The sequence below is a fragment of the Pseudoalteromonas sp. Cn5-37 genome (genome assembly GCF_021532495.1).
GTDB classification, from domain to species: domain Bacteria; phylum Pseudomonadota; class Gammaproteobacteria; order Enterobacterales; family Alteromonadaceae; genus Pseudoalteromonas; species Pseudoalteromonas simplex.
Genome location: NZ_JAKGBA010000008.1, coordinates 1 through 57,671, shown reverse-complemented (window position 1 = coordinate 57,671; position 57,671 = coordinate 1). Strand labels below are relative to the sequence as shown.

General features: G+C 39.8%; 32 protein-coding genes and 1 pseudogene (1 of these 33 running past the window's edge). 20 read left to right on the top strand and 13 right to left on the bottom strand.

Annotated elements, in window-relative coordinates:
• From L1266_RS11670 to dinG, 7 genes are all read right to left on the bottom strand, one after another.
• Nucleotides 1–578, bottom strand: partial view of a DMT family transporter gene (locus tag L1266_RS11670; protein ID WP_054553682.1) — the 5' portion only. It extends 310 nt beyond the left edge of the window; 578 of the gene's 888 nt are visible here — the first part of the coding sequence; the start codon lies at nucleotides 576–578; its stop codon lies beyond the left edge, outside the window.
• Between the two features lie 72 nt (nucleotides 579–650).
• Nucleotides 651–809, bottom strand: coding sequence for a YbaM family protein (locus tag L1266_RS11665; protein ID WP_082389283.1), 159 nt, complete (start codon nucleotides 807–809; stop codon nucleotides 651–653).
• Complete coding sequence (locus L1266_RS11660; protein WP_138602087.1) at nucleotides 806–1,078, bottom strand: late competence development ComFB family protein; 273 nt, start codon at nucleotides 1,076–1,078, stop codon at nucleotides 806–808. The genes L1266_RS11665 and L1266_RS11660 overlap by 4 nt, the downstream gene beginning before the upstream one ends.
• Nucleotides 1,079–1,124: 46 nt before the next feature.
• Nucleotides 1,125–2,018 carry a histone deacetylase family protein gene (locus L1266_RS11655; RefSeq protein WP_194442832.1) on the bottom strand — a complete coding sequence of 298 codons (894 nt, stop codon included), beginning with the start codon at nucleotides 2,016–2,018 and terminating at the stop codon, nucleotides 1,125–1,127.
• Nucleotides 2,015–2,623, bottom strand: coding sequence for a primosomal replication protein (locus L1266_RS11650; protein ID WP_054553679.1), 609 nt, complete (start codon nucleotides 2,621–2,623; stop codon nucleotides 2,015–2,017). The genes L1266_RS11655 and L1266_RS11650 overlap by 4 nt, the downstream gene beginning before the upstream one ends.
• Nucleotides 2,624–3,400, bottom strand: a complete 777-nt coding sequence (locus tag L1266_RS11645; RefSeq protein ID WP_054553678.1) for a TSUP family transporter — start codon at nucleotides 3,398–3,400, stop codon at nucleotides 2,624–2,626.
• The gene (dinG, locus tag L1266_RS11640) at nucleotides 3,400–5,475 is read right to left on the bottom strand and encodes an ATP-dependent DNA helicase DinG (RefSeq protein WP_194442822.1); all 2,076 of its coding nucleotides are present in this window, start codon (nucleotides 5,473–5,475) and stop codon (nucleotides 3,400–3,402) included. The genes L1266_RS11645 and dinG overlap by 1 nt, the downstream gene beginning before the upstream one ends.
• Before the next feature lie 150 nt (nucleotides 5,476–5,625).
• On the opposite strand from dinG, the gene L1266_RS11635 reads away from it, so the two are divergent.
• The 8 genes from L1266_RS11635 to L1266_RS11600 all read left to right on the top strand — a co-directional run bounded on the left by L1266_RS11635 (nucleotide 5,626) and on the right by L1266_RS11600 (nucleotide 25,292).
• Nucleotides 5,626–7,974: a DNA polymerase II gene (locus L1266_RS11635; RefSeq protein ID WP_235377577.1), complete on the top strand. Its 2,349-nt coding sequence runs from the start codon at nucleotides 5,626–5,628 to the stop codon at nucleotides 7,972–7,974.
• 240 nt (nucleotides 7,975–8,214) lie between these two features.
• Nucleotides 8,215–10,863: a TonB-dependent receptor domain-containing protein gene (locus tag L1266_RS11630; RefSeq protein WP_161804355.1), complete on the top strand. Its 2,649-nt coding sequence runs from the start codon at nucleotides 8,215–8,217 to the stop codon at nucleotides 10,861–10,863.
• 117 nt (nucleotides 10,864–10,980) lie between these two features.
• The gene (locus tag L1266_RS11625; RefSeq protein ID WP_054553674.1) at nucleotides 10,981–11,865 is read left to right on the top strand and encodes a class I SAM-dependent methyltransferase; all 885 of its coding nucleotides are present in this window, start codon (nucleotides 10,981–10,983) and stop codon (nucleotides 11,863–11,865) included.
• A 397-nt stretch (nucleotides 11,866–12,262) separates the two neighbouring features.
• Entirely contained in the window at nucleotides 12,263–15,034 is a 2,772-nt protein-coding gene (locus L1266_RS11620; RefSeq protein WP_054553673.1) for a TonB-dependent receptor plug domain-containing protein, read from the top strand.
• A 709-nt stretch (nucleotides 15,035–15,743) separates the two neighbouring features.
• On the top strand, nucleotides 15,744–18,566 hold the full coding sequence (locus L1266_RS11615) for a TonB-dependent receptor domain-containing protein (RefSeq protein ID WP_235377576.1): 2,823 nt from the start codon (nucleotides 15,744–15,746) through the stop codon (nucleotides 18,564–18,566).
• Between the two features lie 277 nt (nucleotides 18,567–18,843).
• Nucleotides 18,844–23,043 (top strand): ATP-binding protein, encoded by a 4,200-nt coding sequence (locus tag L1266_RS11610; protein WP_235377575.1) that lies wholly within the window; start codon nucleotides 18,844–18,846, stop codon nucleotides 23,041–23,043.
• Nucleotides 23,044–23,153: 110 nt separating this feature from the next.
• Entirely contained in the window at nucleotides 23,154–23,459 is a 306-nt protein-coding gene (locus L1266_RS11605) for an H-NS histone family protein (protein ID WP_054553670.1), read from the top strand.
• 69 nt (nucleotides 23,460–23,528) lie between these two features.
• Nucleotides 23,529–25,292, top strand: a complete 1,764-nt coding sequence (locus L1266_RS11600; protein WP_235377574.1) for a DEAD/DEAH box helicase — start codon at nucleotides 23,529–23,531, stop codon at nucleotides 25,290–25,292.
• A 7-nt stretch (nucleotides 25,293–25,299) separates the two neighbouring features.
• Here L1266_RS11600 and L1266_RS11595 read toward each other — a convergent pair whose 3' ends face one another.
• Nucleotides 25,300–25,632 (bottom strand): ribonuclease E inhibitor RraB, encoded by a 333-nt coding sequence (locus tag L1266_RS11595; protein WP_054553668.1) that lies wholly within the window; start codon nucleotides 25,630–25,632, stop codon nucleotides 25,300–25,302.
• Between the two features lie 171 nt (nucleotides 25,633–25,803).
• Between L1266_RS11595 and L1266_RS11590 the strand changes: the two genes are divergently transcribed.
• The 6 genes from L1266_RS11590 to L1266_RS11565 all read left to right on the top strand — a co-directional run bounded on the left by L1266_RS11590 (nucleotide 25,804) and on the right by L1266_RS11565 (nucleotide 36,938).
• Nucleotides 25,804–27,531 (top strand): autotransporter assembly complex protein TamA, encoded by a 1,728-nt coding sequence (locus L1266_RS11590; RefSeq protein ID WP_235377573.1) that lies wholly within the window; start codon nucleotides 25,804–25,806, stop codon nucleotides 27,529–27,531.
• Nucleotides 27,531–31,217 (top strand): autotransporter assembly complex protein TamB, encoded by a 3,687-nt coding sequence (gene tamB / locus L1266_RS11585; protein WP_235377572.1) that lies wholly within the window; start codon nucleotides 27,531–27,533, stop codon nucleotides 31,215–31,217. The genes L1266_RS11590 and tamB overlap by 1 nt, the downstream gene beginning before the upstream one ends.
• A gap of 91 nt (nucleotides 31,218–31,308) precedes the next feature.
• Entirely contained in the window at nucleotides 31,309–32,187 is an 879-nt protein-coding gene (locus L1266_RS11580) for a peptidylprolyl isomerase (protein ID WP_235377571.1), read from the top strand.
• 69 nt (nucleotides 32,188–32,256) lie between these two features.
• A complete protein-coding gene (gene hrpA, locus L1266_RS11575) occupies nucleotides 32,257–36,147 on the top strand; it encodes an ATP-dependent RNA helicase HrpA (RefSeq protein WP_235377570.1) in 3,891 nt (1,296 codons plus the stop codon).
• A gap of 78 nt (nucleotides 36,148–36,225) precedes the next feature.
• Nucleotides 36,226–36,633 (top strand): response regulator, encoded by a 408-nt coding sequence (locus L1266_RS11570; protein WP_283235111.1) that lies wholly within the window; start codon nucleotides 36,226–36,228, stop codon nucleotides 36,631–36,633.
• An 8-nt stretch (nucleotides 36,634–36,641) separates the two neighbouring features.
• Complete coding sequence (locus L1266_RS11565) at nucleotides 36,642–36,938, top strand: PilZ domain-containing protein (protein WP_235377569.1); 297 nt, start codon at nucleotides 36,642–36,644, stop codon at nucleotides 36,936–36,938.
• Here L1266_RS11565 and L1266_RS11560 read toward each other — a convergent pair.
• Nucleotides 36,935–38,125 carry a class I SAM-dependent methyltransferase gene (locus L1266_RS11560; protein WP_138618615.1) on the bottom strand — a complete coding sequence of 397 codons (1,191 nt, stop codon included), beginning with the start codon at nucleotides 38,123–38,125 and terminating at the stop codon, nucleotides 36,935–36,937. The genes L1266_RS11565 and L1266_RS11560 overlap by 4 nt on opposite strands.
• Before the next feature lie 135 nt (nucleotides 38,126–38,260).
• Here L1266_RS11560 and L1266_RS11555 point away from each other — a divergent pair, with 135 nt between their 5' ends.
• The 3 genes from L1266_RS11555 (at nucleotide 38,261) to L1266_RS11545 (ending at nucleotide 41,599) form a co-directional block, all read left to right on the top strand.
• The gene (locus L1266_RS11555; RefSeq protein WP_209328629.1) at nucleotides 38,261–38,908 is read left to right on the top strand and encodes an HD domain-containing protein; all 648 of its coding nucleotides are present in this window, start codon (nucleotides 38,261–38,263) and stop codon (nucleotides 38,906–38,908) included.
• A gap of 1 nt (nucleotide 38,909) precedes the next feature.
• Nucleotides 38,910–39,302: a VOC family protein gene (locus L1266_RS11550; protein ID WP_138618611.1), complete on the top strand. Its 393-nt coding sequence runs from the start codon at nucleotides 38,910–38,912 to the stop codon at nucleotides 39,300–39,302.
• A 302-nt stretch (nucleotides 39,303–39,604) separates the two neighbouring features.
• Complete coding sequence (locus L1266_RS11545) at nucleotides 39,605–41,599, top strand: DUF3472 domain-containing protein (protein ID WP_235377568.1); 1,995 nt, start codon at nucleotides 39,605–39,607, stop codon at nucleotides 41,597–41,599.
• Between the two features lie 49 nt (nucleotides 41,600–41,648).
• Here the strand turns inward: L1266_RS11545 and L1266_RS11540 are convergent, their stop codons facing one another.
• Nucleotides 41,649–44,747, bottom strand: coding sequence for a glycoside hydrolase family 2 TIM barrel-domain containing protein (locus tag L1266_RS11540; RefSeq protein ID WP_235377567.1), 3,099 nt, complete (start codon nucleotides 44,745–44,747; stop codon nucleotides 41,649–41,651).
• Nucleotides 44,748–45,208: 461 nt separating this feature from the next.
• Between L1266_RS11540 and L1266_RS11535 the strand changes: the two genes are divergently transcribed.
• The 3 genes from L1266_RS11535 (at nucleotide 45,209) to L1266_RS11525 (ending at nucleotide 52,375) form a co-directional block, all read left to right on the top strand.
• Nucleotides 45,209–48,055: a TonB-dependent receptor gene (locus tag L1266_RS11535; protein WP_138602118.1), complete on the top strand. Its 2,847-nt coding sequence runs from the start codon at nucleotides 45,209–45,211 to the stop codon at nucleotides 48,053–48,055.
• A gap of 72 nt (nucleotides 48,056–48,127) precedes the next feature.
• Entirely contained in the window at nucleotides 48,128–51,004 is a 2,877-nt protein-coding gene (locus L1266_RS11530) for a discoidin domain-containing protein (RefSeq protein WP_235377566.1), read from the top strand.
• A 57-nt stretch (nucleotides 51,005–51,061) separates the two neighbouring features.
• Nucleotides 51,062–52,375, top strand: a complete 1,314-nt coding sequence (locus L1266_RS11525; RefSeq protein WP_235377565.1) for a DUF3472 domain-containing protein — start codon at nucleotides 51,062–51,064, stop codon at nucleotides 52,373–52,375.
• A gap of 32 nt (nucleotides 52,376–52,407) precedes the next feature.
• On the opposite strand, the gene L1266_RS11520 is transcribed toward L1266_RS11525, so the two are convergent.
• The 3 genes and pseudogenes from L1266_RS11520 to L1266_RS11510 all read right to left on the bottom strand — a co-directional run.
• Nucleotides 52,408–53,397: a response regulator gene (locus L1266_RS11520; protein WP_054553654.1), complete on the bottom strand. Its 990-nt coding sequence runs from the start codon at nucleotides 53,395–53,397 to the stop codon at nucleotides 52,408–52,410.
• The gene (locus L1266_RS11515) at nucleotides 53,394–56,720 is read right to left on the bottom strand and encodes an MHYT domain-containing protein (protein WP_235377613.1); all 3,327 of its coding nucleotides are present in this window, start codon (nucleotides 56,718–56,720) and stop codon (nucleotides 53,394–53,396) included. The genes L1266_RS11520 and L1266_RS11515 overlap by 4 nt, the downstream gene beginning before the upstream one ends.
• 161 nt (nucleotides 56,721–56,881) lie before the next feature.
• Nucleotides 56,882–57,565, bottom strand: a pseudogene (locus tag L1266_RS11510) (potassium channel family protein); the annotation flags it as partial.
• Between the last annotated feature and the right edge of the window lie 106 nt (nucleotides 57,566–57,671).

Genomic DNA, 57,671 nt, shown 5'->3' with positions numbered 1-57,671 from the left:
GGTAGAACCATAATACTTGCCGCCCACATACTGCCATGGGCATTATCGAAAGCAGATAACTTAGGTGCATGTTTTGTGTAATGAGATGCAATGGCATAGCTGAGCGAGGCACACAATGCAGCTACAATTGCTGTGATTGCTTGCGTGTCGATAATCAGGCTATTTTGCCCTACTAAAATGGCTACGCCCGTTAAACCTAATAGCAAGCCAAGTAACATACTTTTGGTGGGTTTCGTTTTACTCCATACAATACCAACGATGGCACCCCAAATAGGGGTCGTTGAATTTAATATGGATAAGGTTGAGGCATTAATTGTTTGCGCTGCATAGGCAAACAATAAAAAGGGAAGGGCGGAATTAAGTGCGCCAATAATGAAAAAATGCTTTTTGTGGGTCGTGAAAGCGAGTTGCTTTCGTAAGTACATCGCAAAAATAAACAGTGTAATTGCAGCAAAGCCAACTCTTAACTCAATTAATACTGCAGGGCCTAAGCTATTCGCTGCCATGCGCATAAATAAGAAGGAAGCGCCCCAAATAGCAGCAAGGATGAATAAGCGTAATAAACTTGGCAATGACATGGTTTTACATTCTTGAATTATAAAACCTGAGCATAACAAATTTCTGCTCTAATACTCGCCATTTTCGGACTATTAATCGGTTGATTTTGGAAGTTTCTTTTCGAAATCAGACTTAACGATTTCTAAAGCTGCTAATACATCTTCGGCGGGGACATCGTTTTGCTCTAATAGCATAATAAGGTCAACAGCAATTTTAATATAGTTAGGCGCACCTTCTAACTCACTGCTCATTTTTGCAATTCCTTTTTCTTAGCGACTTGGCTGATCGCTACATCAATAGCTGTTTGCACTTGTTGCTCCATTCTAATACGTTCTTTTTGCGGTAAATAAAATTCCATATCGACATCGTAGCGAATGTAACGAGCAGGCAGTTGATTTAATACTGTGCAGCATAAATCTGCCATAACATCATCACTATAGGTCGCTTCTAAGTTTCGTTTTGAGATGTCTTCGACAACCAATTTTTCATAGTAATTATGAATGTCGTCATGCAATTTCATACAAAGTTAGCCTTATTTAAAAGTCACTTTTAGTGTATACCAAGCTTTAAAATAAATCGACAGCTGCCCTATAAAGCTGGCTATGAACTTCAACCAAACGGCTTACATTTCGTTGGTAGCCACCGCCCATGGCTGAAAACACTGGGATTTTTGCTTCCTTGGCTTGGTTTAATACAAAATGGTCACGCTGATACACGCCTTCTAAACTCACTTGAAAGTGTCCTAATTCGTCATCTGTTGCGATGTCTGCGCCGGCGTTATACAAAATGATATCTGGCTGGTGGAGTCTAATTGTTAAGGCTAAAGCTTGTTTGACTGTTTCTAGGTATTCATCATCTGTAGTGCCATGCTCTAACGCAAAATCGTAGTTTGATTGCTGTTTAATACGCGGGAAGTTTTGCTGACAATGAATTGAGCAGCTAATGATCTGGGGATGTGCTTGTGTAACTTCGGCTGTGCCATCCCCTTGGTGGACGTCACAGTCAAAAATTAATACGGTGTCGGCTTGCTCGGTATTAATTAAGTGTGCTGCGGCTATCGCTAAGTCATTAAAAATACAAAAACCACTACCATAGCTCGTAAAAGCATGATGATAACCACCACTTAGGTTAAAAGCAGCACCCTGTTGCAAAGCAAACTCAGCGCCTTGAATACTTGCGCCAACAGAGTAAAGTGTTCGCTCAACCAACTCAGTGGACCAAGGAAAGCCCATTTTTTTAATTGCTTTGCTATCAAGGCTACCAGTTAAAAAAGCGTCGATATACTCGGGGTTATGGCACAGAGCAAGCTGCGCTCTAGTGGCTTGTTGTGGGGTAATAAAATGCTGCTCATCAATAAAGTTGCTAACAAGCTGTTTTAACATGCGGTATTTATCAATGGGAAAGCGGTGACGCTCGGGTAAAGTTAACGCTGAATAATTTGGATGATAGTAAAACATTATCTCAGCTGTTGCTTTTCGACTTGCTGAATTTTGTCTTCAGTGGCTGAAATAGCCTTTCGACAACGGCCAAGTCTTGCATGTAAAGCTAATATTTCTTTATTAATTTCGGTTGCTTGCTGTGCATTTGCAGCGTCGAGCTTAAGTTTTCGCTCTTCGATCATCAAAACTAAGCGGCGTTCAAACTCATGGGTTTGTTTTAGTTCGTCATACAGTTCATGGGATGACTGCATGATTTTTTTTACTGCTTGCTTATAAACTTGTGGCTTAGCTTTCGGCTTAAAGCTGTATTTATTTTCTTTAGCCCATACTGGGGTTGATTTGATTACATTGAATACCGCTTCGACTTGAATGGCAATACGCTCAAGCGCATATTGATAAGCATGGCGATGCTCAGCTGGCGGCAGGCTGTTAAGCTCATCTTCGATTTCGGTTACATAGTCAGCCAGCATCATACTTTTCGTACTAAACACGGCTTTATCAAACAAACTTGGCTGGGCTTGCATATAGCGATTTTTAGCAAATAAATTACCCTTATCAAATTGTGTGGCTAATTGTTTGAGTCTTTCAATTTGTGAACGTAGTTTATCAAAAGCAGTCGATTGCATTTATAAATAAGCCTCATAGATTAACTTTAATGCTAACACTATAACCACAGTGTTAAACACTGGGCGGATCATTTTACTACCAAACTTTATTGCAGAATGTGCTCCTAACCATGCTCCAAGCATCAAGAAAAAACCCATTGTGATACCAAGTAGAAAGTTTACATGGCCAAGTGCAACGAAAGTGATCAATGAAATAAAGTTTGAAACAAAATTCATTGAGCGGGCAAGACCACAGTTAAGCAATAAGCTCATTTTATATAAAAGGCTATTTGATGCGGTCCAAAATGTGCCAGTGCCGGGGCCTGCTAAACCATCAAAAAACCCAAGTCCAAGCCCTTGCAGCCACTGTTTAACTTTAGTTTTACTATCAAGCTCTGGTAACTCGTTATGCTCAGTTGTACTTAAACTGCCAAATAAGCTGTAACAAGCGACTAAAATAATCACCACCGGTAGTAATTTATTTAAAAATTCAATACTTAAGTAATCTACCACTAAAGTACCTACGAGCGCCCCAATGGCTGTTGCTAAAATGGACGCAGCCCAAAACCGTGGGTTGAACAACTTTTTACGAAAATACGTTACGCTGGCTGTCAATGAACCAAAACTTGCTGCAAGTTTATTGGTACCTAATGTGAGGTGAGGCGGCAAACCTGCGGTTAATAGTGCAGGTACCGTTAACATGCCACCGCCGCCTGCAATTGCGTCAATAAAGCCGGCTGCTAGTGCAACTGCACATAATAGTGCCCAGGTTGTTGGGTCTAAAGCTAATTCAAACATTAATAATCAATTTGTCTTTTAAAAGGTGGCAAGGTATCGAGCATGGCTTTGCCATATCGCTTGGTCACTAGTCGGCGATCAAGGATAGTAATGCGACCCTGATCATTTTCTTTGCGCAGCAGTCTACCACAGCTTTGTACTAATTTCTTTGCCGCATCAGGTACGGTTATCGAAAGAAACGGGTTGCCACCTTTACTTTGCACAAACTCGGCCTGCGCTTCTTCTATTGGTGAGGTAGGCACCGCAAATGGAATTTTTGTAATTACTAGGTTTTCTAAGTATTTACCTGGTAAATCAAGACCCTCAGATAAACTTTGAGTGCCAAATAAATAGCTAGCACGGCCTAAATCCACATTGGCTTTATGTTTTTTAAGCAGGGCTTCACGAGACATTTCTCCTTGCACTAAGACCTCAATTCCTTTGCTACGTAATGCTTTAACAACATGATCCATCTGCCAATAAGAGGCAAATAACACTAAATTTGCTTTTTTATCATCAAGGAATTTGGGCAATTGCTCAGCTAAGTGATCACTAAACGCTTTATCGGTTGGCTCAATATGACTTGCAGGAATATGCAGCGTCGCTTGTTTAGGGTAATCAAATGGAGAAGGGACTTTTATGTATTTTACGCCTTCTTCTTTGGCAAGACCGCATTCATAAGCAAAGTGATCAAATGAACCCAATGCAGTTAAGGTGGCTGAACAAAGCACGGCACCTGCACATTGATTCCATAATTTATCTTTAAGGTAATAGCCAACTTCAATAGGGCAATCACTAAGTAAATGGTCGTGATGGTTCTTATATTCTAAGCGTTTGATCCAGCGCGCATGGGGAATACCTTCGCCTTTTGTGGCGTAACTAAACCACAGCTTGTTTAATAACTCTAGACGATTAATGTACTGACCACTTTCAGCCAGGATTGGATCGGCCACATAAGGTTTTATATCGCCATCACTTACGTCTTGCACTAAGGTATCGTGCATCTTGTTGAGTGCTCTTAGGGCATCAAGGGTGGCATCGCTAATATCTTTTGCTTTGGCATGTAAAGATGCTGGGATTTCACCATGTTCAAAACGATAGGTGTCATCACTGTTATAATTAAAGTCTGCGTTATCAAGAATATCACGCACTACTTTTAAGTTTTTACCGGCATCATTGATACTGTCACTGAGCTTAAAATTTTGCCCAATCGCTTTTTGACCTACGAGCACATTGGCCATTTTGCCGGCAAATTTAACCAGCTTGTCGAGCCAGTCTATGGTGCCTTTAATGGTTGCTGCGGCAGAAGAGAAGTCGCGGGTGATGTGCGCTAAATGGTGTGCTTCATCGATAACATAAATCGTATCGTCAGGTTCTGGTAGAATCTTACCGCCACCTAAATCAAGATCAGCCAGTAATAGAGAATGGTTGATCACTAGCACATCCATTTGCATCAGACGCTGACGTGCCATATGAAAAGGGCAGAGCTGATGAGCGCGCATTTGTCGTTGGCATGAATGCTTATCACAAGCAATTAAATTCCACACTTTATCAGGAATTGTATCAGCCCAGCTATCGCGGTCGCCTTGCCATTGCTTTTTTGAATAAGCATCATAAAGTTGCTTTAAGCATTTGGTTTCCATATCTGAAAGGGGCGATGATAGGGTCGGCATAAACTCCATTTGCGTTTGACTGTCACCATTGACGGCGGCACTCAGTTTTTGTGCACAAATATAACGCTGTCGACCTTTCACTAAATCAAACTTGATGTCGAGGCCAGAGTGCTCTTTAAAAAAAGGCAGCTCCTTACTAATTAACTGTTCTTGTAGAGCAACGGTTGCCGTCGAAATCACTAATTTCTTTTTCTTGGCCATCGCTAAGGGCAATGCCCCTAAACAATACGCTAACGATTTTCCGGTCCCGGTGCCTGCTTCAATTACACAAATTCGTTGGCTCTTGTGATATTCGCCAGCCAATGTTTTTGCTATCTCGGCAACTAAATAGTTTTGACTGCTTCGAGGGCGGTAATCGGTGAGGTTATCAGCAACATGCTTATGAATTTGCCGAATTGTTTTTTTTAAAGAGTCAGAAAGCATGCCCAGAAAACCTAAAGTATGTATATAATTACAGTAATGAATTTTAGAGATTTAACTGGGCAACTACAAGCGACTTGTTACTTTAATTAGTTAATCAACTTAGCTTTGCTTAACTGATATGCCTAAATTATATTAAAAAGGTTTAATTACATGCAGTTAGCCTCCGGCTTTATTCTCTCCACGCAATGCTACGATAGTGCTAAGGGTATTTCGATTGTGGTTTGGATTTTATCTAAGCAAGGGCCAGTTAAATTAATAAGCACACCACAAAAAGCAGTGTTCTTTATTAATGAATCACAAATAGACGCTGCGAATAGAGTATTTTCAGAGCATGGTATTTTTTGTGAAATGAAACCTGTGGCACTGAAGAGCTTTATGCAGGAACAAGTTGTTTCTTGTTATTTTTCTTCTTTAAAGCACTATTACAATGCTGCGAAACGACTCAAAGCACAGCATATAAAAGTATATGAAGATGATATTCGTCCTATAGATAGATTTTTAATGGAACGTTTCATTAAAGGGGCAGTTTGGGCTCAAGGAAGACAAATAAAAAGCCACCCATATCCTGTTTTAACGGATACTAAGTTCAAAAAAAATAGCGATTTTACACCGCAGTTTTCAAGTTTGTCACTCGATATAGAATGTAATGGTGAAGGAGTGCTATTTTCAATAGGTCTAGTTGGGGCAAATATAGATACCGTATTGATGATAGGCCAGCCACAAGATACCAGTGAACTTGAATTTAATCTTCATTGGTGTGTAGATGAAATTGATTTACTCAATCAGCTTTGTATACATATTGAAACTGTGGACCCTGATGTGATTATTGGCTGGAATGTGATTGAGTTTGACTTCAGCGTGTTACATGCCCGTGCAGAAGCACTCGGTGTCGAATTGCCGCTTGGCCGCAATAAAGAAAAAATGCAGCTGCGGCAAGGTAATTTTACCCGTCTTACAATACCAGGACGCGTAGTTGTTGATGGTATTGATACCTTAAAAAACGCTACTTATCATTACGATAGTTTTAGTCTTGCCAATGTAGCGAGTATTGAGCTTGGCGAAGAGAAGCTAATAAATACAGATAATCGTCTTGAAGAAATTATTCGCCAGTTTAATGAAGACAAACTGTCTCTTGCTAACTACAACAGGCAAGATTGTATTTTAGTGATGAGGATCTTTGAGAAACTTAAGTTACTTGATTTTGCAGTTGTAAGAAGCCAGCTTACAGGGCTTGAATTAGAACGAATGGGCGGCTCAGTTGCAGCCTTCACTAACCTTTATCTGCCGTTACTGCATAGAAGTGGCTATGTAGCCCCTAATTTAGGCGATCATGGCTTAAGTTTTGATAGCCCTGGTGGTTATGTCATGTCATCGCAGCCTGGCCTATATAAGAATATTTTGGTGCTTGATTACAAAAGTCTCTATCCGTCAATAATGCGAACATTTTGCATAGACCCTCTCGGTCTTATTGAAGGTTTAAAAAGTCCAGATAATGCAATCGAAGGATTTAATCAGGCGCACTTTTCACGCACTGCGCATCATTTACCTGAGCTTATTCGTGAGCTGTCAGTGACCAGACAAATAGCAAAAGACAAAAAACAACCTATGCTCTCTCAAGCAATCAAAATCATCATGAATAGTTTATATGGTGTACTTGGCTCGAAAGGTTGTCGCTTTTATGACCCGCGATTGTCGAGTTCAATTACTTTGCGCGGCCATGAAATTATGCAAACAACCAAGCAATGGATTGAAGAGTGGGGTTATGAAGTCATTTATGGTGATACAGATTCGACTTTTGTTAAGCTTGATGATGATCTAAATTCACTAAACTGTAATGAAATTGGTACGGTACTGGCAAGAAAAATTAACAAACGCTGGCAGCGTGTATTACAGCAAGATTATAGAATAGACAGTTTCTTAGAGATCGAGTACGAAACCCATTATAGCCCATTTTTTATGCCCACAATTAGAGGAAAAACAACAGGGTCTAAAAAGCGCTATGTAGGAAAAGTCGAAAAAGATGGCACCTCAAAATTAGTCTTCAAAGGTATGGAAACCGTTAGGAGTGATTGGACAGAGCTTGCCCACAAGTTTCAAATAGAATTATTTGAGATTTTATTCTCCGAAAATTACAGTCAAGAATTAATAATACAAGCCTTTGATAGGTACGTTAAAAAACTCTATGCGGGAGAGTTTGACTCATTACTCGTGTATCGCAAACGATTAGGCCGGCACCTAGCTGATTATCAAAAAAACATCCCTCCTCATGCAAAAGCAGCTAAGCAGTATTTAGCTGAAAACCCACATTTTGCATTTCAGCGTGGTCAAATAATTGAATATGTTTATACAACTCAGGGTGTCGAGTACTACATGGGTAAACATAATTATGACTATTTAGTTTATGTCAATAAGCAGTTATTACCAATTGTGAGGGTAATTGTTAATGATTTAGTTTGTAACAATCCCTTTCAGCCCAATGGTCAGATAATTCTCATTTGATATTCTTTTTGTATCTCCTTCCTTAACCTCATGTTTATGTTGTAGTTGTTTCAGTTTAACAAATTCTTTTTTGTTAATTTTTGGGTTTTTGTTGTATTTTTTGTTGTGTTTTTATTAATAAAACTCTGGAAATTTATTTTGATTTGTTTATTATTTGTTGGCCGCAGTACAGTTGTGGTAACAAATAATAAACAAGCTTATGCTAAAAAAAGCCACACTATGTGGCCCAGGGAGAATCAAATGTTAAATAATAAAGTTTCTAAGGCTGTTCGCTTAGCGATTGCTTTTAGTGCTGCATCGACAGCTGCATTTTCTGCATCATCTGTTGCTGCTGATGAAAATGAGGTTGAAAAGGTTGAGCGAATTGAAGTTACTGGCTCACGTATCAAAAGAACAGACCTTGAGGGCGCTAGCCCAGTTGAAGTGATTACAACAGCTCAATTTGAAGAGCAGGGGCGTATCTCAGTTGCGGATGCTCTACGCAGTGTAACTTCTAACAGCTTCGGCTCATTTGTTCCAAGCTCAGGCTCTTCAGCTCAGTCGCAATCAACAGTTAGCCTATTAGGTGCTGGTAGTGATCGTACTCTTGTACTTGTTGATGGTAAACGTGTTGCCGGTTCACCTTCTCTAGGTGGTTCAGCAGCTAACTTGAGCTCGATTCCAATGGCTGCAGTTGAACGCATCGAAATTCTAAAAGATGGTGCTTCTGCTATTTATGGTTCAGACGCAATTGCGGGTGTTATCAACATCATTCTTAAAAAAGACTTTGAAGGTGCATCTTTTGATGTTCAATTCGGTCGTCCATCAAATGAAGGTGCCGATACTAAACAAATGTCAGTTTCGTTTGGTGTAAGCTCTGAAAAGGGTAACATTACATTTGTCTATGACCATCAAGAGCAAGGCGCAATATTCGATAAAGATCGTGAGTATACAGCTGCTTCTTGGGAAGATACTAATGGTGATGGCCTAGTTTCAATTTATGATGAAACAGTTGGTGTAAGTTATTATGGCGCAACTATTTTAGGCCCTGACGGCTTTGTTGCTTCAGCGAAATGTGATGAGTTAGCAAGTTCTGTACCTGGTTTTGTTGGGGTATTAGACCAAGGCTCACTTCTTGGTGGTGTTGGTGGCGGTGAGGTGTGTGGCTATGCATACGCTAATGTGTCAGCTAACATGGCCTCGACTAACAAAGACTCAATTATGGTTAGCTCAAACTATAATATAACGGACGATATTGAGTTATATGCGCGTGCTATGCTTAGCCGAAATGACTCATTTGGTCGTTACGCTCCGCCTGCAGCTAAATGGAATAATATGGCTGCTGGAAATGAGCACAATCCATATGATGAAGAAGTAACTGGCTACTTCCGCTGGTACGGTATCGGTAATCGCGATGGTCTTGTTACAGATTACCAGCAAGACTATATGATTGGTTTAAAAGGTATCGCAGGTGACTCAATAGATTGGGAATTCGCATATCATAAAGCTAAATTAGACTACCGTTCAGTAGGTCGTTACTACTTGAGCTATTCAGGTTTAGCTTACAATGAGAAATATGGCATTGATTTAGGTTCTGAAGAAGGTATTAATAATCTTCGTTCAACAACTTATACAGAAAACCAAAACGAAATGGATCATTACTTCTTTGGTGTTGGTTTTGCTTTAGGTGAATTAGCAGGCGGTGAGATCCAGCACTACTTTGGTGGTGAGTATTTCGATCAACAGTTTGATTCGCAGTATGATGCACAATCTGAAGCTGGTCTTATAGGTGGTTCAGCAGGTAACTCAGCAATGGGTGAGCGTGACACAACAGCTTTCTTCTATGAAATTTCAATGCCATTCACTGATAATTTAATCGTTAGCGCAGCTTTGCGTCGCGATGACTACAGCGATTTTGGTTCAGTAACTAATCCAAGCGTTAAGTTAGAGTATCGCCCAACAGATGACATCTTATTACGTGCTTCATATTCAGAAGGTTTCCGCGCTCCATCTCTTGATGAATTGCTAGCCGCAACTTCGTTTAGTGCAACAAGTGCTACAGATTATGTAGCTTGTGAAGCTCAAGGAATTTCTGCCTCAGAATGTAAATCTCGTCAGTTTGATAACTTAATTCAAAGTAATGACGAGTTAGGTCCTGAAGAATCAGAATATATCAATGCGGGTATTGTTTATTCAGGTATTGAGAACTTTGCAGTAAAACTAGATTACTTCTCTTTAGAGGTTGAAAACGTAATCTCATCTATTACTGTACAGTCTTTAATTAATGCTGAAGTTGGGGGTCAACTTGATGACCTGATGGCTAAATACCCAGGTGTTAAGTTAGAGCGTGACGAAAATGGTGCTGTTTTAGGTGACGTGATTACACGTTCTGAAAATGGCGCATATATGTCTAGAAAAGGTTTAGACTTAAATTTAGAGTATAAACTTGAAACAGGTTTTGGTGACTTTACCTTCGGAAATACAACAACTTACTTGCTTGAATCTGCTGGGGATGTTTACTTTTCAGGACCTTCTCAAGACTTCATAGGTATGCCAGGTACACCTGATTGGCGCTCGCAGTTTAACATTAATTATTCGATGGATAACTTATCTGTTGCATGGACAACTGACCTGATTTCATCGGTATATGAAGATCAGTATCTTGACCTAGGTGACGGTAACCCTGAAAACTTCCGTTACAAAGGTGAGAATCACGATCCAACATATGTAACACATAATATCAATATTAAGTATTACACAGAATCATTTGGCACATTTACTTTAGGCGCACGTAATTTGTTCGACAAAGGTGTTGTTAAAGATGATGACGGGTTTTGGAATGACGATACTTTATATTATGCAGGTCATATTGGTCGTGAAGTATTTGCTGGTTATAGCATAAGCTTCTAATACTAATCACTTTAAATTTTAAGCCCCGTTAGGGGCTTTTTAAGTACCCTGAGGCCTTTATTAGTAAGTTTATAAAATGACCATATATAAAAAATTACAGCTAAAGTTGGGTGAATAATGAGTAGTCATTGGTCCGAGTATTGGAGCGGAGGTCACTTAACGTCTTTCGGGAGTGGGTTTAAAAAGAATTATGAAGGTGAGTTAAAGGAGTTTTGGGAGGCTACAGCTAAAAAATTTGGAGAAAATTCAACTGTTCTTGATGTCGGTACTGGAAATGGCGCTTTGATAGAACTGATTCAAAATAATAATCAGTTTAATTGTTATGGAATAGACAAAGCTGAGATGCACAAAGGTGTCACCCAAAGCATTAATGGTACCTTTTTAGCTAAGACTTCGGTCGAGTGCTTACCATTCAATGATAATGCATTTTCCAATGTAATAGCGCAATTTTCATTAGAGTATAGTCAAGTTAGTCAAAGTATTGATGAAATCTATCGTGTACTTTCAAGTGGTGGATCTTTCACATTTGTTTGTCATCATCCAGAGTCTATAATTGTTAAACCAAACAAAAAAATTTTAAAGGCCGCAAACTTCATTAAAAGTGATATTGAAAATCACTTGATAAGGCTCGTCAAATCGGTTCGTTCTTCTAATCTTTTACTATCAAAGCAAATTGTTGAAGAGATTGAAGCTAAGGTAATCACTCATTTTAAGTATGAGCAAGAAGCGTTGAAAGGTACAAACCTTCCAGCTTTTATAGAATTCTTACTTCAAAATATACACGGGAATTTAGACTTTGAAGAAGCGTATCGTTTATTTATGGAAGAACTTGATTTGTTAATTAAAAGACTTTCTGAGTTAGTTGCAGCTGCTAAAAACACAAAAAATATTTTAGAACAATTAAAAGCTTTAAGTATCGAAGTGGAGGATGGTCAGCTTCTTGGTTATGAAAGTTGCAACATTCTCGCTACTTATATTCATGGAAGTAAATGTAATTCATGATAATCCTTAAAGACAAAATAAACAGCGTGTTTAGAAAACCAATGTTACTTTTCTAGTTCAGTGTATTCTTTTTTTGTATAATTATTTTGTTCTAAAAAACGAAATTAATTATTTGGGATGGTTGTGCTTTTTGCATCTTTTTTTCAGTTTAATTGCTTTTTGAGTGGTTATTGTCTTGTTTTTTGCAATTATTGAAAACATTAAAGTTACAAGTTTTTTGGATTGTTTTTTAAATGTGAATTTTATAAAATTTCTTTATAAACAAAGGTTAAAAAAAAGTTGACCAAAAGTTCTGCCTGCTATTAGTATTTGTTACCTCTAAAGGGTTATTTGTGGCCCATTAGAGTTAAAAATAAATTAATAAAGTCATAACATGAATATGACCAGGGAGAATCAAATGTTAAATAATCAAGTTTCGAAAGCAGTTCGCTTAGCGATTGCTTTTGGTGCAGCTTCAGCCGCTTCATTTTCAGCAAGCACGATTGCTGCTGAAGAAGGCGCTGAAAAAGTAGAACGTATTCAAGTAACTGGCTCACGTATTAAAAGAACCGATTTAGAAAGTGCGAGCCCTGTTTTAGTAATTGGCCGTGAAGATCTTGCAGCAACCGGTGAATTAAGCATTGGTGATATTCTTCAACAAATTCCTGCAGCTGGTGCTGCGTTAAACACAGCGTTCAATAACGGTGGTAATGGTGCTACCAATATGGACCTTAGAAATTTAGGTGCGCAACGTTTATTAGTATTAGTTAACGGCAAGCGCTGGGTTTCTTCTTTAGGCTCAACTGTTGACTTAAACTCAATCCCTGCTGCCTCAATAGAGCGTGTTGAGGTAGTTAAAGATGGTGCTTCAGCTATTTACGGCTCAGATGCAATTGCTGGTGTTGTAAATATCATCACGCGCCGTGATTTCGATGGTGTTGAGCTATCTCTTTATGGCGGTGAAAATATGAAGTACAACGATGGTCGTCAGTACTCTGCTGATTTGACTGTTGGTACTACTTCTGAACGTGGTGGTTTAATGCTAAATCTAAGCCACGTAACTCAACAAGAAATCTGGGCAGGTGACCGTGACATTTCTTCTATGGGTAACAGCTCTACTACAGAAAAAGGCCGCCTTCGCCTGAACTCTAACTCTATTAGCTCTGATCTTCGTAATCAATTAATTGCACAAGGCTACACTGAGAACAATGCTGGTGAATCAAATGCAGGTTTTGATCTAGTACCTAATGGTGCCGGTTCATCTGTTGGTCTTGATTCATTCCGTGATCGTGACGGTGATGTATACAACTACGCTCCAGAAAACTATTTAGTTACACCGCAAGAGCGTAATAGTTTCTACGTTCAAGCTTTCTATGACATCAGCGACGATGTTCGCTTTGTTTCAGATTTCATGATGACTAATCGTGAATCATCTCAATTACTTGCGGCAATGCCTTTGACTATAGGTGCATCTTTTGGTGCAGCTGCCAGCCGTGTTGATATTCATGAAAACAACATTTATAACCCATTCGGTGAAACACTTTATGGTGATGCTGCGCGCTCTGGTGTAGAAGGTTATGTCCCGTTTGCTGGTCAACGTCGTTTTGTTGAAGCTGGTAACCGTATTTATCGTCAAAATGATACTACATACCGTGCAATGGTCGGTCTTGAAGGTGGTATCGGCGACACTTCTTGGGTTTGGGATGCATCTTACATCTATGGTAAGAATAGCCAAGATGTATATACTACAGGTCTATTAAACCTGACTCGTATCAACCAAGCTTTAGGCGATAACTGTAATGCTGCGACTTCTTGTGTGCCTCTAAATCTATTTGGCGGAGCAGGTTCACTAACTCAAGAAATGATCGATTATGTTACTTTTGATAGTGTTTCTCGTGAAGGTCTTGAACTGAAAGATTACACATTAAACTTTGCAGGCGATGCTTTTGAGCTTCCAGCAGGTGTTGTTGGTATGGCTGTTGGTTTTGAGCGCCGTGAAGAATCTGGCTATGACACTCCAGATCCATTAACACAAAGCGGTGAAACTTCAGGTAACCAACGTGATGCAACTTCTGGTGGCTTCCGTCTTGATGAAGCATATGTGGAGCTTTCAATTCCTGTAATCGATGGCTTATCAATTTCTCCTGCAATTCGTTTCTCAGACCATAGTGCATACGGTAGCAACTCAACAGCTAAAGTTGGTGTTGAATATCGTCCTATCGATGATCTATTGTTACGCGGTACATGGGCTGAAGGTTATCGTGCTCCATCTATCTCTGATTTATACGCTGGTAACTCGGATTCATATCCTACACTTACTGACCCGTGTAACTCAGTAGATGGGTCTACTCCTGATTTACCTGGCTGTGCTGGTGTACCAAATGGTTACGCCCAAGCTAATACTCAAATCCGTATCACGAATGTTTCTTCACCGGATCTAAAACCGGAAGAATCAGAGTCTAAAACATTCGGTTTTGTTTATAACCCAAGCGCAATTGAAGGTTTAGAATTTACTGTTGATTATTATGACATCGAAGTAACTAACTCTATCGGTCGATATGGTGCTTCACGTATTCTTAATGAATGTGCTACAGGTGATAATGAAGCATCTTGTGACTACATCGACCGTGATGCTAATGGTAACGTAACTGACTTACGTAACTTCCTGCAAAACTCTGGTACTTACAATGTTGAAGGTATCGATTTCTATACTGCGTATAAATTCGAAACTGAATATGGTAGTTTCCGTACTTCATTAGACGTTTCTTACGTAATGACAAATGAGTTTGATGGTGAAGACCAAGTTGGTATCCAATATGGTGATGCTGGTTACCCAGAGTATAAAGGTACTTTCGCACTTGATTGGGCACTAGGTGACTTTGATGCTCATTGGCAAACTCGCTATGTAGATCGTATGCAAAACTACTATGACGTTTTAGGCTACACACCTTTCTACCCAGGTATGGCGGCAGAAATCGGTTCATACACAGTACACGATGTTTCAGTAGGTTACTCGATGGATGCGTATAATACTAAGTTTACTCTAGGTATTGAAAACTTATTTGCAAAAGAGCCATCTCCTGAGTACCTAAATAATGACTTAGCTATCTCAACTAACAACTTCTCTGTAACAGAGTATGACGTTAACATGGATCGCTTTGTTTATTTACGTGCAACATTCAAGTTCTAATTTAGTAACTTAAACGATTTAAAAGCCGCTCTTAGAGTGGCTTTTTTTTTACTTTTTAAATACCAGTATGATGAATTTTTAAATGGTTGTTTCATTTGCTCACCACATAAATCTTATGAGGTTTTTTCCTTCCTATCCATGTGGTTGCTTTCTTAACTGTTGCTCTCTTGATTTTAGGAGTATGTAAGTTTTTATAACTCGAAAGTCACTTGAAATAATCATACTGACAAAAGCTCATTTATCAGTAGATTTAAAAAACCACATTGCTGTTAACCCCCTTTTCTTTTTGTTTACAATTTACGGTTTTTTGCAACCACTTTTAAGTTAGTAATTGCCTTTTCTGGGTTTAAACAATTTGGTAATTATTTTTTAATTTTTTTAATGCGATAAAGTCTTTTTTGTTAATTCTTCACATGAATAGTAAATCTAAAAATTTTATTTTATATCTATAAAAAAACCATTTTCACCTGCTTTTTATGCTTTTAATTTTATTTGTTAATGAGTGGTTTTAAATTATGTAAACTTATTATCTCTAATTGTGGGATGTTGTTTGTTTAAAAAATTTACATTGAAAATAATGAGTTAAAAAGCTGTTGACCAAAAACTCTCCATACTATTAGTATTTAATTCCCTTAAAGGGTACTAGTACCTTTTATGGGTTTAAATAAATTAATAGAGTCATAACATGGATATGACCAGGGAGATTCAAATGTTAAATAATAAAGTTTCAAAAGCAGTGCGTTTAGCAATTGCTTTTGGCGCAGCATCAACGTCAGCATTTTCAGTTTCTGCAGTGGCTGCAGATGAAGGTGCAGAAAAAGTAGAGCGTATCGAAGTAACGGGGTCACGTATTCGCTCTACTGACCTTGAAACAGCACAACCAATCCAAACAATAAGTCGTGAAGATATTGCTAATCAAGGTTTCACATCTGTTATTGATTTGATTGAAAATATGTCTGCAGCTGGTTCACCGCCAATCAGTCGTTCTGAGCCATTAGTGTCTGGTGAGAATGTGGGTGGTAACTACGTCAACCTTCGTAACTTAGGAGCCAGCCGTACTTTAGTTTTAATCAATGGTAAGCGTTTGGGTATTACTACCTCTGGTTATCAAGATATCTCGGCTATTCCAATGGGAATGGTTGAACGTATTGATGTGTTAAAAGATGGCGCGTCTGCAATGTACGGTTCAGATGCAATGGCTGGTGTTGTTAATATTATCACTCGTAAAAACTATGAAGGTCTTGAGTTCACAGTATACGGCGGTGGCTATGACGATGGTGATGGTGAGAAGAAAAACATTAGCATGGTCACTGGCTTTTCGGGAGAAAAGGGTTCAATTACTTTAGGTGCTGAGTGGCGTGATGAAAGTGATGTATGGGCGAGAGACCGTTCTTTCTCAGAAGTGTCATATCCAGGTTATGATATTCCAAATAACCGTACTTTAGTGGGTCAATATGGTCGTTTTTATTATAATGATCAATGGTGGGTTGCTAAGCGCCCAGGCAATGCTTCATCTTTTGACGATTTTGAACCGCAAACTTATGAAAATGGTTCAAGTAATTCAATTGACCAAATGCATTTAGAAACGCCTTTAAGTGCACGCTCTCTTTATATCAGCTCTAACTACGATATTACTGATAGTGTTAGTTTTACAAGTGATATCGGATATAGTGAACGTGAAGCGTTACGTCAGGTAGCAGGTTATCCATATCAATCAGCGTCAGATGGCTTTGTGTTAAGTGGTGATAGCTATTTTAACCCAGTTGGCGAAGATGTTTCATTTACTCGTCGTGGTTGGGAAGTTCCACGTACAACTGAAAGTAATCAAGATACTTTACGTTTTACTGCCGCACTAGAAGGCTCTTTCGAGTTAGCTAATCGTTATTTTGACTGGGATGTTGGTGGTGTTTACAGCAAGAGCACAACTGTTCAAGTAGACAACGGTAACTTCTATAAGCCTGCTATTGAAGCCGCTACTGGCCCTTCATTTTTAAACGCATCGGGAGAAGTTCAGTGTGGTACTGAAGATGATCCAATTTCATCAGCTGAGTGTGTAGCGTGGAATCCTTTAGCAGGCTTCGGTGCAGGGCCTGTTGAAAACTCGCTAGCAGATCCTGATGTACAAGACTTCTTGTATCCTACACTGCATTATCGTGGTGAAACTCAAACAACAATGTACTTTGCTAACATAAGTGGTTTACTTGCAGAGTTACCTGCAGGTTCATTAACTTTCGCTGTTGGTACTGAGTATCGTAAAGAGTCGGGTGAGTATAATCCTGATGCACTAGCGCAACTCGGTCAAAGTACTACTCTTGCATCTGGTGCAACGGGTGGCGGTTACGATGTTACTGAAGGTTACGCAGAATTAAATGTTCCTATTTTATCTGATGTTGTTGCTGCTAAGTCTCTAAATGTTAGCCTTGCGACTCGTTACTCAGATTACAGTACTTTTGGTGATACAACGAACAGTAAAGTAGGCATTGAGTGGCGTCCAACTGATGATTTATTGGTTCGCGGTACTTGGGCTGAAGGCTTCCGAGCTCCAACAATTAGTAACTTGTATGGTGGTGGTTCTCAAACTTTTACAACAGGCTTTATCGATCCATGTGATTCAGTTTATGGTACAGCAGCTGGCTCTGCGCGCTGTTTACAAGATGTACCAGCTGATTACCGTCAGTTACAACAAGGCTTTGTGCCGACGACTGGCCCTGCAGCTCAAACACCAGTGCCATTCAATAGTGGTTCAAATCCACTGTTACAACCAGAAGAGTCTGTCAGTAAAACCGTTGGTTTTGTTTACAACCCAAGTTATGTTGAAAACCTTGATATCATCCTTGATTGGTGGAGTATTAAAATCACTGACACGGTAGTTTCTGACTCACCAAATGAGATCTTAAAAGATTGTTATATTGGCGGTGATGAATCACGATGTGCAATGTTTTCACGTGATCCGAACAACTCAATTGTTAACGATTTAACATATGGTACGCGCAATGCTGGTTTCACTGAAACATCAGGTATTGATCTATCATTAGCATATGCATTTGAAACTGGTTTTGGTGACTTCCGTGCAACTCTAGATAGCACATACTTACTAAAATATGATTCAAAATCGACAAATGATCCAACAACTAAAGTTGAATCAGATGTAGGTCATGGAGATACATTTAGAACACGTGCTAACTTTGGCTTGAATTGGACGTATGGAGATTTCAGTGCAAACTGGGCGATGCGTTATTTCTCTTCAATGCGTGAGGACTGTTATTTTGAAGACCGTTGTAGTGATCCAAACTTCCAACGTGATTGGACTAATGGTGTAGTTGTGCCTAAAAATAAAGTAGGCTCTACTACATTTAACGACCTACAGTTCACTTATAATACGCCATGGGAATCTAAGCTTTCTATTGGTGCTAACAATGTATTTGATAAACGTGGTCCTATTATGTACTCAGGCCCAAGTTCTACTTATTCATATTACGGTGGCTTTGATATTGGTCGTCAATTGTACTTCCGATACTCACAAAGCTTTTAATGTGTAAATAACAATAAAAACCCACTGACTAAAGTGGGTTTTTTTAGTTTAATTAACTGCTCTTGATTATTTCTTACTTCATACCCATTGGCTTTTGCAATAGTTTAGAGGTGGAAAATATGCGCATGCTATTTTTAAATAATTAACGCAATCTTTATTCGAATGGCGACTGTACGTCTGTATCGAATCATCTATTTGTTAATTTTTATAGTAGCTAGTTTTAAACAAAAGTTGAGTATTTAAATTTCACTGCTAGAATGTATCTAGTTATTTACTTTTGCTTGGTTTAGTTCTGAAACGACGATTTCTCTTTTACCTCTATGCTATTACGCTTTTATTCTCTTGTATTGCTTCTGCGACGCAACTCAAAGCTGGTATCGTAAGTTATAATTTTTTTCCTTATCACACCCAAGACGCAAATGGTCAATATACTGGTGTAATTGTTGGTTACAGTAACGAAATAGCGCGTTTAGCTGGTGCCGATTTAGAGTACCGAGTTTACGACAGTCTTGACGAGCTTCTGGACGGACTTAAAGCTGGTGAAATAGACTTTGCGGTTGGATTGAATAAAACCACGCAACGTAAAAAACATTATTTATTTTCAACACCCTTTATGGAAGGTCCTCGAGGAATAGTTGTAAATCAATCTATTGCGAATAGTGCCTTAAAGAACTTTGCTAGTTTACGATGGGTTTGTATCACTGGGAGTTCGCATTGCGAATATCTAGCAGAAAATGGGGCGCTTTATATAAATCGGTTTATAAAACCAGATGATGCGTTTAAAAAAGTGGCGGATGGCTCATTTGATGCTTTTTTAGGTGATTATTCAGTTTTGTCTCATCAGTTAAAAAATCGTGGTAAAGACGGTCTTAAAGTTGTAAGTCCTATCTGGCTTTCTAGTGAAACATTTCATGTCATGTTCAACCAACAGAAGACGGCTTTACGTAATCAAGTTAATTCTTTTTTAGCATCTATCTCTCCAACCACGAAACAATTATGGGAAAGTTCGGCAAGTGAAGAATATTTGGCCGCAAAAGCCTATAGTCAATTCAAACGTGAATTCAATAAAGTAAGTGTGAAAGGCAACAATAATTATTTACTTACGTTCTCGTTTATTGATGGTTTGTTTCCAATTAATGACACAAATCAAATTGGCGAAGCTACAGGCTATTTAAATGATACCCTTGAGTTACTATCTGAACGAAGTGGGTTCCAGTTTAAATATATCCCTGCTGCAAATTCCAAAGAATTAGAAAGATTATTTTTAGCGAATAAGATCGATCTCATTCCGACGATGACACCAACAAGAATTAATGAAGGTGTTTTGATTGCTTTACCGCCGCACGTAAGCGTAGAAATGGTTTTAATTTCTAAACGTTCGAGTAAAACTCAGCGTATTGGTTATATAGATCTGTTTGCAGATCCAAAAAAGAAGCTGCCAAGTGCTGAGAATTTAGAAACGGTGTCATTTAGCTCAATTGTGACACTTTTTTATGCTTTGAGGAACGACACGATTGATAGTGTTATCTTACCGCAAAGCATTGCGGCATATCAATTGAATCAGTTTTACATAGGCGAATTTTATATCAACCCTAAATACCGATATAATCAGCCGATCTATTTCCTTGTGAATAAAAACTTTACTGAATTAGTCAGTTTACTTGAAAGCCTTTTCAAAACACTAACGAGCAATGACTTCAATCATATTGTCAATCGCCATGGTATTTTTAATATCGAGCGTGGATATGACAAAACCACCGTTAATACAACTGCAATTTTAACCTTAATTCTTATCTGTATTTCGATTATTTATTTTGTTAGCTGGCGGATTACCATAAACCGTGAGATTTCAAAACGAAAAGAGGCTGAGCAAGTTGCGTTAAGTAAATTGAACTTCACTCAAAAACTCATCGACGATTTACCTACAATGGTAGTGATACAAGATTCTGAGCAAAAAAGGATAATGTGGAATAAAGCCTATAAGGATAATTTTGCTCATTTATGGGACGAAAAAAAACAGTATTTACGTGACGAGTTAGCACAAGTTAGCCAGTTATTGACGCAAAATAAGCAAAGCTTGCACTCTGGAAAAGTTTTTAATCGTCAAATGAACTTTACCAATAAAGTAGGAAAGAAGCTTGAGCTTCTCTACACTAAAAAGCCATATCTTGGAGTTGATGGTCAGTTGGCAGGGATTATGACCGTCATCACTGATTTGACTGAACATCATAACCTTCAAAGGGAAAACCAAGCGGTTCAACAATTATTACAAACGATTACTGATACTATCCCTGGCGGGGTATTTCAGTATGAATATTATGATAATGGTGAAGGGTGTTATACCTATATTAGCAAAGGGGCGCAAAGTTTATTGGGAGTAACATCAAGACAACTCAATAGCCGCGGTATGACCGGATGTATTTCCCCTTGTATTGTTGATGAAGACCGGGTGCAAATAGCTAAAGCCTTTAAGCAAGCAAGTAAGCGCAAAGGCATGATTGATATTGAGTTTAGAATTAATAATCTTGGCCAAAAAGTTTGGTGTCGTTATATTGCCAATGCACAAACAAAAGGCAATGATATACAACAAGGGGTTAGGTGGAATGGTATCTTATTAGATATTAGCTTACTCAAACATCATCAAGTTGAATTAAATAAGGCCAACCAACAGGCGCTTCAAGCTGATTTAGTTAAAAGTCGTTTTATTGCGACGATGAGTCATGAATTAAGGACGCCTTTATCTGGGGTAAATGGTTTTATTGAGCTTTTAAAATCATCACAAGTAGACAGTGAGCAATCTACTTTAATCGAACACATTGAGGTTTCAGTAACTAAACTACAAGGTTTAGTTGATGATATTCTATATTTTGCAGACACTAGTACGGGTAACATCGAAGTAGTGGTTGAGAATGTTGATTTGGAAACTCATTTGTGTCGCATTCTACGAGCACATGAACATCAGGCTAAACAGAAGGGACTTCATTTCAATTTAAATTGGCTGACTGCTGCTTACACATCGACATCGGTTGATATTAATCATTTAATGCATGTTTTATCACACCTACTAAGTAATGCAGTTAAATTCACAAGTCAGGGCTCAATAACTTGCGAGGTAAAGTTTGAGAAACAGTTGTTAAATATCACAATTACAGATACCGGTAAGGGGATGACAACTGAAGAGCTTGCTCAAATCTATAAACCATTTGAGCAAGCCGATAACTCTTTTCAACGCCAATTTGGCGGAACAGGCTTAGGCTTAGCGCTAGTAAAACAGCTGGTTGACGCGATGCAAGGCAGTATCACTTTGTCTAGCACATACGGCAAGGGGACGCATGTTTATTTATCTATCCCATTGCAACATACTAAAAAGCCTCAATTAAGCACATCATCTGGGTATTGGATTGTTTGTAGTAAAAGTGAAGAGCTGGTCCGGCTGCTTGGAACCATGGCAGTCAAACATACCATACTTGATTGGCCCTTGGAGTTATCTGAACTTAGTCAGACTGAAAATTTAATTATTGATGAGCAATACATGGTTGAGTTACTAGGAGAGCAGTGGCGTGCTAAAAAAGCAGGCATTGCTGCTAAGTATACTATTGTGCCATCAAGCCGAAATACTCAACAAGTAAATGATTGTAATTGTCATTTACTACCTATCGAACCACTTTATCCCGATTCATTACGAGAGCTACTTAATAATATTCATACCACCTTAGATATAATTAGCCCAGATAAAGCGCATTTATATGGCCAGATTTTAATTGCTGAAGATAATAAAACTAATCAATTATTACTTGAAAAACAATGTCAAAAATTAGGTATAAAAGCTGTAATGGTCGAGGATGGATTAGCTGCTTTAAGGGCGCTTGAAGAAGGGGACTTTGATCTACTCTTAACAGATTGCCATATGCCTCACTTAGATGGTTTTAAGTTAGCCGAACAGATCAGGACGATAGAAAAATTCCAGAACTTGCCAATTATCGGTTTTACTGCAGATGACTCTAAGACCTGCTTAAATAAAGCTCTCAGCTCAGGCATGAACAGTGTTTTGTTTAAGCCGTATAAACTTAATGAATTGTATAATCGGCTTGCAGAATTTATTGATCTTAATAAAGACGATGAAAACATTATTACAGATAGTAAGAATGTAAGTTTGCAAGGGATCAAAGATATAGAGCATTGGCTTAATGTTTTTGGTAACGAAAGTGATGCAAAAATGTTGGCAGAGGTATTTATAAATAGTTTGCAGGATGATTTGAGTACGTTAGAAGGTCACCTCAATAGTGATGAGTTGGATAAAGTGTCTGCTGCTATTCATAAACTGAAAGGAGCGCTTGTCATGCTTCAATATCCACCTATCTCAAAACTAATTGTAGATACGGAAAAGACGTTTATTGATAATCATGATACTGCCATTGTTATTGATTTAATTACTGAGTTAAAAGACGTCATTGTTCAGATCAGAGCATGGGTATAATAAAAAGTTAGGATAAAGAATTAGAGTCGAATAGATTATTTTATGAATAGGGCATATACTAACTCATGTTTATACATTTTACTTAACTTTAATATTAAAGAGAGCTCTCAATGAAAGAAATCCGATCTTTTGTAAAATCTGCGTCATTATCTGAATTAGAAAAAGCAAAACAGCTAATCGACACAGCTATCGAGAAATATACTCAACAGCAAGAAGCTAAAAAAGAGGTACTCGATTTACTAAAAGAAAAAGGACTTACATTAGAAGATCTACAGGATGTAGTAACAACAGACAAACGCACTAAGGTAAAACCGAAGTACCGCATCGAATTTAATGGCGAAATTGTAGAATGGACAGGCCGTGGTAAACGACCTAAAGCATTCCAAGGTGTCGATTTAACAAAACACCTTGCTTAATTTTTTGCTTTAAAGAATACCAGGGGAAGCGTATGCTTCCCTTTTTTATGTCGATTATAGTCCGATAACATGAAGTACGTACTCAGACCCTACCAACAAGAGGCCGTAGAGCGCACGGTTGCTCACTTTCGACAAACAGATGACGCAGCACTAATTGTGTTACCAACAGGGGCTGGAAAAAGCCTGGTTATTGCTGAACTTGCGCGTATTGCCAAACAAAAAATAATGGTGCTTGCGCATGTTAAAGAATTGGTAGAACAAAACGCCGAGAAGTATATTAGCTTTGGCTTTAAGGCAAGTATTTTTTCTGCGGGATTAAAACAAAAGTCATTAACGGAGCAAGTGACCTTTGCGAGTGTGCAATCATTGGCACGTAATACCGATAAGCTTACCGATGCTTACTCTTTGTTGATCATTGATGAATGTCATCGTGTCAGTGGTGATGAACAAAGTCAGTACGGGCAGGTGATAACGAGTCTAAAAAAACAAAACCCCAATCTTAAAGTACTTGGTTTAACTGCAACACCATTTCGTATGGGAATGGGCTGGGTTTATCATCATCACTATCATGGTTTTGTTAGAGGTGATAAAGACGCACCATTTAAAAAGTGTATTTTTGAGTTACCGCTGCGCTATATGATCAAAAACGGCTATTTAACGCCGCCTCATGAAGTCGATGCAGCTATTAGCCATTATGACTTTTCATCACTGCCGAGTGATTCATTTGGTCGTTACAGCATTGAGAATATGAATGCGTTATTAAAAGACAGCACCCGCGCGACAAAAGCCATTATCAAGCAAGTAATAGAGTACAGTGAACAGCGTCATGGTGTGATGATCTTCGCTGCAACCGTGATGCATGCCAAAGAAATTACTGGCTACTTACCTGAGGATAGTACGGCACTTATCACCGGTGATACTGATAATAACGAGCGTGATCGAATTATTAATCAATTTAAAGCCAAAAAAATAAAGTATTTGGTTAATGTATCCGTACTCACGACGGGCTTTGATGCCCCTCACGTTGATTATATTGCGATTTTACGGCCCACCGAATCTGTCAGTTTATATCAACAAATAGTGGGTCGAGGCCTTCGTTTAAGCGAAGGAAAAAAAGACTGCTTAGTTATTGATTATGCTGGTAATGGCTTTGATTTGTTCTACCCAGAGGTAGGGAGTAAAAAAGCGCAAAGTGATAATGAGCCTGTTCAAGTACTATGCCCAGGCTGTGGATTTGCGAATATTTTTTGGGGTAAAACTGACGGCGAAGGCAAAGTGATTGAGCATTTTGGTAGGCGCTGCCAAGGCTTGCTGGACGATGGTGAAGAGCAAATACAGTGTGATTATCGTTTTCGTTTTAAAGAATGTGAGCAGTGTGGTGAGCAAAATGACATTGCAGCAAGGCAGTGTCAGTCTTGTGGTGCCATGATGGCAGACCCTGATGATAAACTGCGGGAAGCGCTTAATTTAAAAGATGCTTTGGTATTAAGGTGTAGTGGTTTGTCGGCACAGTTGCTCGCAAAAGGTTTACTTAAAATTAGCTACTATGATGAAGATGGAGCTAGTTGTGATGAGGTTTTTAACTTAGCAAATGACACCGGGCGATTTATTTTTAATAAGCAGTTTGGTAAACGAGCAGCACCCGGTTTTACCCCAATGGATTGGCAAAGCGCGGAGCAGGTTGTTAATTTACAACAGCAACTACTTGCACCCGATTTTGTGATTGCGCGTAAAAATAAAAAATACGGTTGGAAAGTGGCAGAAAAGCTTTTTGATTATCAGGGCAGTTTTCGTAAGGCGAATCAACTAAGTTCATCCCCTTACGAGATGTAGGAGTGGCTTATTCTTCTTCGGCCATTAAACCCCAGCCATCGCCATATCCATTATGGCCATTAGCGATGCTTTCTAAGTATTGTTCTGTTTGGCTAAGTAAGGTGTGTTCTGGCACCATCTTCACACGGGTAATGACTTCCCACACCCCTGTATCTGGGCACTTGGTTAATTCTGTTGAAGGGGCAAGCTCATCACTTGTTATCGCTTTAGCAAATTTCTCTGCTTCAGGCTTTTGTTCAAAAAGAATATAGAAATCGATAGTTTGCATACTGGTTAAATCAACACCAGCGTCAGCAATTTCAGCTAATAATTGACCGTTTTCGTCATCAGGGAAGTGCATTTAGTCGCTCGTTCATTATAAATCTAGGTATTGTCCGCTATTGTAGCGAAAATAATTGTTTAACGCGTACTAATTTTAACATTTCAATTATGTCAGTGGCTATGGCACTGTGCTAGTATCTTTTTGTACTCATTTTAGATTATGACTCTTCCAAAAAAGTAAGGATATTTTTTGTATACTCGGCATTTCTTTTTTGTCTTTGTTTTTTTCTGCTTTTCATACAGCCAGCACGCGATTAGTGCCTCAACTGTTATTAAAGATTACAAAATTCAGGGGATCAGTGGTGAGCTCGAAAAAAACGTTGAGCTTTACATTAAACAACTAATTGATGAAAAAACCTCAAAGGCATTAAAGCGTCATGCTAAAAGCCAAGTAGAAATGAGTTTAAAAGCGCTTGGTTATTATAAGCCGACTATCAAAATTAGTTTTGATAACGCACAACAGCTATTAATTGTCGATGTTGAGCGTGGTCCTGTTACTCGAATCGCAGATATCAATGTAACCATTACAGGTGCCGGTAAAGATGACGCCGAATTTATGTCTGCCGTCAACAGCATCAAAATCAAACAAGGTGACTTTTTAAATCACGGCAAATATGAGGCCGCGAGAAAGCGCATTGAAAGCCAACTATTAGACTTAGGTTATTTTGATGCAAAATGGCATGAGCATAAATTGGCGGTATCGCTAAAAAATAATAGCGCAAAGATTATTTTTAATGTCGATACTGGGCCTCGTTATCAGTTTGGTGATATCACTATTGGTACTGAGACCCCGGCTGAAAAATACATTCGCTCGCTGGCTGAATTTAAACAAGGTCAGCCATATAAAGCGACTGACATTTCTGATTACAACCTAGCACTGTCGAGCACCCCTTATTTTGCCAGTGTCCGTGTGTATGCAGACATTGCAAAACGTAAAAATAACCAAGTGCCAGTTAATGTTGATGTATTACATAAACCAGCCAATAGCTATGAAGTGGGTGGCGGTTTTAATACTGATTTTGGCCCAAAAGTTCGCTTTAAATGGACTAAGCCATGGATAACGGAAGACGGTCATTATCTTGAAAGCAACTTAAATGTGTCAGAGAGGCAGCAAGATATTTCGCTAGGTTATACCGTCCCAGTAGACGACCCTAATGATGATCTTTGGCGTTTTTCGTTAGGCTATAAACTCGAAGATGGTGTAACAAATGACCTTTACAGTAAAATTTTAACTGGCCAATTACAGCGCCAGTGGCTAACCGAAGATGATTGGGTTCGAACCGTATTTATCCGCCGTGATTATGAAACCTACCGAATTGGAGAAGAAGAACAAAGTGCAAAAATGTTGATGCCGGGTATCAGCTACGCCAAAAAAGACACTGAGGGCGGAACGACTCCTTACGAGGGGTACCAATGGCTGCTGTCAGCTGAATTTGGGTTAGAGGACATGATGTCTTCAACTAATATCCTACGTTTACAACTGCAAAACGCATGGTTGAATACCTTCGCCGATCGTCATTTACTGTACTTAAGAGCTAATTTAGGTGCCATGCTGGTTGAAGATATTAATGACGTACCGTTATCGCTTCGTTTCTATGCGGGGGGGGATCAAAGTGTCCGTGGTTTTGCTTATGAATCTATTTCACCAGAAGATGAACAAGGTCGTTTAATTGGTGGCAAATACTTAATAAGCGGTACAATTGAGTATAACTATCAATTTGCCGAGCATTGGCGAGCAGCTTTATTTGTCGATAGTGGTACCGCAACAAATGATTTTAGCGACCGCGTCGAAGTCGGTGCTGGCTTTGGTTTTCGGTATTTAACACCGGTTGGTCCTGTACGTATCGACCATGCTTGGGGTTTAACAAAAGAAAGTAAAAGTACCCGATTAAGTATTACCATAGGGCCTGAAATCTAATGAAGATGTTAAAAAAGATAACCAAGGTTCTATTAATTACGCTGGCAAGTTTGCTAGTTATTGTGTTTTGTTTGTTATTCACCGCGCCTGGTAATCACTTTATTGCATTCACGGCGAATAAGTTAGTTGATGGCTTATCAATCAAGTTGCCATCTGGTCGTTTTTTATATAACGATGCGTTTGACGTTCACTTTGAAAATCAAAGCATTAAGTTTGATGCAAAGCAGCTAAAAATTGATTTATTTTGGTGGCGTTGTGATGGGGTTTGTCTTGATAATTTAAGCGCCCAGTCGATTGATTTAAATATTAAAAGTCAGGCTGCATCAACTGAGCAGAGCACTGAAACAGAACCTAATGTTGAGCAAGTCACACAAATTAGTTTACCTATGAAGGTTGTTGTTAAGCGTGTTGCAATTAATCGCTTTAATCTAGCGCACCCGAGTGCCGATGTAACAGTCAACAAACTAAACTTAAGTGCTCGCGGCGAAGCATCGGATTTAACAGTGGATACACTGACTATTGCTGATGTTGCTGTAATGCTGCACGAAACAAAAGAGCAGCCTAAATCAGCCCCATTAACTGAGTTGCCAGCATTGCCCGCAATTGATATTAGGGTCCCGATTGATGTTGAGCTAAAGCAATTTCAAATAAGTAAAGTTGCCATTACCCCTTATGGCGCAGAACAGGCTCAGCTTATTGAAAATATTGAATTGGTTGCCTCAGCCAAAGAGAGCGATATTAATCTTAAAAAGCTTGCTGCAAGCTATCAGCAATGGCAATTGCATACTAATTTAACGGCTGAGCTTTCTGGTGAAAACACTATTGAGGGGGCCGTGTCTGTAAAAAGCACTGAACATCAAGCTAATCTGTCGCTTTCAGGCCCGCTTGCGGATTTAAAGTTAAGTTTAGTAACGCAAGGAACATACCCTGCACAGTTAAAAGGGGCTGTGAATCTAAAACAAACAAATTACCCATTTGATTTAATAGGCCAGATAGCAAAGTGGCAAATTGCCACAGACACACAGCAGCTGCAATTATCGGACTTTGATTTAAAAGCCAAAGGCCATGCCGATGCTTATGCTGTCGATTTGAGTTTAGTCACGCAACTAGACGCATTACCTGCGATGACTGTGAAATCAAAATTACAGGGTAGTTTAACAAATGCAAAACTTGAGCAATTAAGCCTCAATGCTAATGACAGTAAAGCAGATATTAACGCATCTGTTGATTGGTCGAATGGGGTAAAAAGCGAATTTAAAGGGGCTTTAAGCCACTTAAAAGCCCAATATTTAACGGATGCTCTTAGTAGTGATTTATCTGGTGAATTCAATGGTTCATTTAACTTACAGGCAGGTGAGTGGCAGCTTGCGTTAGATAACACGCAATTAAATGGCTCTGTGAATCAAATTCCAGTGACTTTGTTGTCGGATTTTGAGCTTGATAGTAGCTTGCATGCAAGTTTTAAAAAACTTGAAATAAAAAGCGGTAAAAATGAAATTGCGTTATCGGGACAGGTGGATAAAGTATGGCGTGTCGACGGTAAATTGCGTTTAGATGCAAGTGATCAAGATGTTTTGCCTATGCAAGGCAAGGGCTTTGCTGATCTGAGTTTGCGTGGAGAGCGTCTTGAGCCTACTGTTGATTTAAGTTTAGTCCTGAATACCTTGAGTTATCAAGATATTCAGGTTGACGGTTTAACATTAAAAGGGCAATTTGATTACGCCGCAAACTGGCAAACGGATGTATCACTGGTGCTTGATTCCGCATCGATCGCAGAGCACAAAATTAATCAAATTGAGTTAGATGCCAGTGGCGATAAAACAGATCACCATTTAACTTTTTTACTCGATGCAGATCAAGGCAAGGCATCATTCGATGTTGACGGTAAATTTAATAAAGAAACTTGGCAAGGTGCATTAAGTCAAATTCTTGTTACTGATAATCAGGTGCGTTTTGGCACTAATAAGCCAGTTAATATTCAAGTGAATACCAAAACCTTTGACTTTAATGTAGGCGCGCATTGCTGGCAAAGCGATAACTCAAAACTATGCTTTGAGACCTTGCAGCAAACTAAACAATTAGGTCAGTTAAATGCACAGCTTGCTGCGTTATCTATTGCTGAATTTAAACACTTCTTACCCGATAACTTGAAAGTAACTGGCGATGCAAACGGGGAGTTTGTTGCTAATTGGAATAATGGCGCATTAAAAACCATCCGTGCCAATATCAAAACTCAGCAGCTAGAAGCATCTTTAATTGATGGGGCAAATGTTTATAAATTACCAGTCGAGGTTTTAGAGGTCTCGGCAATGAGTGACGCGCAAGTTGGTAAACTTAATGCTACCCTTGACTCCTCTGTGTTAGGTAAAGTGACGTCCGAGCTCAACATTGATGATATTCAAAATCAGCAGAACTTAGCGGGCGACTTGGTTATTGAGAAAATTGAGTTAACAAACTTACGGCCTTTTATTTCGTCACTTGAGCAATTAACAGGCGACATTAAAGGCCGATTAGCTATTGCAGGCACCTTGAAAGAACCATTACTCAATGGTGACTTTGATGTCGAAAAAATCAATCTTGAAGGGGCAACCTTGCCTGTATCGCTGCAAAACTCTTATGTGAACATTGCCTTTAATAATCAAAGTGCAACGCTCAAGGGGGAGCTCAAAGATGCTGAAGGAGGCGCGCTCGATTTGTCAGGTGGGATTGATTGGCAGCAAGAACTACCAGACGTTGATGTGAAGTTAAATGGTAAAGAGTTTTTTGTTCGTGCTCAGCAAGATGTTACCTTTAAAGTGTCTCCAGATTTAACTATGTCGTTGAAAGATAATGCGTTTAATCTTGATGGCCAAGTCGTCGTGCCATGGGGGCGTATCGCCATTGAAGAGCTGCCAGAAGGTGCTGTGCAAGTAAGCGATGATGAAGTCATTGTTGATATTGAGCAGCAACAGTCAGAAAAAGTCCCTTTTGATTATGCTATTAACTTAAAGGTGTTGGTTGAAAATGATGTGCGCGTTGACTCGTTTGGCTTACAGTCGAAAGTTGAAGGCGACATCAACATCAGCATGGACCAAGTTACACCGATGATAGCAACGGGTGAATTGAACCTTGTTCAGGGCACCTACCGCGCTTTTGGTCAAGATTTGATAATCCGAACTGGACAAGTTGGTTTTAGCGGCTCAATTGAGAAGCCTTACCTAAATATTAAGGCAATTCGTAACCCTGATAACACCTCGAATGGCGTGATTGCAGGTATTACCTTAACAGGTAATGTTGAACAACCTTCGTTAAAAGTATTCTCAGAGCCTGCGATGGATCAAGCACAAGCATTGGCTTATTTATTAAATGGGCAACCTCTTGATGAAGGAGATAGCTCGACCGATGCGATGCTCACTCAATTATTGCTTGCACAAGGTGTTAACCGTAGTGAAGGAATGGTTTCTAAGATTGGCGAAAGCTTTGGTTTGTCAGATGTCAGTTTAAGTTCAAGTGGTAGTGGCGATGACACTAAAGTTGAAATATCTGGCTATGTTACTCCAGGTATTCAAGTTAAATACAGTGTCGGTATTTTTGATTCATTAAGTGAAGTGGCGGTTCGCTATCAACTGCTGTCGCAACTGTATATTGAGGTGACCAGTGGCTTGAATCAAAATGTTGATATTCTTTATAAGTTTGATTGGGATTAATACCTACGCTTGTGCTCAAACATCGCTATTACTTGCTTATTTAGGTTTAAGTTAATAGGCTGAATTGTCAATTACTTAAAAGATAATAACAATGAAATTAAGTCTATTAACCTTATGCCTTGGTGCCTTCTTAGCTGCACCAATTGATGTTGATGCAAAAGAAACTAGTCAAAAACGTTCTGCTGGCGAAATCATTATGACCGCAAGTAGCAGTGAGTGGCGAGAAGTCAGTGCCGAAAACGTCATTAAATTAACCTTACCTACGGGTGCGGCTTATATCGAACTAAACGATGAATTAGCGCCCATTCACGCAAATAACATGCGACAGCTTGCCAAAGAAGGGTTTTATCAAGGCCTAAGTGTGTATCGATTTGTTGAAGGGTTTGTCGCGCAGGGCGGGGATGCTAGCGAAAGTAAACCCGTTAAAAATGCCAAAAAAGGGTTACCCGCTGAGTTTTATCTACGCACAAAGACGCCTTTAGCGATTACAGAGCTTAAAGGGCCTGATGGCTATGCCACTAAAACGGGCTTTTTAAATGGCTTTGCTGTGGCACAAAACCAAAGCCAAACAGAAACATGGCAAGTACATTGCCCAGGGGTCTTTGCCATGGCCCGCGATAATGATATCAATTCGGGTGGTACCGAATTTTATGTAACCATTGGCAATAGCCAGCGCTATTTAGACCGTAATATCACCGTGTTTGGTCGTGTTTTAGAAGGCATGGAACACTTTAATTTATTGCAGCGAACAGCCACTGAAGGTCAGGTATTTAACCCCATCACCGATATGCAAGTATTAGCAGATATTAAAGACACTGATAACAGTGAATTTCGGGTGATGAAAACAGACTCAAATGCATTTAAAGCCCTCATTGAAGCACGTAAAAACCGAGTAGAAGCGTGGTTTGTTGAAAGCCCCAATTTTATCGATGTGTGTGCAATGCCAATTCCAACCGAACGGATTAAATAAAGCCATGACCACCTGATAGATTATTTGATACAATATCAGTCTATTGGTTAAGAAATATAAGGGTATCGGGTGGTTAACCTAGGTCCGCTGTTTGGCGAATTAAAAACGTGTTTACGCAAAGATCAATTCATCTTCAAAAAACGCCTTCATGGCATCAAAAAAATCAACGATGAAACTAAGCAAGCAAACATAGCGCAAAAAATAGCAGAAGATATTAGTCGTTCGCAGCAATTGCGCGAGCAACGTTTGGCTGCATTGCCTAAAGTGACCTACCCAGAGCAACTTCCTGTTAGCCAAAAGAAAGATGACATTAAACAGGCGATTGCCAATAACCAAGTGGTGATCATTGCCGGTGAAACTGGCTCTGGTAAAACGACGCAGATCCCAAAAATGTGTTTAGAGCTTGGCCGCGGTGTTGATGGATACATTGGCCACACGCAGCCTCGTCGACTCGCGGCTCGAAGTGTCGCGAATCGTATCGCAGAAGAAATGCAATGCGAGCTAGGTCAACAAGTAGGTTTTAAAATTCGCTTTAGTGACCAAGTCTCTGACAATAGCTACATTAAGTTGATGACAGACGGTATTCTGCTGGCTGAAATTCAACAAGACAGATACCTAAATCAGTACGATACCATCATCATCGATGAAGCCCACGAACGTAGTCTGAATATCGATTTCATCTTAGGCTATTTAAAAAATTTACTGCCAAAACGTCCTGACTTAAAAGTTATTATTACCTCAGCAACAATCGACCCTGAGCGCTTTTCTAAACATTTTGACGATGCACCCATCATTGAAGTATCAGGTCGTACTTTCCCAGTAGAGGTTCGTTACAGACCAACTACTGAAATCAATAAAGATGAGATGGAAGCGGATGGTGACCAATTACAGGGTATTTTTGATGCCGTTGATGAGCTGTGTGATGAAGGTCCCGGCGATATTCTAATTTTTATGAATGGTGAACGAGAAATTCGCGATACCGCCGATGCGTTATCAAAGCGAAACCTCAAAGGCACCGATGTTTTACCGCTATATTCGCGTCTATCAAACGCTGAACAGAACCGAATTTTTGCGCCGCATAGCCGCCGTCATATTATTTTAGCTACCAACGTGGCTGAAACATCACTAACGGTGCCGGGTATTCGCTATGTTATCGACCCAGGTACCGCGCGTATCAGCCGTTATAGCTATCGTACCAAGGTACAACGATTACCGATTGAGCCAATTTCACAAGCTAGTGCCAATCAGCGAAAAGGCCGCTGTGGTCGTATTGAAGCGGGTATCTGTATTCGTTTATATAGCGAAGAAGACTTTAATTCGCGTCCAGAGTTTACTGATCCTGAAATTTTACGCACCAACTTAGCCTCTGTTATTTTGCAAATGCTTGGTTTAGGGCTTGGCGACATGCAACAGTTCCCGTTCGTGCAAGCGCCAGATAGCCGAAATATCAACGATGGTTTAACGCTACTTGAAGAACTCGAAGCCATTAAGCCAGCTAAACGTCATAAAAAGACTGAGCTTACTAAATCAGGCAGAAGTTTAAGCCGTTTACCGGTTGATCCACGGTTAGCGAAAATGGTGCTGACTGCCGATGGCTTAGGTGCACTGCGTGAAGTGATCATTATTGTTGCGGCATTGTCGATTCAAGATCCAAGAGAGCGACCACAAGAAAAACGCGGTGCAGCGGATGAAAAGCACGGCCGTTTTGACGATCCAGATTCAGATTTTATCGCCTTTTTAAATTTATGGAATTACCTTGAAGAGCAGCAATCTGAATTGAGCAATAGCCAATTTAGAAAGTTATGCCAAAAAGACTTTTTAGCCTATATGCGTATTCGCGAATGGCAAGATATTGTTTATCAGCTATCAACGGTGTGTAATGAAATGGGCATTAAGGCCACTACCAATGTTGCTGATAGCGAACGAATCCATCAATCTTTATTAAGCGGTATGCTAAGTCATATTGGTTTTAAAGATGAAAAACAAATTTATAAAGGCGCACGCAATAGCCAGTTTCATATTTTTCCAGGCTCAGGATTATTTAAAAAGAGCCCAAAATGGATTATGTCGGCTGAGCTTGTTGAAACCAGCAAACTTTATGCGCGGATCAACGCACGCATAGACCTAAAATGGGTTGAAGGCTTTGCACAGCATTTAGTAAAGCGCAGCTACAGCGAACCGCATTGGGAGAAAAAGCCGGGTGCAGTTATCGCGTTTGAACAGCAAACCCTGTATGGCCTATTAATTGTTAATAAGCGCCGCTGTGTTTATAGCAATATTGATCCAAAAGTAAGTCGCGAGTTGTTTATTCGCTCGGCGTTGGTAGAGCAAGAGCTGGGTCAAAATGAAGGGTTTTTACACTATAACCAAGAGTTAATTGAAGATATTCAGGTTCTTGAAAATAAATCTCGCCGCCGTGATATCTTGGTTGATGAACAAACCTTATTTGAATTCTACGACAAGAAAATTCCGCAAGATGTAAATAATCGTGCTGCGTTTAATAAGTGGTGGAAGGGACAAAAACAAAAAGATAAGCGCTTTTTGCATATGTCTCGAGAAGAATTAATGCAGCATGGTGCCGATCATGTCACCGAGTTTGATTACCCAGATACATGGCAGCAAGAGAACTTGTTATTACCACTGGCTTATCATTTTGATCCAGGCCAAGCCGTTGATGGTGTTGCGGTACAAATTCCGGTAGCACTGTTAAACCAAGTGCAAGAAACTGGCTTTGATTGGCATATTCCTGCATTTAGACATGAATTAATTTGTGCGCTTATCAAGTCGCTACCAAAAACAATTCGTCGCAACTTTGTGCCTGCGCCAAACTACGCCGATGCGGTACTTGCTGCAATCGAGCCGATGCAAGGCAACTTAATTGATGCAATTAGCACGCGCTTATTACGTATGACAGGTGTGCGTGTTGAGCCAGATGCATGGGATTTATCAACCCTTGCTCCGCATTTACGCTTACAGTTTGAAGTACGCGATGAACACGATAAGTTACTCGCTCGCGGTTTAAATTTATCTAAACTAAAAGCTCAGTTACAAGGTAAGGTAACGGATACCTTATCGAAAGTAGCCGACAAGGGCATAGAGAAAGCTGATTTGACCGAGTGGAGTTTTGGTGAGTTACCAAGTTCTTACGTGAAAAAGCAAGGTCAATACGAAATCAAAGCGTTTCCAGCGCTGGTGGATAAAAAAGACTCAGCAGCGGTTGAGTTATTTGATAATGAACACAAAGCTCAGCAGGCGCACCAACAAGGTTTACGTCGCTTAGTGTTATTAAATGTGCCATCACCGATTAAGTATTTACAGCAAAATTTACCGAATAAATCTAAATTAGGTTTGTACTTTAATCCGTTTGGTAAGGTCAATGACTTAATTGATGACTGTATCGCTGCAGCCGTCGATAGCCTACTAACTAAATATGGCAACATCCGCACTGCAGATGCGTTTGAAAAAGCGAAAGAGCAAATTCGTGGTGAGCTTGGTGACACGGTGGTTGAGATTGCCACCCAAGTAGAGCAAGTGCTAAGTATTGCACATGGCTTAAATAAACGGATGAAAGGACGCGTTGATCTAACCATGATAACAGCGCACGGTGATATTAAATCACAGTTACAAAGCTTAGTGTTCAAAGGCTTTGTTAGCCAGCATGGGGCAGCAAAGATGACGGATTTAATTCGTTACTTAAAAGCCATTGAACGCCGCTTAGAAAAGCTACCTGTTGACCCTAACCGCGATAGGTTGTGTGTACTTGAGCTTGAAAAAGTAGCCGAGCAATATCAAAAACTAGCGAACAAAATCCCTAAGGGAATGCCAATTCCTGAAGAGATCAGTGCGATATTTTGGATGCAACAGGAGTTACGTGTTTCTTTATTTGCACAAACACTAGGGACACCTTATCCTGTATCTGCTAAACGTGTTTTAAACGCAATTAAAGAATCTGAGTTATAATACTAAGGAATGAGCAGTGGAGGTGTAACCTCCTTGCTTGACGCTAAAACACAGATACTAAAAGGAGGTTATGTGGGCATTGAAAAGGAAAGACCAATCTCAGTTCCTGAACGGGCGGTAAATCGACCGCGACCAACTATTTTGGTCGTCGATGATGAATATTTTAATTTTGAAATGCTCAAAGCAAGCCTTGGAAATGAGTTTTCGTTAAGTTATGCAAACTCAGGCGCATCGTGTTTAACGTCTGCCATTGCAGAGTTGCCAGATGCCATACTATTAGATGTGTGTATGCCAGGCTTAGATGGCTATGATACGTGCCGATTACTAAAAAACACCCCAGAAACAGCGCAAATTCCTGTTGTCATGGTGTCTGGTCTTGAAACCGAGCTTGAACAAAAAGCGGGGTTTGATGCTGGATGTGACGCCTATGTAGTGAAGCCTTTTTCTGTTAAAACATTAATAGAGAAAATAAAAACACTGGTATAGGAGGCCATATGTTTCATGAGGAGAAACGCGATTTTCGCCGCATGCAAATTCATACCCCTGCAAAACTGATCCCATTAGATGCAGTTAATGGCGACGAAATTCAGGTTACGTGTACTGACTTAAGTGCAACAGGGTTGGCAATACACCTTGATGAAGTTTTAGAAATTGGTAGTCTTTATCGGGTGCTAATTGCTTCGACTAGCACGGCGATTACTTCATTTGATGCAACAGCCCGTGTAATTCGGGCAACCAAGGAGCAAGATGGCTCCTTGAGTGCCGGGTTAGAAATTGTAAGTTTTAATTAGTAAACCTTACAGATCAGGCCTTTCAGATAAAAGCCTTCTGGGTAGCTGCCAGCAATCGGGTGGTCGGCAGCTTGATTTAGTCGTTCCATGATCAACAAGTCTTTACCTGCATCAAGGGCTGCATCCGCAACCACTTTTTGAAATAAATTTTGTTCCATTAATCCAGAGCACGAGAAGGTAAGTAAAGTGCCACCTGGTTTTAAGATTTGCATCGCAATCATATTAATATCTTTATAACCACGGCAGGCACCGGTTAACTGCGCTTTGTTGTCAGCAAATTTTGGTGGATCCATAACAATAGTATCAAATTGCACACCTTCATCACGGTATTGGCGCAACAACTTAAAAACATCTTGTTTTACGAAATCAACTTTCGATAAATCAAGGTTGTTATGCTCAACGTTACGCTTTGCTGTATCGAGCGCTGGCTGTGATACATCAACGTTAGTCACGTGCTTACAACCACCACGCAAAGCATATAGCGAGAATGTACCTGTGTAGCTAAAGCAGTTTAATACCGTTTTGTCTTTAACAAAGCGCTCAAGGGCTGCACGGCTATCACGTTGGTCTAAGTAAAAGCCAGTTTTGTGGCCTTCAAGAATGTCTACTTCGAGTTTTAAGCCATTTTCTTCAATGATGACTGGCTCAATTGGTTCCTTGCCCCAAAGTATTCCCTTGATTGGCTCAAGGCCTTCTTTAGTGCGTACATCAACGTCTGAACGTTCATAAATATCGCAGCCCGGAAAAATAGTCATCAGTGCAGCAACAATTTCACCTTTATGGCGCTCTGCACCTGCACTAAGTAGTTGGCACACCAATACATTATCAAATTTATCGATAGTGATGCCTGGCAAGTAGTCAGACTCAGCAGCGCTTAAACGAAAACCCGTTAAACCGCCTTCGCTGATCACCTGTTCACGCGCAGCATAGGCACGGCGTAAACGTTTTTCAAAAAATGCTTGGTCAATTACTTCGTTTTGATCGAAGCTCCATACGCGAGCGCGAATTTGCGATTGCGGGCTGTAAGCTGCAATGGCTAAAAACTTGCCGTCATTGTCATAGATAGTGACAGTATCACCTAGTCCTGGCTTACCTTTTACTTTTTTAATGGCTTTTGAGAACACCCATGGGTGTTTTCTTTTTAATGATTTTTCTCGTCCAGCTTGCAGGTAAATAGCAGATGACATAGGGATTCTCGCGTCAAACAAAAGGGGGCATAGTTTAATGAAGCACTGGCAAACATACAATGAATGTTTTGAACAAATCTAGCAACCACGCTAAAGTAAGCATAATTTCAATCAGTAAATGGTGATAGCCAGTATATGCAGCCAAAAATAGACTTTGCAGCGTTAGAAACTCAATGTCGAGACTTTATTTTGTCTTTACTCCATGCCGATGTCGCACACGATATTAGTCATATCGAACGAGTAGTGAGGGTTGCAAAACAATTGTGTATTGCCGAGCAGGCAGAAATGGCCGTGGTGTTACCCGCAGCTTGGTTACATGATTGTGTTGCGGTTGCAAAGAACCACCCAGATCGGGCAAAAGCATCGACCATGGCCGCAGACAAAGCGCTAAGTTTTTTAGCCTCAATTAATTATCCTGAGCAGTATTTTAGTGCTATTCATCATGCTATTGCCGCACATAGCTTTAGTGCCAATATCAAAGTACAAAGTGTCGAAGCGCAAATTGTGCAAGATGCAGACCGAATGGATGCATTAGGTGCAATCGGGGTGAGCCGCTGCATGAAAGTAGGGGGCTCAATTGGTCGCTATCTGTATCATAAAGACGATCCATTTTGCTTAAACCGCGAACCTGACGATACAAAATACACCCTCGATCATTTTTTCATTAAGCTGTTACACATTAGCGAGAGTATGAACACGCCATCGGCAAAAGATGAAGCTAAACGACGCACAGCTTACATGCTCGAATTTTTAGAGCAGTTAAAAACAGAAATAGGTGAGTAACATGGCTATTCCAGCTTTGTGTGGTGTTGATCATTGCCACTTAAATGTTGATGACTTAGCGGCTGCTGTAAAATGGTATCAACAAGTACTTGGTTTTAATGTGATACCGGAACTTGCATTTTGGGATGAGGGAAAAGGCCCTTTAACCTTAGAAGATCAAGCAAAAACAATTCGTTTGGCACTGTTTGAAGCTGACGGTAGAAGCAAAGGTATTGCTTTTGGCGCAAATGCAACACAGTTTTTAGCATGGCTTGAGCATCTAGCTCAGCTTGATATTAAAACTGTTGTTGCCGATCATGGTGTTACTTACTCAATGTACTTTAAAGATTGTGCTGGTAACAGCCATGAAATAACCTCTCATGATTATGAAGCTATAAAATCAGCTCTTACCTAAAGGTATTAATAAATGCACTTTTCATAGTGTATTTTAGCCTTCATGCCACTTCGCCTTATAAAAATCAAGCAATACATTTTTCACTATCCTTCATACGGCGTTTTCACTCATTTTTACGTTGTTATTAACTTTCAATTGGTTTCATTTTGATTTGTTTTTTTTCATTTTATGTTTTTTATTTGCGATTCTTTCGTTTTTGAACCTTAATTACTCGGTGGTTTATATTTTTTGGTTCTTTATTGCTACTAAAGGGTAAGTCCACAGAATTTAGAAATTAAGTTTTATCACTTACAGGAGCTAGCATGAGAAAAATGACAATAAAATTGGCAGTAGTCGGTATGTTGAGTAGTTGGAGTGCCCAAGCTAATACGGTTGAAGACAGGGCCGCGTCGATTTGGTTTAACTTTAATGATGTAGGTCGCGGTAACACGATCATGCAGGATGTGTATGTGCCTAGCAATGGACTTACTAAGTACACCTACTATTCAGTGCTTAACTGGAATGCGGGCATGGAAGGTGGGGGCTATGCTGGCATACAAGATCACCCTGATGGGCGCAATTACATATTTTCCATATGGGATCCGCGCAGCTCTTCAAAGCCAATTGTAGCCCGCTATCTTGGTCATGGTACGGAATCTGAAAATTTTGGCGGTGAGGGTACAGGGCTAAAAACATGGAACTTTGATTTAGGGTGGCAAGCTAACCAATGGTATACCTTAGTGGCAAAGGCATGGCCGGTAGGTTCACATACTCATTTCGGCTATTGGGTGCATGATCAGGCTGCTGGAGAATGGTCGCACTTGGTGACCATGGATTACCCTGTAGCTGATGTACGTTTTGAAACGACAACAGGGTCATTTGTTGAAGATTGGTGGTATAGCGGCGAAAACGCGAGAACTGTGAGGCTCAAAAATGGCCATAAAAAGCTCGAAAATGGTAGCTGGATTGGCTTTGATTCTGCAAATTTTAGTGTTGTCCAACACCAACCAAAACGTAATTACGACAATAACTATGATGCAAGCGCAAACCCAAGTTATTTTACTATGACAACTGGCGGGACAACCTCACCTACGTTAAGTATTAGCAATCAAACCTGTACGGATGCATATGGTAACTTGACAGCGTTTTGCGGGAGAAATTCACTTTTTCCGTTAACAAGAAACAATGTAGCGGATACCCCCAATCAACCTAATATTGAGTTCACCATCACTGATGCCACTACGCGAAGCGTAAGTTGGCAAGTGCCGCAAACGAGCACCCCTCAATTTAGCTATTCTGTGATGATAAACAACGTACTCGTTGCATCAGCAAGCCAACCAGAAAAGCGCCAAGTAGATATTTTTGCGAGTGAAAATGACAACGTTATCATTACCCTCGAAGATATTTTCGGTCGAACAGTTTCGCACTCAGCGACTGTCACGATTGATAATACGTCAGCACAACACTACCTGATCGACAGCGCCACATTGACGGTAAGTTCTAACTCGCAATCAGAGCCTTATCATGAATTGGCAAACGCATTTGATGGAGACAAAACCACGCTGTGGCACACCAGTTGGTCAACTCCACAAGTGCCTAGTTACCCTCACGATGTCATCATTGATCTTGGTAAACACTATGAGTTATCAAAGCTTCATTATACGCCACGCGCTGTGGGCGAAAATGGATCAATTGCAGACTATGAAGTGTATGTAAGTCATGATGGTGTAACCTATGATGAATTAGTTGCTGCGGGTACTTGGGATGCCAGCAAACAAGGCAAAGTGGTTGCACTTAATAATACGCAAACGCGCTTTATAAAATTGGTTGGCTTGTCAGAAGTAAACGAGAATGTATGGGCTAGTGCGGCAGAGATTGAGCTATATCACACTGGAAAACTTGATAGTTCGAGCTTTGTTGTGAGTAGCGACTCGCAGGCAGAGCTTGGCGAAGAAATTATCTACGCCTTTGATAATAATCCAGCCACCATTTGGCACACGAATTGGTCTGGCAGCACAGTGCCTGAGTACCCTCACTCGGTTGATATAGACTTAGGTAACCCGCAAAGCTTTTCAAAAATTACCTATCTACCAAGAACCATTGGCGTAAACGGCACTATTGCAGACTATGAGGTGTATGTGAGTGACGATGGTATCAACTTTGGCTCACCCATCGCTGTTGGTACATGGGCTGCGAATACGCAAATCAAGCAAACACAGTTTGCACCTGTTACTGCACGGTATATTCGTTTAGTCGCACAAAGTGAAATTAATGGTCGCATTTGGGCAAGTGCAGCAGAGATTGCTGTTTATAAGTAATTGATACCATATAAGAGATAAGGGCTCAAAAGAGCCCTTATCCAACATTTTAATTTATGTTAACTCCTTGCAGAGTAAAGCTATATTCATACTCTGAGGCTGTCAGCGTGTATTCTGGCAGTGCTGTTGTATGCCAACTATTAACGCCGCCAACACCCATTTGCCCATAATCAATATTCAGTGAAACGAGTGGACGAGGCTGAAGTTCACCGGAATGTGTTTGGCTTCGTCGCATGCCGGGGTCTAGATCACTGATCCTGTAGTGTAAAGCACTCATACCAAAATGAGGTGCACCAGTAATTTTTAATCCTACACCTTGTTGATTGGTCAAGTGAAGCCAGCGTACTTGCGTTTTATAGCCACTTTCTTGCGGTCTGATGTAAGGGTGATATTGCTGTGACACTTTAGAGTGATATAAACCAACATGTGCTGCGGTATGTCGATCACGATAATTTTCCTGTGGTCCCCGGCCAAAGTAGGTAATATTGTTAAGCTCGGCAAATAATTCCAAGTTCATACCGACGCGAGGGATCATAGGCATATCTTGCATAGATGAACTGAACTTGTAATCGACCTTTACTTTGCCATCAGCTGTGATGATATAAATAATATTTAATTTTCCAGAAACATCTGGCACATCAAACTCAGTGGTAACAACAACTTGGTTTTCAGCTTCTACTAAAGTGAATTTTGTACGCTGTTGACGGTCTGAGGCGTATTTCCAAACCCTTAACTTATCTTGCCAATTTCCGCCGAAGTCATTATCAGTAGGAGCGCGCCAAAAGTTGGCTCTGGCAGGTGTTTTAATTAATTCAACCTCGTTAAAGCGATAGCCTGTTAACTCTGCTCGCGCGTGATTAAATCTTACTACAAAGTTATTACCAATAATCTCGCTATCGGTAACGGTTCGATAAACATTAAGTTTTCTTAAATCAGTTTGTTGTTCTTTCGCACGTGCTGTTTGTACTAAAAATTGCTCTTTTGCGATTTCAAAACTTTTTCCTATTAGTGGCTCATCAAGCCGCGTCACTACACTTACATTCAAAAATACTTCATCATTGATTTCTTTTGGAATTGAATAGTTAAGCGTGAAGTTAGCGGATTGCTGTGGTGGTATTTCAAGTTTATTGATTCGGCCTTCTTTAAACACCTTACCATTGCTCATCAATTGCCAATTTAAACGGTAATGGTTGAGGTTTTTGAAAAAGTTTTCATTAAATACAGTTAACTCTTTGTCATTGAAAGAAAACAAAACAGATTGATGAACTTTTTTAATTTCATATAGAGCAGGTTCCGGTGTGCGATCAGGTAAAACAATACCATTTAAAAGAAAATTACCATCTGAAGGAGTGCCTGGAACACCAAAATCCCCACCGTAAGCATAGATAGTTTTGCCTTCAGAGGTGGTGGTTTGTATACCTTGATCAACCCAGTCCCAGATAAAGCCACCTTGTAACTTGTCGTACTTACGTATTTGATGCCAAAAGTCAGCAAAGTTACCCACACTATTGCCCATAGCATGCGCATACTCACTCATGATCATACTGCGCTCAGGGTTTGACTCGGCGTATTCTTTTAGATATTGCGGAGTAGGGTATTGGGGGACATAGAGATCGGTATTCCATTCAAAAACAGCGCGTTCGTACTGGATAGGACGAGATGGGTCACGAGATCTTACCCAGTCATAACCATGATAAAAATTGTAGCCATTACCAGCTTCATTGCCAAGCGACCAAATGATTACTGAAGGATGGTTTTTTGAACGTTCGACCATGGCCGAAATTCGTGCAAGATGGGCTTTTTTCCAGTCGGGGTTATTTCCTAATGTGTGGCCCTTTGCCAAATTATAATACATGCCATGTGATTCAATATTGGCTTCATCAACCACATAAATGCCGTATTTATCGCATAATTCGTACCAGTAAGGATCGTTAGGATAGTGAGCGAGTCTCACGGCATTAATATTGAATTGCTTGAATAGTTTTATATCCAATTCCATGCTTTCTCGGGAAACGGCATGCCCTGTAATAGGGTCATGCTCATGCCGGTTGACCCCTTTGATCAAAATAGCTTGGCCGTTAATAAGCAGTTGGCCATTTTTAATTTCTGAGGTTCTAAAGCCAATCTTTTTCTTAACGTATTGACTTAACAGCTTCTTATTATCAAAAAGTGATATGCTTAATTCGTAAAGAGTGGGCGATTCAGCAGACCAGGCTTTTATATTTTTAAATTGTTTGTTGAATTGAACTGTTTGGCTGAGCTCTTTTTTGGCTAAAGTTTGCTGGGTTTCGAAAATGATTTCATGGTTAGGATTTTTGAGCTGAATTTGCAGTGTCTGCTCTTTATTTGATGGGCTTAAATCAACAGCAAGGTTTAGATTTCCATCTTTGTAGTTATTAACTAAGCCGGCATTTACAAACACATCTTCAATATAATCTTTAGGTGTATAGTACAGGTATACATCACGCTGAATGCCGGAGATCCGCCAAAAATCTTGAGCCTCTAAATAACTACCATCGCTCCAGCGAAACACCTGAACTGCCAGTGTATTTGACCCTGACTTTACATAATCAGAAATATCAAATTCTGCAGCGGTTTTACTTCCTTGGCTATAGCCTATCTTATGTCCATTTACCCAAAGGTAGAACGCTGATTTAACGGCGCCAAAATGTAGAATTACTCGCTTATCAGTCCACAGTTCATCTAAATTAAATGTTCTACGGTAATGGCCAATTGGGTTGTCGTGTTGTTGAATAAAAGGCGGGTTTTTCGCAAAAGCGTAGGGGTGGTTAACGTATATAGCACGATCATAACCTTGCAACTCCCAATTTCCTGGCACTTTGATTGTTGACCAATCACTATCATTAAAAGTAGGGCTCTCAAAGTCTTTCAATCTTGATGCGGGGTTCTTAGATAAATGAAAACGCCAGATACCATTTAAATTCAAATAGTTTTGCGCTTGATCTGGCGCTTGTAAATTTGCAACGGTGTAGGGAAAAAAGCTTGCCCTAGCGGGTAATTTATTTATTCCGACAACTTTTGGATTTTCCCAATCATTGCTAAGTGCTGCAAAGGCAAAGTTAGACCAAAGACAGACGATTAACATTCGTTTGATTAAACTAACACGGTTATTTATTAAGTTAATCATAAATTGATTCACCTTAATTTGTTTCATAATATTTCAAATTAGATTATCAGCCTTTCAAAATATTTCAAATTCACTTTGTTGTTTTATTTGTAAAAATTAAAAAGAATCATGTTGAAGTTGAAAGTCCAACTCTTGTCAGTCAAAAATGGCTGCTTCAGCTGATAATAGATTCAATTTTGTTACTTTATGCTTATCCTGCTTCTAGTGAGGTACCTTACTTACGTAGTTCCTTTTTCGAAGACTTTCGATTTAAGTCCAAATATTTTCCCTTTAGTTCCATATTGATTGATTGTTGATTTTTAACTGGTTTTTTATCTAGCGATAAAAATGCGACCATTAAATTAAAAGAAAATGAAAGTTTTATTGTGTTTTCTATTGATTTTTTTCTTTCGAAAGGTGTAAATTAATTGTTATACATCTACAGATGTTCTTTCATGGAATAACTAATTCGGAGAAGTGCAATGGTAAATTACAATAAGAAGTACCTAAGCTTGCTCATAGGTTCGATACTTTCGACCTCCTCAGCAGTCGCATTAGCGGCAAATGAGCAAGACCCACAACTAAAAGAGACTGACGATGATGCTGTTGAGGTAATTGAAGTTCGCGGTATTCGTAACAGTTTGAAAGAATCTTTATTTATTAAGCAAAACTCAATACAGGTTGTTGATGCAATTGTTGCTGAAGATATCGGTAAGTTCCCTGACCAAAACGTAGCCGAAGCATTACAACGCATTTCGGGTATTACGATTACGCGTAATGCCGGAGAAGGGCAAAATGTCACAGTGCGTGGTTTAGGTGGGGACTATAACATTACAACCATAAATGGCCGACGTATGGCTTCAGAGCATAGCAGCCGTGACTTTAATTACGACTTGATTGCAGCTGAGCTGTTAGGTGGCGTTGAAGTATATAAGTCTCCCGTTGCACACACTCAAGAAGGGGGAATTGGATCTGTTATCAATATCAAAACACGTAGACCGATGGATTTTGATGGCTTCACGGCATCAGGTTCTATAAAAGGTATTTACGAAGATCGAACCGAAGATGTAACACCTCAAGCTTCATTTCTATTAAGCGACACGTTTTTCGACGACACATTTGGTGCCCTTTTCACTGCAGTTTATTCTGAGCGAACTTTAAGGATCGACAGTTATGAAGGTGAAGGCTTTTGGAATGAAACAACGGAGTCAGATATTACGGTTCGCCAAGATGTGAATGGTGATGGGGCATTTGATCCGTTAGTTGATAACGAGTGGGGCTCAATCATACCGGGCTATATGCGTTATGGTAACCAAGAAGATACTCGTGAGCGTATTGGCGGAAGTTTAGCATTACAATGGATCCCGAACTCTGACTTTGAAATGAATTTTGATAGCATTTATTCATCATATAAAACGGATGCAACAGAGTCGCAAATTTCGTTTGTTACATATGATGAAAGTTGGACCGAAGGCATACCTGGCGTTAAAGATGTTGGTTTTAATGATGAGGGTTTAGTTAATAAAATGACTTTATTTGGTACTGGAGCGATGGCTGAAATACTTAATGTATCGTCGCCTCGAGTTACCGAAACGTATCAAGTTGGCGTGAATGCAAAATGGTTTGTTGCTGATAACTTTAGTGTTGCATTCGATGTTGCGCACTCGAGTTCAGAAAATAAAAATGATGGTCACAATAGATACATTGTAGCACGTGGTTTTGTTGATGAAATTATGCTAGATAAATCAGGTAATAACCTTTTACCTGATGTATCAATTTCTCCTAATTTAACTGCGAACTCTCCTTTTGGCGCCCACTACAGTTATAACAGTGGAACAGGTGTTAAAGATGTCGTAAATGAACTTCGTATTGACGCACAGTGGATGCCAAATGTTGATTGGATCAAATCAATCGATTTTGGTTTAAATATTGGCGATCAAACGAAGACCACAAATGTTAATTCGTCAGAAAATGCCAGTGCATTTAGTAATGCTGGAGCGCAACTTGATTCTGAACGTTATGATCACTTCAGCGTAGATTACTCATCAGTTGAAAATATTAACGGCTTTGACCTATTTAGACTCCCTGAAAGTGTGTTAATTGATGGTGACTTTGAGAACTTCTTTAAAGGTGAACCCGGTCAGCACCCTAATCCGTGGCCTCGTTTTGACTACGATGAGTTATTCGCATTTTATGAATCTATTAGTCCGGAAGCTGCTAATCAGTTAATTAAAGCGCTTCCGCGCCCTAAAGACTCATATGAAGTAAATGAGCAAACCAATGCAATTTACGCATCCGTGAATATAGAAGACAAAGTTTTTGGCTTTCCTTATGCTTTAAATTTAGGTGTTCGGGCTATTGAAACAACTGTAGGTAGCCAAGGTTATTCACTTAATTTAGACAAAGTTGTATTTGTTCCTGATAAACAAGGTAATCCAAGCTACGAAGGTAAAGTTGAAGATTATCAAGATATTGTGGAATTTGAGGATACGTATACGGATGTATTACCAAGTTTAAATCTAAAACTAAATTTAACAGATACTTTATTACTTAGAACAACAGCTTCAAAAGCAATTACTCGCCCAAGTATCCAATCACTCAAGGCTTGGAGTTACATCAACTTCAATAAAATGGAATATCACGCCTCAAATCCTGGACTCGAACCGCTTCGTGCTAATCAAGCAGATTTAGCTCTTGAGTGGTATTTTTCTGAGAATGGTGCACTCACTGCTGTTTATTTTTATAAAGATATCGAGTCATTTGTCATAAATGGTGAAAATGGATCAATAGATATCAATGGAGAAACCTTCAAAGTACAGTCATCTATCAATGGTGACGGTGGAGGTACCATTGAAGGTTATGAGATTGCCTATCAGCATGCCTTTACGGAATTACTTCCAGCGCCATTTAATAATTTAGGGGTACAACTTAACTACACCTATGTTGACTCAGGGTATGATCAGGTTCCTCAAGATCATCCTGAATACGACTTTAGAAGCCTTGGCCTTCCTTATCAAGGAATGTCCGAGCATTCTTATAACGCAGTCGTGTACTACGAGACGGATGACTTTCAATTACGCTTTGCCTATAACTGGCGCGATGAATATGTTGCAAATGCAGATGCATGGGGCGGCCCGCAGTGGGTTGCAGACTATGGCCAGTTAGACTTCAGTGCTAGTTACGATATTACTGAATCAATCAATTTAAATGTTTCAGGTAATAACTTAACCAATGAACGTGGCTGGCATTATATCTCTCGCTCTGATCAGGTTCATAAACTTGATAGTGCTGGGCGCCTATTTACCTTTGGGGTAAATGTCAGGTTTTAATAGCAGTAGATAAATTCACGGCAATAGTTGTATTGCCTAATTTAAAAAGAATAAATATAAGTGAGTAAATTTATGAGCTTAACAAATAAATTATCTGTGCTCAGTATTGCGGTAATAACAGCAACACTGTTCGGTTGCGGGACTGAAGAGCCTGAAGGCTCAGTAGGATCTACAGGAAAGCAAGTTGTTGCAACCCCAGGATCGATTGATCGAGCCCCTTCAGTATGGTTGCGCTTTAATGATAATGCGGCTGGGGACATCATCATGCAAGATGTGTATATTCCAGCAAAAGGTTTAACACCTTATACATACTATTCGGTTCTAAATTGGAACGCAGGTATGGAAGGGGGCGGTTATGCTGGCATACAAGATCATCCCGATGGCCGTAATTTTATATTTTCTTTGTGGGACCCTTCAAATGGTGAACTTATCACTGCACCATATCAAGGTGCAGGTACTAAAGTAGAAAACTTTGGTGGCGAAGGTACAGGGTTAAAATCATGGAATTTTGAACTTGGATGGCAGCCTGATCATTGGTATACGCTGGTGGCTAAAGTTTGGCAAAAAGATGGCCATACGCAATTTGGCTATTGGTCAATGGATAAAGAAACGGGTATTTGGACACATATAGTCACCATGGATTACCCAGTTGAAAATGTCTACTTTAATAGCAATACAGGCTCGTTTGTAGAGGATTGGCTGGGGACGGGCGATCAAACCCGCACTGCATTATTTACCGCTGGTCATAAACGTCAGTTGGATGGTTCTTGGGCAGGGTTTACTAAAGCAGATTTTAATGTCATTCAAGAGGAAGCAACTGCAGCATACAATGAAAGCTATGATGCGACATCAACAAGTGAATACTATCGTATGAGCTCTGGCGGCAGTATTTCTCCTGATGAAATTGAAGCAGCAGATGTTTTATCTCGTCCTTATTCTTCTTTCTCACCGCAAAATAGCCCTTTGGCAGCAACGATTGACTCTATTGATACTCAAAGTATTCGTTGGTCAATTCAGGCAACATCTACGCCTATGTACAAATACACGGTTATCGTCAATGGTGAGGTAGTTAGTAGCGGGCAAGATTTATCAGCGCGTGAAGCAAGTTTCAGCGCGATTGCGACAGATGCTGTCGTTGAGTTACAACTTGAAAACATTCTTGGCAAAGTTACTAGTTATACAGGCACTGTAGCGGCTGGACTTACCAATAATGATGATACAGTACTTTTTGATACTGAATCAGAGCCTTTAATTAGTGGTGAAGCTATGACAATTGACGCAATGAGTAAAGGAGAAACGCGTCTGTATGAGGTCATGGCTATAGATTCTGCAAATAAACTAACCGTAGAACTAAGTGGTAATGCTGGTGATGCAGATATTTATGTCACTGCAAAAGAAGCTGCTAACCCTGATAATGCAGAATGTATCGGCTATGGTGGCTCGAGCAATGAAACTTGCATCGTTGCTGTAAATGTACGTAAAGAGACGCCTTATACAATCCTTGTTGTTGCACGCTCTGATGTTGAGGGTTTGAGTTTAACTGCTACACATGATGGCGAAGAAAATGGCATGCTAAATAGTGCTAATTTTGTAGTCACGGGCAACACACCTGCACAACCGGGTAATGACTTAAAATATGCCTTTGATGGCGATGATTCAACCATGTGGCACACCTCTTGGGGTGATGATATGCAAGAGTATCCTCATGAAGTTGTTATCGATTTAGGCGAAACAGTTGATGTAAATCGCTTTGAATACACGCCACGCCAAGACGGTGGACGCAATGGTACGATTGTTAGCTTTGAAATTTATGTTTCAGAGTCGTCAGTTGATTATGGTGAAAAGGTTCATTCAGGTACCTGGGCTGATAACACTAACTTGAAGCTAGAAGTTTTTGGCCCTGTGACTGGCCGATTTGTTAAATTTATCGCTTTAGAAGAGCGTGGTGGTGGTGCATGGGCTTCAGCTGCTGAACTGCGAGTAGGCATTGATGATGGCAACGTATATGAACCTATTGATGGCTCAGGCACAGGTGATGAAGATGAACCTGTTGAAGAGCCTGCTACTGAAGCGGTCGAAGTAAATAGTACGCTTTTAGATAATACGACATTTAGCTACTCATCAACATCTCCTGCACAACCAGGCAATGAGTTGGCGCTTGCTTTTGATGGCCAAAATGACACGCATTGGCATACCAATTGGGATGATACATCTGTTGTTTATCCACATGAGGTGGTCATTGACTTAGGTGAGAATTATGCTGTAAACCGCTTTGATTATGCGCCACGAGATGGTGGTGGTAATGGCACAGTGGTGCAGTATGAGTTATATGTAAGCGAAGATGAGCAGGCTTTTGCTGACGAACCTGTATCAAGTGGCAGCTTTGCTGACAATGGCGATATTAAAACGGTGACGTTTAATGATGTAACAGGGCGTTTTGTTAAGTTTGTTGCACTCGCAGAACGCGGTGGTAACCCTTGGGCGGCAGCAAGAGAATTAAATGTGGGAGTTAATTTAACTCAAGCAATTGATATGAGCACAGTTTCTGCAACATCAAGTTCTGCTGCTGAGGCTGGAAATGAACTTGAGCTTGCATTCGATGGTGATATTGACACGCACTGGCATACATCATGGAGTGACAGTTCAGTTACTTACCCACACGACGTTGTTATTGATTTAGGGCAGTTTTATGAGGTTGCTCAATTTGACTACACGCCTCGCCCAGGTGGCGGTAATGGTACTGTAGTTAAATATGAAGTGTACGTAAGTGAAACAGCAACTGAATTTGGTGAGCCTGTTGCACAAGGTGAATGGGCTTCAAATGGTGATGTGAAATCAGCCATTCTTCCAGCGACAAATGGGCGTTACGTTAAATTTGTTGCTCTTGAGGAGCAAGGTGGTGGTGCTTGGGCATCTGCGGCAGAGTTCTCTGTTCGTATAAATCCATAAACTGTTTTAAGGAGCACTATTCGTTATTACGGATAGTGCTTTTTTGTGGGAAAGAAAATGAACAATCACAGAATAAAAACGGCTGTTTTATCGCTTTTTTTGACCTCCTTGGTCGCATGTGGAAATCAGCAGTTACAGTTTGAAGATAAAAAGATAGAAACAACGATCAGTATTCCAGTGGCAGGAAACAGTTGGATTGATAATAATGTTGAGCTGTCAGATAAGCTGATAGACAAGAGTGGTGTGACCCATTGGTTTGCGGAACAAGGCAGTTTAAGCACTTATTTTTACACATCTAAAACAGGTGAGTTAGCCGTTTCTTTGCAAACCTTTGTGAAAGACAAACCTGCAACAATTGAAGTTTCGATAGCTGGGCAAAGCAAAATTGTAACAGTAAAAAATAATCAACCAATGAGCGTACCTGTTGGTACATTTAACCTTGATGAATTAGGTTATCAAAAGTTAACCATCACGGGATTAGAGCAAGCAGAAACGCTTTTACCAGCCATAAGTGAGATTAAAATCGGCGGCGAAGTGGCTTTAGGTAAAGTTAGTTATGTCAAAGATGACTTTTACTGGGGACGTCGAGGCCCTTCGGTTCACCTGCAATACTCGTTGCCTTCTCAAACGATGAATTACCCGTGGTTTTATAGTGAAATAGAAGTGCCAAAAGGAGCCGATGTAATAGGCTCGTATTACATGGCGAATGGTTTTGATGGGGGCTATTTTGGTATACAAGTAAACTCTGATAGTGAGCGCAGAGTGTTATTCTCTATTTGGAGTCCATTTTCAACAGATGATCCTTCATTAATTCCACCTGAGTACCGAATACAGACCTTAAAGCATGGTAAAAATGTGCATGTAGGTAAATTTGGCAATGAAGGCTCTGGCGGACAAAGCTATATGCGATACGATTGGAAAGCTGACACGCGATATGGTTTTCTAACTCACATTAGGCCAGTTGAAGGAACTGAAAGTACTGATTTCACAGCATACTTTTATGATCCTATGGTTGAAAAATGGCAGTTAATTGCAAGTTTCAGGCGCCCAAAGACGAGTATATATCATCAAGGCACCTATTCATTTTTAGAGAACTTCATACCTGGGGCAGGGCAATTTGAACGTCGTGCAATTTATACAAACCAATGGGCTAAACCTGAGCGAGGGGAATGGCAAGAAGTGACCCAAGCTAAATTTACTTACGATGCCACAGCCAAAAAAAATGCGCGTTTTGACTATCAAGGCGGTACGACAGAGAAAGGGTTTTACCTAAAAAATACAGGCTTTTTTTCCGCTCCCACTCCTTATGGCAGCGAGTTTGAAAGAAGCCCTACAGACATTCCTAAAATAGATCTTAAGTCTTTACCTTAGTAATAAAAGAGCCTCCAGATAGGAGGCTCTATTTATCGAGTGAATGTATTTTTTATTTCTATAATTGCATCCAGCTGACCTATAAATAAGTCGACTAACTGTGGATCAAAGTGCTTACCAGATTCAGATTTGAGAAGTTCGACAGCTTGGTCAACAGACCATGCTTTTTTATATGGCCTTGTTGAGGTTAGTGCGTCGAACACGTCGGCAATACTCACTATCCGGCCTTCAATACTAATCTCTTCACCTTTTAGTCCATAAGGGTAGCCGCTTCCATCCCATTTTTCATGGTGCTCAAGTGCCAGCTTGTGTGCTAGCTGTAATAAAGGCGAACTAGAGTTTTCTAAAATCTTCGCCCCTATTGTTGCATGTTGCTTCATATGCTCGAATTCATTTTCATCCAAGCGCCCAGGCTTCAGAAGCACGGCGTCAGGAATACCGATTTTACCAACATCATGCATCGGTGCTGCTTGTCTTAGTTGCTCAGCTTGAAATTCAGTCATTCCGTAGGCAAGTGCAAGTACTTTACTGTAACGGCTCATACGCGCAATGTGTTCACCAGTATCTGTGTCTTTGTATTCTGCTGCACGTCCTAAACGGTTTATCAAATCAATATGAGCGAGCTGTAATTGCTGTGCTTGCACTAATGATAAATGAGTTTTAACTCGTGCTCGGACAATTGCAGGGCTGATGGGTTTTGTAATGTAGTCTACCGCACCTAGCGCAAAGCCTTCAGATTCGTCTTGTTCATGTGATAAAGCCGTCACAAAAATAATCGGAATATGAGCGGTTTCTGGTGTAGATTTCAGTATTTCACAGACTTCAAAGCCATTCATATCTGGCATCATCACATCTAATAGAATTAATCTTGGCGGCTCATTCTTAATAAGTTGCAATGCAAGTTCACCTGATTTCGCAAATGATAAGCGGTAGTCATTGCCTAATACTTCACGCATTACTTTAAGGTTAGCGGGTTCATCATCTACGATAAGAATTCTTTCGCGCTCAATAAGTTCGCTCATGATTTCTCCTCACTTGCAGTTATTTCACGTTGCAATTTTTCAATCGCTTCCTGTGCAGCATTAAAATCAAAATTGTCAAAATGTTCACAAATTTCATTTATTTGCGATTTAAAAGCAGGCTGGGTGTTCGACGCCACTTGAGCCAAAAAGTCATCGTCAATTTCGGCATGTTTTGCGTGCTCTAGCAGTGTGTCTAAGGCTTTATTTAGCTCACTCGTAGGCATCATAGTAACGGATGTTTGTTCCTCTTGAGTTTTTGTTTCGGCTATTTTTGAGCGTAAAAAATGCCATTCATCTTCACATGCATGGATGAGTGAAATAAAACGAGTCCCTCTTAGTTCATTCTCTGCTTGAGAAAGTAAATGTAGCAGTTTTCCTAGCGCTAAATTCCCGGCAACGCCTTTTAAAGTGTGCAAAATTGTTTTCACCTCAGAACTATCAGTATTAAGCTCTTTTAAACGAATCATATTGGCATAATGATCAGATAAAAACGCTGCTATTTCTGAGTTTAGTTTTTCGCTACTTCCCCACATTTTCAGGCCTTTTGCATAGTTGATATGCTGCTTAGATTTATCTGGCTGTTGTTGAGATATTGTATTAACTTCTAACCCTAAAACCTTTGCTATTTCATGGTTAACTTGCTGAATATCAACGGGCTTATTAGCGAAGCCATTCATACCGGCTTGTTTTGCGGTTAATTTGTCTTGCTGTAAAACACTGGCAGTTAGGGCAATGATAGGGGTTTTTTTAAGTTGTTGTTGCTGCTCTTTTTCTCGAATCACTTTACACGCTGTAATCCCGTCGCACTCTGGCATGTGTATATCCATTAAAATTACATCAAAGCTATTTTTTTCGAAGGCGCTGATAGCCTCTAAGCCATTCTTCGCTTTTGTAACAACATGACCAGCTTGAGAAAGTAAAATATTCAGTAACTCGAGGTTTTGTTCTATATCGTCAACAACTAGAACTCTCAGAGGCGGCAGGTTTAAGATATTATTACTTAATTTATCAACTTTATTAATATCACCTTCTTTTAGAGGTAAAGAGAAAAAGAAACAACTTCCTTTGTTTTCTGTGCTCACAGCACTAATGCTGCCACCCATTAACTCTACCAGTTGCTTACTAATCGTTGTTCCTAACCCTGTGCCACCAAAACGGCGAGTCATAGTTCCATCAGCTTGCTCAAATGGCTGGAAAATTGCTTTTAGTCTATGTTTTGCGATACCAATGCCTGTATCTTGCACTTCAAAAAACAACTGGTTGTTTTGCGTTTTACTGATACTAATTGTCACAGAGCCTGTTTCAGTAAATTTAATCGCATTACCAATTAGGTTGTTTAATACTTGGCGAATACGCGAATCATCTCCAATGTATATTGGCGCAACATTTTCGGCTATTTTTAAATCGAGAAGTAAGTTTTTTCGTTTCGCTTCAAGCCAAAAGGTTGAAACGATATTATCTAGTAGAGCCTGCAAATTAAAGTGTTCAAGCGTGATATCTAATTTACCTTTTTCTAGCTTTGCGGAGTCGAGTACATCATTTAATAAATGCAATAATGACCTGGCCGAACTATTCACAGTAATTATATGCTTTTGTTGTTCTTTGCTAAGCGGGCTATCCATCAAAATATCACTAAAGCCAATTATAGCGTTCATTGGTGTGCGGATTTCATGACTCATATTCGCCATAAATGCTTGTTTGGCTTGTGCAGCGGCTTCAGCTTCTTGCTTGGCTGTCTTTAACGACTCCTCATATTCATGACGTGAGGTTATGTCGACTAGCACGCCATCTATCCATTTGTCGTTGGTATCTGGATTATGGTTAACTGTGCCTTGATCTAGTACCCAAACTGTTTGGCCATTACGGTGTTTAATTCTATATTCAACAGCGTATTGGTTAGAATTTGAGATGGCGTCGTCTAGGGCATCTGCTATGTGCTGCTCATCCTTGGAATTTATGATATCTGCAAATGCTACTTCGTTTGATGTGAACTCCTGTGCTGTGTAACCGGTTAATTCAAAGACTCGTGGGCTAATAAACAGCATCGTCCAGTTTTTATCAAGTAAACAACGAAATACAGCACCAGGTGTATTATTCATCAAGGTACGATATTGTAGTTCTTTTTCTTCTAGACTCTGTTGCAGGGCGCGTTGCTGAGTTAAATCAGTAATAAACCCTACAAATAGAGTCTCTTCACCTGGTTGTTTCACTTCTCCAAGGCCAAGACGAATAGGAAATAAATGGCCATCTTTATGTTTTGCGCAAACATCTCTGTTGATGCCAATTACTTTTTTAAGCTCATGATTGCCACTATTTAATAAGTAATCATCATGATGTGCAGCAATTTCGTCGTTCATTAGAATTTTAACGTTTTGTCCGAGAACTTCCTGTTGCTGCCAGCCAAAAATAGCTTCTGCAGATTTATTAAAGCTTAAAATTTTTCCTTTAATGTTAATAGTCACAATGCCATCAATAGCTGTACTTAAAATAGCATCTAAACGAGATTCTTCGGCAGATTTCTCCACCAACAGCATACGATAGCGAACCATTCCATTGATAATGCCTACGAGTGCAGTTAATAAAACGGTGGCAAACGCGACGCAAATAGCAATAAGTTCAATATGTGATGTATCAACGTTATCGGATAAGAGGGGCGAAGTCGCAACAAAGCGAGTCGCAGCCATTCCCATGTAATGCATACCGGCAACGGCAAAACCGAGAATAATGCTGCAAATTATTCTACTTTGAAAGTTAGATAAACGCTTAAAATGGTCACTCAAATGAAAGCGAGTGTATAAGCCTATGAATGACAGGCCAACAGCGACAACAATAGATGCAGCGAACCACCAAGGGTCATAACGTAACAATGGACTCATTTGCATCGCACCCATGCCTGTATAATGCATGGTGCCAATACCTGCACCTAATAATACAGAACTGACTAGAAGCTTTAACGTTTTTGGGATCTGGGTATTACCCTTGCGCCGAAGAAAAGAAAATGCTGTTAAACACGCGAAAAATGCCGGTACAAACGAAAAGAATGTTAAAGTCGGATCGTAGTTAATTGTTGTGCATAGTGAAAATGCCAGCATGCCAATGAAGTGCATACTCCAAATACCACCAGATAAAACCAGTGCGCCAGTACCATTGGCGAGTTGACGGTAAGAATTAAAGTTAGTTTTATTTGCAAGATCAATAAGGTGTAAAGAAAAATAAGCGGCAAAGACGGCCGTGGTAATCGACAAAAGGACTAGAGTCGGGTCGTAGGTACCGTTTATTAATAAATCTGAACTTTGATCAGTAAGAAAAAATTCTGCTAGCATAGAATAAGTTAAAGGCTGCATGTGCTTTCAGTCTAATACAATTTAAAATTTATTAAGAGTAAAAGATGTGAAATTAATGAATTTAATTATTTTATATTAGCTATAAATGCTTAGTTTTAAATTCATATTTTTTATCCATCACTTTTTATCACTAGATACTGTTAACGCGTCATGCGTTTGACGAATACGACAACGAATAAAGCGAGTGAAAAGCTCCCACAAAATGCTTCAACTGCTGCAATAAATCGAGAGAAACCAATAGGTGTTATGTCACCGTAACCTAGAGTCGTAAAGGTAACAACACTAAAATAAATGCTATTTAGAAATGCAAATAAATTGTCTTCAATAGAGTTAGAAAAATCTAATCTTATTAGCGTATCTTGATAATTCACCCCAAATAAAAAATAACAGAGTGCACAACAAATAATAAGCGACAAACTAAAACGAATGACATTCTCAGGCTTTTCGCCATAGCCGCATAACATATCGATAAAGCTTGAAGTTATTTGTTTACTTGAACCTTTAGGGTATTGTGCATGACGCATGCGCAATTCTTTATAAGTAAAGTTACCAGCAAGCTCAAATAGTCCTTGATTTTCAGAAGCTTTTCTTAAATTACGGTATATTTCTTCAGATTGTTCGAATAAGTCTCGTGCTTCTGAGTTGTGCTTATTCTTGCGGGCTTTAATGGCCGCCGTTTCTTGCAGTAATTGGTCGCCTAGCTCGATATTATCAATTCTGCTGTCGTTGAGTTTGATACCTAACAAGTTGGTATTTCTTAAGTCACAGTAATGCAAACTAGCACTGTGAAGGTTAGCTTTCATTAGGCGTTGTTTCCTAAAAGTTTGAACTATCTTGCCAGCCTGTGATCAGATCATCTATATCCTACTAGCCCGTGCAACAACAATGAGCAAAATCACAAACTGGTCTCACTATAATCAAGCCCTCGTT

What these genes read in the sequence shown, in the direction of transcription:
- L1266_RS11630 (WP_161804355.1), top strand. Translation starts at nt 8,215, where the DNA reads ATGTTAAATAATAAAGTTTCTAAGGCTGTTCGCTTAGCGATTGCTTTT.
- L1266_RS11540 (WP_235377567.1), bottom strand. Translation starts at nt 44,747, where the DNA reads ATGATTAACTTAATAAATAACCGTGTTAGTTTAATCAAACGAATGTTA.
- dinG (WP_194442822.1), bottom strand. Translation starts at nt 5,475, where the DNA reads ATGCTTTCTGACTCTTTAAAAAAAACAATTCGGCAAATTCATAAGCAT.
- L1266_RS11545 (WP_235377568.1), top strand. Translation starts at nt 39,605, where the DNA reads ATGAGAAAAATGACAATAAAATTGGCAGTAGTCGGTATGTTGAGTAGT.
- L1266_RS11525 (WP_235377565.1), top strand. Translation starts at nt 51,062, where the DNA reads ATGAACAATCACAGAATAAAAACGGCTGTTTTATCGCTTTTTTTGACC.
- L1266_RS11635 (WP_235377577.1), top strand. Translation starts at nt 5,626, where the DNA reads ATGCAGTTAGCCTCCGGCTTTATTCTCTCCACGCAATGCTACGATAGT.
- L1266_RS11660 (WP_138602087.1), bottom strand. Translation starts at nt 1,078, where the DNA reads ATGAAATTGCATGACGACATTCATAATTACTATGAAAAATTGGTTGTC.
- tamB (WP_235377572.1), top strand. Translation starts at nt 27,531, where the DNA reads ATGAAGATGTTAAAAAAGATAACCAAGGTTCTATTAATTACGCTGGCA.
- L1266_RS11600 (WP_235377574.1), top strand. Translation starts at nt 23,529, where the DNA reads ATGAAGTACGTACTCAGACCCTACCAACAAGAGGCCGTAGAGCGCACG.
- L1266_RS11515 (WP_235377613.1), bottom strand. Translation starts at nt 56,720, where the DNA reads ATGCTAGCAGAATTTTTTCTTACTGATCAAAGTTCAGATTTATTAATA.
- L1266_RS11535 (WP_138602118.1), top strand. Translation starts at nt 45,209, where the DNA reads ATGGTAAATTACAATAAGAAGTACCTAAGCTTGCTCATAGGTTCGATA.
- L1266_RS11530 (WP_235377566.1), top strand. Translation starts at nt 48,128, where the DNA reads ATGAGCTTAACAAATAAATTATCTGTGCTCAGTATTGCGGTAATAACA.
- L1266_RS11620 (WP_054553673.1), top strand. Translation starts at nt 12,263, where the DNA reads ATGTTAAATAATCAAGTTTCGAAAGCAGTTCGCTTAGCGATTGCTTTT.
- L1266_RS11565 (WP_235377569.1), top strand. Translation starts at nt 36,642, where the DNA reads ATGTTTCATGAGGAGAAACGCGATTTTCGCCGCATGCAAATTCATACC.
- L1266_RS11560 (WP_138618615.1), bottom strand. Translation starts at nt 38,125, where the DNA reads ATGTCATCTGCTATTTACCTGCAAGCTGGACGAGAAAAATCATTAAAA.
- L1266_RS11650 (WP_054553679.1), bottom strand. Translation starts at nt 2,623, where the DNA reads ATGCAATCGACTGCTTTTGATAAACTACGTTCACAAATTGAAAGACTC.
- L1266_RS11555 (WP_209328629.1), top strand. Translation starts at nt 38,261, where the DNA reads ATGCAGCCAAAAATAGACTTTGCAGCGTTAGAAACTCAATGTCGAGAC.
- L1266_RS11615 (WP_235377576.1), top strand. Translation starts at nt 15,744, where the DNA reads ATGTTAAATAATAAAGTTTCAAAAGCAGTGCGTTTAGCAATTGCTTTT.
- L1266_RS11665 (WP_082389283.1), bottom strand. Translation starts at nt 809, where the DNA reads ATGAGCAGTGAGTTAGAAGGTGCGCCTAACTATATTAAAATTGCTGTT.
- L1266_RS11605 (WP_054553670.1), top strand. Translation starts at nt 23,154, where the DNA reads ATGAAAGAAATCCGATCTTTTGTAAAATCTGCGTCATTATCTGAATTA.
- L1266_RS11520 (WP_054553654.1), bottom strand. Translation starts at nt 53,397, where the DNA reads ATGAGCGAACTTATTGAGCGCGAAAGAATTCTTATCGTAGATGATGAA.
- L1266_RS11595 (WP_054553668.1), bottom strand. Translation starts at nt 25,632, where the DNA reads ATGCACTTCCCTGATGACGAAAACGGTCAATTATTAGCTGAAATTGCT.
- L1266_RS11625 (WP_054553674.1), top strand. Translation starts at nt 10,981, where the DNA reads ATGAGTAGTCATTGGTCCGAGTATTGGAGCGGAGGTCACTTAACGTCT.
- L1266_RS11550 (WP_138618611.1), top strand. Translation starts at nt 38,910, where the DNA reads ATGGCTATTCCAGCTTTGTGTGGTGTTGATCATTGCCACTTAAATGTT.
- L1266_RS11645 (WP_054553678.1), bottom strand. Translation starts at nt 3,400, where the DNA reads ATGTTTGAATTAGCTTTAGACCCAACAACCTGGGCACTATTATGTGCA.
- L1266_RS11580 (WP_235377571.1), top strand. Translation starts at nt 31,309, where the DNA reads ATGAAATTAAGTCTATTAACCTTATGCCTTGGTGCCTTCTTAGCTGCA.